Origin of the sequence: Pseudoalteromonas lipolytica, from assembly GCF_900116435.1 — a bacterium.
Lineage (GTDB): Bacteria > Pseudomonadota > Gammaproteobacteria > Enterobacterales > Alteromonadaceae > Pseudoalteromonas > Pseudoalteromonas lipolytica.
Genome location: NZ_FPAZ01000001.1, coordinates 226,768 through 284,438, shown reverse-complemented (window position 1 = coordinate 284,438; position 57,671 = coordinate 226,768). Strand labels below are relative to the sequence as shown.

The 57,671-nt window shown below is 41.6% G+C and carries 46 protein-coding genes and 1 pseudogene (2 of these 47 only partly in view); 27 read left to right on the top strand and 20 right to left on the bottom strand.

Annotated features, from left to right (window positions below; translation table 11 throughout):
• Positions 1-232: the 3' portion of an Hpt domain-containing protein gene (locus tag BM378_RS01235; protein ID WP_065979823.1), read on the top strand. 113 nt of this gene lie to the left of the window's left edge; the window shows 232 of its 345 coding nt (coding positions 114-345); its start codon lies off the left edge, out of view; it ends in the stop codon at positions 230-232.
• Positions 233-325: 93 nt separating this feature from the next.
• The gene (locus BM378_RS01230; protein WP_036968919.1) at positions 326-1,543 is read left to right on the top strand and encodes a pyridoxal phosphate-dependent aminotransferase; all 1,218 of its coding nucleotides are present in this window, start codon (positions 326-328) and stop codon (positions 1,541-1,543) included.
• 281 nt (positions 1,544-1,824) lie between these two features.
• On the opposite strand, the gene BM378_RS01225 is transcribed toward BM378_RS01230, so the two are convergent.
• Genes BM378_RS01225 through BM378_RS01210 form a run of 4 tightly spaced genes read right to left on the bottom strand, consistent with a single transcriptional unit; the run spans position 1,825 to position 4,725 of the window.
• Positions 1,825-2,292: an outer membrane lipoprotein gene (locus BM378_RS01225; RefSeq protein ID WP_036968917.1), complete on the bottom strand. Its 468-nt coding sequence runs from the start codon at positions 2,290-2,292 to the stop codon at positions 1,825-1,827.
• A gap of 12 nt (positions 2,293-2,304) precedes the next feature.
• Entirely contained in the window at positions 2,305-2,916 is a 612-nt protein-coding gene (gene lpoB / locus BM378_RS01220) for a penicillin-binding protein activator LpoB (protein WP_036968915.1), read from the bottom strand.
• Positions 2,917-2,926: 10 nt separating this feature from the next.
• Positions 2,927-3,352, bottom strand: coding sequence for a YcfL family putative periplasmic lipoprotein (locus BM378_RS01215; RefSeq protein ID WP_036968913.1), 426 nt, complete (start codon positions 3,350-3,352; stop codon positions 2,927-2,929).
• Positions 3,353-3,360: 8 nt separating this feature from the next.
• On the bottom strand, positions 3,361-4,725 hold the full coding sequence (locus BM378_RS01210) for a COG3014 family protein (protein ID WP_036968911.1): 1,365 nt from the start codon (positions 4,723-4,725) through the stop codon (positions 3,361-3,363).
• Between the two features lie 134 nt (positions 4,726-4,859).
• Here BM378_RS01210 and BM378_RS01205 point away from each other — a divergent pair, with 134 nt between their 5' ends.
• Positions 4,860-5,720: a DMT family transporter gene (locus tag BM378_RS01205; protein WP_283246056.1), complete on the top strand. Its 861-nt coding sequence runs from the start codon at positions 4,860-4,862 to the stop codon at positions 5,718-5,720.
• 1 nt (position 5,721) lies between these two features.
• On the opposite strand, the gene BM378_RS01200 is transcribed toward BM378_RS01205, so the two are convergent.
• The 7 genes and pseudogenes from BM378_RS01200 to BM378_RS01170 all read right to left on the bottom strand — a co-directional run bounded on the left by BM378_RS01200 (position 5,722) and on the right by BM378_RS01170 (position 12,359).
• Complete coding sequence (locus tag BM378_RS01200) at positions 5,722-6,405, bottom strand: M15 family metallopeptidase (RefSeq protein ID WP_036968909.1); 684 nt, start codon at positions 6,403-6,405, stop codon at positions 5,722-5,724.
• Positions 6,402-7,532 carry a succinyl-diaminopimelate desuccinylase gene (dapE, locus tag BM378_RS01195; protein WP_036968908.1) on the bottom strand — a complete coding sequence of 377 codons (1,131 nt, stop codon included), beginning with the start codon at positions 7,530-7,532 and terminating at the stop codon, positions 6,402-6,404. Before dapE ends, BM378_RS01200 begins: the two co-directional genes overlap by 4 nt.
• Positions 7,532-7,876, bottom strand: coding sequence for an ArsC family reductase (locus BM378_RS01190; RefSeq protein WP_036968906.1), 345 nt, complete (start codon positions 7,874-7,876; stop codon positions 7,532-7,534). Before BM378_RS01190 ends, dapE begins: the two co-directional genes overlap by 1 nt.
• An 11-nt stretch (positions 7,877-7,887) precedes the next feature.
• Positions 7,888-8,379 carry a PTS glucose transporter subunit IIA gene (locus BM378_RS01185; protein ID WP_036969254.1) on the bottom strand — a complete coding sequence of 164 codons (492 nt, stop codon included), beginning with the start codon at positions 8,377-8,379 and terminating at the stop codon, positions 7,888-7,890.
• A gap of 4 nt (positions 8,380-8,383) precedes the next feature.
• Positions 8,384-8,775: pseudogene (locus tag BM378_RS01180) on the bottom strand (ACT domain-containing protein).
• 210 nt (positions 8,776-8,985) lie between these two features.
• The gene (pta, locus tag BM378_RS01175) at positions 8,986-11,142 is read right to left on the bottom strand and encodes a phosphate acetyltransferase (RefSeq protein ID WP_036968900.1); all 2,157 of its coding nucleotides are present in this window, start codon (positions 11,140-11,142) and stop codon (positions 8,986-8,988) included.
• A gap of 2 nt (positions 11,143-11,144) precedes the next feature.
• Complete coding sequence (locus BM378_RS01170; RefSeq protein ID WP_074988315.1) at positions 11,145-12,359, bottom strand: acetate kinase; 1,215 nt, start codon at positions 12,357-12,359, stop codon at positions 11,145-11,147.
• A 272-nt stretch (positions 12,360-12,631) separates the two neighbouring features.
• Between BM378_RS01170 and yfbV the strand changes: the two genes are divergently transcribed.
• A complete protein-coding gene (gene yfbV, locus BM378_RS01165; protein WP_036968894.1) occupies positions 12,632-13,078 on the top strand; it encodes a terminus macrodomain insulation protein YfbV in 447 nt (148 codons plus the stop codon).
• Here the strand turns inward: yfbV and BM378_RS01160 are convergent.
• The 3 genes from BM378_RS01160 to xthA are packed head-to-tail and all read right to left on the bottom strand — an operon-like array spanning position 13,075 to position 15,325.
• Positions 13,075-13,872 carry a putative RNA methyltransferase gene (locus tag BM378_RS01160; RefSeq protein WP_074988313.1) on the bottom strand — a complete coding sequence of 266 codons (798 nt, stop codon included), beginning with the start codon at positions 13,870-13,872 and terminating at the stop codon, positions 13,075-13,077. The two genes, yfbV and BM378_RS01160, sit on opposite strands and share 4 nt — an antisense overlap.
• Positions 13,869-14,519, bottom strand: a complete 651-nt coding sequence (locus tag BM378_RS01155) for an energy-coupling factor ABC transporter permease (RefSeq protein WP_074988311.1) — start codon at positions 14,517-14,519, stop codon at positions 13,869-13,871. The genes BM378_RS01160 and BM378_RS01155 overlap by 4 nt, the downstream gene beginning before the upstream one ends.
• Positions 14,516-15,325, bottom strand: coding sequence for an exodeoxyribonuclease III (xthA, locus tag BM378_RS01150; protein WP_074988308.1), 810 nt, complete (start codon positions 15,323-15,325; stop codon positions 14,516-14,518). The genes BM378_RS01155 and xthA overlap by 4 nt, the downstream gene beginning before the upstream one ends.
• A gap of 247 nt (positions 15,326-15,572) precedes the next feature.
• On the opposite strand from xthA, the gene BM378_RS01145 reads away from it, so the two are divergent.
• The 3 genes from BM378_RS01145 to rluB all read left to right on the top strand — a co-directional run bounded on the left by BM378_RS01145 (position 15,573) and on the right by rluB (position 17,708).
• Positions 15,573-16,007, top strand: a complete 435-nt coding sequence (locus BM378_RS01145) for a hypothetical protein (RefSeq protein ID WP_036968882.1) — start codon at positions 15,573-15,575, stop codon at positions 16,005-16,007.
• Positions 16,008-16,248: 241 nt separating this feature from the next.
• On the top strand, positions 16,249-16,839 hold the full coding sequence (scpB, locus tag BM378_RS01140; RefSeq protein ID WP_074988306.1) for an SMC-Scp complex subunit ScpB: 591 nt from the start codon (positions 16,249-16,251) through the stop codon (positions 16,837-16,839).
• Complete coding sequence (gene rluB, locus BM378_RS01135) at positions 16,836-17,708, top strand: 23S rRNA pseudouridine(2605) synthase RluB (RefSeq protein WP_036968876.1); 873 nt, start codon at positions 16,836-16,838, stop codon at positions 17,706-17,708. Before scpB ends, rluB begins: the two co-directional genes overlap by 4 nt.
• Positions 17,709-17,743: 35 nt before the next feature.
• Here the strand turns inward: rluB and BM378_RS01130 are convergent, their stop codons facing one another.
• Complete coding sequence (locus BM378_RS01130; RefSeq protein WP_074988304.1) at positions 17,744-18,487, bottom strand: YciK family oxidoreductase; 744 nt, start codon at positions 18,485-18,487, stop codon at positions 17,744-17,746.
• A gap of 227 nt (positions 18,488-18,714) precedes the next feature.
• Between BM378_RS01130 and BM378_RS01125 the strand changes: the two genes are divergently transcribed.
• Together BM378_RS01125 and sohB are read left to right on the top strand one after the other, a co-directional pair.
• Complete coding sequence (locus BM378_RS01125; protein WP_074988302.1) at positions 18,715-21,147, top strand: VolA/Pla-1 family phospholipase; 2,433 nt, start codon at positions 18,715-18,717, stop codon at positions 21,145-21,147.
• Positions 21,148-21,246: 99 nt separating this feature from the next.
• Positions 21,247-22,263, top strand: coding sequence for a protease SohB (gene sohB / locus BM378_RS01120; RefSeq protein WP_065979832.1), 1,017 nt, complete (start codon positions 21,247-21,249; stop codon positions 22,261-22,263).
• A 62-nt stretch (positions 22,264-22,325) separates the two neighbouring features.
• On the opposite strand, the gene BM378_RS01115 is transcribed toward sohB, so the two are convergent.
• The gene (locus tag BM378_RS01115) at positions 22,326-23,657 is read right to left on the bottom strand and encodes a dicarboxylate/amino acid:cation symporter (protein WP_036968865.1); all 1,332 of its coding nucleotides are present in this window, start codon (positions 23,655-23,657) and stop codon (positions 22,326-22,328) included.
• A 193-nt stretch (positions 23,658-23,850) separates the two neighbouring features.
• Here BM378_RS01115 and BM378_RS01110 point away from each other — a divergent pair, with 193 nt between their 5' ends.
• Entirely contained in the window at positions 23,851-27,615 is a 3,765-nt protein-coding gene (locus BM378_RS01110) for an Ig-like domain-containing protein (RefSeq protein WP_074988300.1), read from the top strand.
• Between the two features lie 308 nt (positions 27,616-27,923).
• Complete coding sequence (topA, locus tag BM378_RS01105) at positions 27,924-30,590, top strand: type I DNA topoisomerase (protein ID WP_036968862.1); 2,667 nt, start codon at positions 27,924-27,926, stop codon at positions 30,588-30,590.
• A 94-nt stretch (positions 30,591-30,684) separates the two neighbouring features.
• Here the strand turns inward: topA and BM378_RS01100 are convergent, their stop codons facing one another.
• Positions 30,685-30,927: a hypothetical protein gene (locus tag BM378_RS01100; protein ID WP_074988298.1), complete on the bottom strand. Its 243-nt coding sequence runs from the start codon at positions 30,925-30,927 to the stop codon at positions 30,685-30,687.
• A gap of 243 nt (positions 30,928-31,170) precedes the next feature.
• Between BM378_RS01100 and BM378_RS01095 the strand changes: the two genes are divergently transcribed.
• On the top strand, positions 31,171-31,719 hold the full coding sequence (locus BM378_RS01095; protein ID WP_036968856.1) for a TIGR00645 family protein: 549 nt from the start codon (positions 31,171-31,173) through the stop codon (positions 31,717-31,719).
• A gap of 49 nt (positions 31,720-31,768) precedes the next feature.
• On the opposite strand, the gene BM378_RS01090 is transcribed toward BM378_RS01095, so the two are convergent.
• Positions 31,769-33,394 carry an alpha-glucosidase family protein gene (locus BM378_RS01090; RefSeq protein WP_036968853.1) on the bottom strand — a complete coding sequence of 542 codons (1,626 nt, stop codon included), beginning with the start codon at positions 33,392-33,394 and terminating at the stop codon, positions 31,769-31,771.
• Between the two features lie 678 nt (positions 33,395-34,072).
• Between BM378_RS01090 and BM378_RS01080 the strand changes: the two genes are divergently transcribed.
• The 6 genes from BM378_RS01080 to BM378_RS01055 all read left to right on the top strand — a co-directional run bounded on the left by BM378_RS01080 (position 34,073) and on the right by BM378_RS01055 (position 46,205).
• A complete protein-coding gene (locus BM378_RS01080; RefSeq protein ID WP_074988294.1) occupies positions 34,073-36,898 on the top strand; it encodes a TonB-dependent receptor in 2,826 nt (941 codons plus the stop codon).
• Between the two features lie 105 nt (positions 36,899-37,003).
• Complete coding sequence (locus tag BM378_RS01075; protein ID WP_074988292.1) at positions 37,004-38,500, top strand: tryptophan halogenase family protein; 1,497 nt, start codon at positions 37,004-37,006, stop codon at positions 38,498-38,500.
• A gap of 2 nt (positions 38,501-38,502) precedes the next feature.
• Entirely contained in the window at positions 38,503-40,353 is a 1,851-nt protein-coding gene (locus BM378_RS01070; protein ID WP_074988291.1) for an alpha-amylase family glycosyl hydrolase, read from the top strand.
• A 94-nt stretch (positions 40,354-40,447) separates the two neighbouring features.
• Positions 40,448-42,313, top strand: a complete 1,866-nt coding sequence (locus tag BM378_RS01065; protein WP_074988288.1) for an alpha-amylase family glycosyl hydrolase — start codon at positions 40,448-40,450, stop codon at positions 42,311-42,313.
• Positions 42,306-43,790, top strand: coding sequence for an MFS transporter (locus BM378_RS01060; RefSeq protein ID WP_074988286.1), 1,485 nt, complete (start codon positions 42,306-42,308; stop codon positions 43,788-43,790). Before BM378_RS01065 ends, BM378_RS01060 begins: the two co-directional genes overlap by 8 nt.
• Before the next feature lie 12 nt (positions 43,791-43,802).
• Complete coding sequence (locus tag BM378_RS01055) at positions 43,803-46,205, top strand: glucan 1,4-alpha-glucosidase (RefSeq protein ID WP_074988284.1); 2,403 nt, start codon at positions 43,803-43,805, stop codon at positions 46,203-46,205.
• An 87-nt stretch (positions 46,206-46,292) separates the two neighbouring features.
• Here the strand turns inward: BM378_RS01055 and BM378_RS01050 are convergent, their stop codons facing one another.
• Together BM378_RS01050 and BM378_RS01045 are read right to left on the bottom strand one after the other, a co-directional pair.
• Positions 46,293-48,479: an OsmC domain/YcaO domain-containing protein gene (locus BM378_RS01050; RefSeq protein WP_065979839.1), complete on the bottom strand. Its 2,187-nt coding sequence runs from the start codon at positions 48,477-48,479 to the stop codon at positions 46,293-46,295.
• Between the two features lie 205 nt (positions 48,480-48,684).
• Entirely contained in the window at positions 48,685-49,704 is a 1,020-nt protein-coding gene (locus BM378_RS01045; RefSeq protein WP_036968830.1) for a LacI family DNA-binding transcriptional regulator, read from the bottom strand.
• A gap of 406 nt (positions 49,705-50,110) precedes the next feature.
• On the opposite strand from BM378_RS01045, the gene glk reads away from it, so the two are divergent.
• From glk to BM378_RS01000, 9 genes are all read left to right on the top strand, one after another.
• The gene (gene glk, locus BM378_RS01040; protein WP_065979840.1) at positions 50,111-51,109 is read left to right on the top strand and encodes a glucokinase; all 999 of its coding nucleotides are present in this window, start codon (positions 50,111-50,113) and stop codon (positions 51,107-51,109) included.
• A 28-nt stretch (positions 51,110-51,137) separates the two neighbouring features.
• On the top strand, positions 51,138-52,151 hold the full coding sequence (locus tag BM378_RS01035; RefSeq protein WP_036968823.1) for a LacI family DNA-binding transcriptional regulator: 1,014 nt from the start codon (positions 51,138-51,140) through the stop codon (positions 52,149-52,151).
• Positions 52,152-52,581: 430 nt separating this feature from the next.
• Positions 52,582-54,432, top strand: a complete 1,851-nt coding sequence (edd, locus tag BM378_RS01030; RefSeq protein ID WP_065979841.1) for a phosphogluconate dehydratase — start codon at positions 52,582-52,584, stop codon at positions 54,430-54,432.
• Positions 54,433-54,466: 34 nt separating this feature from the next.
• Positions 54,467-55,087, top strand: coding sequence for a bifunctional 4-hydroxy-2-oxoglutarate aldolase/2-dehydro-3-deoxy-phosphogluconate aldolase (locus tag BM378_RS01025; RefSeq protein ID WP_036968816.1), 621 nt, complete (start codon positions 54,467-54,469; stop codon positions 55,085-55,087).
• 18 nt (positions 55,088-55,105) lie between these two features.
• Complete coding sequence (gene gap / locus BM378_RS01020) at positions 55,106-56,110, top strand: type I glyceraldehyde-3-phosphate dehydrogenase (protein ID WP_036968813.1); 1,005 nt, start codon at positions 55,106-55,108, stop codon at positions 56,108-56,110.
• Between the two features lie 124 nt (positions 56,111-56,234).
• Positions 56,235-56,579, top strand: a complete 345-nt coding sequence (locus tag BM378_RS01015) for a hypothetical protein (RefSeq protein WP_036968811.1) — start codon at positions 56,235-56,237, stop codon at positions 56,577-56,579.
• Positions 56,580-56,598: 19 nt separating this feature from the next.
• Positions 56,599-57,042, top strand: a complete 444-nt coding sequence (locus BM378_RS01010; RefSeq protein ID WP_118844217.1) for a hypothetical protein — start codon at positions 56,599-56,601, stop codon at positions 57,040-57,042.
• 38 nt (positions 57,043-57,080) lie between these two features.
• Complete coding sequence (locus tag BM378_RS01005) at positions 57,081-57,449, top strand: hypothetical protein (protein ID WP_074988281.1); 369 nt, start codon at positions 57,081-57,083, stop codon at positions 57,447-57,449.
• An 82-nt stretch (positions 57,450-57,531) separates the two neighbouring features.
• Positions 57,532-57,671 carry the start of a sterol desaturase family protein gene (locus tag BM378_RS01000; protein ID WP_074988280.1) on the top strand. 985 nt of this gene lie beyond the right edge of the window, so 140 of the gene's 1,125 nt are visible here — the first part of the coding sequence; its start codon is at positions 57,532-57,534; its stop codon lies off the right edge, out of view.

Sequence of the window (57,671 nt, the reverse complement as noted above, 5' to 3'; positions counted from 1 at the left end):
TGAAGTTTTAGCGAATTTGGATTCAGAAAATGAAGTTGCTGCGCGTCATGCACATAGCTTAAAGTCAAATGCTGCGCAATTCGGTGCATCGAGCTTATCTGATGTTGCTCGCGAAATTGAACAGGCGTTAAACGAGGGGCATGTGGATACAGCAATAGAAAAGTCACAAAACCTTGACGCGCAAGTTGCAGGTTCAGTTGAAAAACTACAGGCCTGGTTTGCTGGTCGCTAATAACTTGAATTTATTTCAGTTATAACCTCAAAAATCCACTAGCGTGGTTAGCCTCTGCTAGGTTAGTCTTAGGGTCTAATAGTAGAGGTAACCATGTCACAAATAAAAAAGAGTCACAAACTTAACGGTGTCTGTTATGACATTCGTGGGCCTGTGCTTGCACAAGCTCGAAAAATGGAAGATGAAGGTCAAAAAGTTCTCAAGCTTAATATTGGCAACCCTGCGGCCTTTGGTTTTGATATGCCTGAAGATATGCACCGCGATATCATCCGTAACTTGTATTCAGCCCAAGGCTACTGTGACTCTAAAGGCCTTTACTCTGCCCGTGTGGCTGTTTATCAACACTATCAGCAACGTGGATTATTCAACCTAGATGTCGACCATATTTATATCGGTAATGGGGTGAGCGAGCTTATTCAAATGACGACTCAAGCATTGCTTGATAACGATGATGAAGTACTGATCCCAGCACCCGATTACCCACTATGGACCGCGTCTGTTAAATTAGCGGGTGGTAACCCTGTTCATTATTTATGTGATGAAGAACAAGATTGGTTTCCAGATATTGCTGATATAAAAAGTAAAATTACCTCAAAGACAAAAGCGCTGGTACTGATTAACCCGAACAATCCAACGGGGGCTGTCTACAGTGATGACTTATTAATGGAGCTTATTAATATTGCGCGAGAGCATAAGTTGCTGTTATTAAGTGATGAGATATACGAGAAAATTTTATATGACGGCGCCACACATACCTCAATAGGGGCGTTGTGTGATGATGTGCCTATTATTACCTTTAACGGCCTTGCAAAAACATACCGAGCAGCGGGCTTGCGTATGGGCTGGATGGTATTAAGTGGCCGTACAAGTGTAATGGAAGACTTAGTGCGTGGTTTAGATATGTTGGCATCTATGCGCCTGTGTGCCAATGTACCTGCACAATATGCGATTCAGCAAGCATTGGGTGGTGTACAGTCAATCGATAATCTAATTAACCCCGGTGGGCGCTTGTGTGTGCAACGCGATATTGCATGGCAAGGACTAAATGCGATAGACGGCATTAGTTGTAAAAAACCAAAAGGCGCACTGTATGCCTTTGCAAAAGTTGACACCGACAAGTTTAAGATTAAAAACGATGAACGCATGATCTTAGATTTGCTGAAAGCCGAAAAAATACTGCTCGTGCACGGCAGGGCATTCAACTGGCCTGAGCCTGACCACTTTAGATTGGTGTTTTTACCGAACAAAGATGATTTAACTGAAGCAATGGGTAAGATGCAACGATTCTTTGCAGATTACAAACAGAGCTAAAATCAGCGCTCATAACAGCGAGCTAAGGCTCTAATGCCGTTCACTTTAGGTGAGCGGCATTTCTTTTTATGGAGTAACGATTGCTCGCTGTTACTTTTACCAGTTCGCAATAATACTTAATCATTTTGAGGGATTAAACCTGTCGCTACCCGCGTTAAAAATCTCTAACTTACGACTGCTTGGATGCAGGAAACACCTAAATAACGACATTTTTGCCTTATTATCAACGCGGTTTTATTGCCTCAAAATAGATTACTTAATTAAGCAAATTAGCATTACTATTAAAAAGCCTTATCTACGCGAACGGTGTTATCACTTAAATAAACAAGACGAACTTTGTCACCTTGATTAAATATCATCCGACTATCCTTGTCTTGAACGACCATGTATTGCTCGCCACTTTCTACTTGAATCATTAACTCAACAAGTTGATATTCAATATAACGGCTTGATTGCTGACGGTTGTGTGCAATCGACCCGCCAATCATTGAACCAAGAATAGTTGCCACAGTTCGACCACTTCCGCCGCCAAATTGATTCCCTACAACACCGCCTAATAGTGCGCCGCCAAAGGTTTTCCAGCCATTTGTTTGGTCTTTAACCAGTTCTTGCTCGGTAATATTACGAACTGACTGCACTGAACCAAACAAAACTTGCTGCACGGGAACCGCTTTATTACGCTGATAATCTGCGTAACTCGGCGCACTGAGCAGTAAACATAGGCTAAATAAACTAATAAGGTACTTCATATAACCTCCTGGCTACCAGCCAAAAGTAGATTTTTCGCGTGTTTTACGGATTTCAGTTTCATCAGCCCACTCAATCAGGCCACTTTTTAAATCCATTAAACGCATTGTGAATTTATAATAGACATCGGCTTTATCTGCATTAGATTTTACAATGCTCGACAGGTTACCGTATAACATATATTGCGCTCCCACTTGCTGACCAAATGCGATTGCAGTATTGGGATTGACGAGTGGGTCGACATTTTGGAAATTAAGCTGTTCGCGCACCGCTTCGACACGCGTCATATCAACAAAACGGAATTTACCGCTGCGTAATAATTGTGTCGAAATTGAGTCAGTGATTGATTCTGTATCAATATGCTCGCTGGTTTTATTTTTTATCCGCTCAACAAACACGATAGGACGCGAATTTGCTGTTAATGTCCCCACAACAGGCGATGCCAATAACGAATCTGTCATTTGGCTTGCGACCTTTTGCAAATCAGTTGAACCAAAGTTGATATCGGTTGTTTCAACAGCCTGAGCATCACCATAACTGACAACTGCTTTGTTGGCACAGCCAGATAACAGTAACGACGTTGCAATTGCGATAGCGGTGGCTGATTTCACTGAATATAATTTCATTGTGGCTTCCTTAATCTTCGAATTCTTGTGCTTCTGTTGAGACTTCACGAACAGCAAGCGAAAAGGTGACTGCATCAGATGTTGGGGCTAAGCCCGGTAGTTGTGTTTTTGCAAAACCAAACAAGGTAATTGCTTGCCATGGTGAGTGATTGCCTTTTATGACAAACCCATCGGCGTCATACCAAGTAAATTGATATTGTAAATATTGAGACTTTTTATACTGACTTGCTAATGTCACAACCACATCGGTTAAGCCATTGGTTTGGCGAGTTTTTACATCAGAAATCGCAAGCTTGTTACCAAGTTCAGGGTTATTAACAATAAGTTGTTGATTATATTGTTGTGATGCTTGCTCGACACCGATACCAGAGGTGGTTGGGCGAGAGGAGCAAGCCGCAACGAGTAATAGGGTTAGTAATGGCACTAAATATTTCATTATTGCTCCTAGAGTTGGACTACATGTGAGTCAAAGTAGTTATTAATAAAGGTTAGGTAGACAAAGGTTAACCCCTGCTTACTAACCGCAAAGTCAATTTTTCCGTGCCCTGACACCCACAGAGAGTGATTACCAGGGGTCATTGCTGTTTGTGCGATACTTAACTGATTTGGTAAAGTTAACCAACTGCGAGTATCTGCTTGCTCAGAGGCAAGGTTATATATATTCGCTAAAATATTGCCGACATCACCACCACTTCTGGCAAGTTCTGCACGCATTTTTTCTTTTGCCACTAGCCTCAAAACTTGTCGTGAAACTCTGCCCGCGCTTTGATCTTTCAATGTTTTCGCTGCAAGTGACTCAAGCCGAACTATCGGCGTGAGTGTTAAACTTTCACCCGAGACCGTGATATTTTTTTGTGAGCTCACATAAGGCACGTCGCTGTATACGGGCATGGCGATACTGTAAAAACGCGCATCGCCACGCGAAGTATAAATGGGTAACCGTAAATTATATTCTTGCTTAGCAGGGATCAGGCCTTGCTCGGCAATAATAATAACCTGACCTTGATTGGCGTTGACCTCATTGAGCTTACCAAAACGCTGACTAAAAGTTTCAAAGTCTTGATCAAAACCTTGTTTTTTAGCGAGTCGTAATACATTTTGTTGTAAATATGTATTATCGGTGTTTATCTCTAGGGCTTTTTTATAATCGATATAGGCATCATCAAATTGTTTATTCGCCTCATAAAGCATACCCGATAAATAAAACGTAAAAGCATTTTGAAAACCGTTCTTCACATCACCAATTAGCGTGGTCATGTCGGGGTAGCCAGCGGCGGCTTCTTCAGTGCGTTTATCGAGCTCAGCTTGATTATCTTTCAGTGCATCTTCTTGTACTTTGTTTGCACGCCTTATTTCTACTAAAGCCGATTCTAATTGGTTTTCAAATACATAACTAAGCGCTTTATAGCTATGCAACATAGTCATTTCGTACGCGGGTGGTTCATAACTAATGACTGAGTCATTGGTTAATAATGCGTTACTTTGCTCAATACCTGCGCTTATTTGTAGTTTTGCAGCTTGGCGCTTTTTTTCCATGTTCATATAAACAGCTTCAAATGTGCTGTTAGCCTCAGAGTGCTGATCTGATAAAAACGCTAACCGCGCAGTTTCCAGCTGATTTAACAAATAGTTACTGTGCATTGAACTGTTACTAGGTAATAGTTGGTTGGCTGTGTCGATATCATTTTGGCTGACAGCTTGGCGCACTGGCCTTAGCTGTGTTGCATAATCTTGGAATAGATCAGTAATACCTATGGTACTGCAACCAGATAACAGTAAAACAGCTCCAATAAATAAATGTCGATGCACTGAATACTCCTATAAGACAATGTAATCAGAGTAGCATACGCGACTTAACCGTCTATGATAAATTATGTAAAAAATCGTAAGTGATTTACGTTTAGAACGGTCTTGTATTTTATTATCAAAAGGATATCTGTATTTTGCTAACCACTGTGTTCTATACCTTGATGGCTTTGTGCGCTTTTGCCGCCAATTCTTTATTGTGCAGAATGGCTTTACAAAGTGGTGATATTGACCCTTTGAGCTTCACTGCCATTCGTTTAGTCAGTGGTGCATTAACCTTATTTTTGTTAATGCAATGGCAGGTTAAATCAGTTAAATCGATGACCGTTGTGGACAGAGGTAATAACTTAAGTGCATTGAGTTTGTTTGTATATGCGCTGTGCTTTTCAATTGCTTACGTTAATTTAAACACGGGAACGGGGGCGCTGATATTATTCTCAGCAGTGCAATTGACGATGATAGGGCACAGTATTATCAACAAAGAGCCATTGCGTAAATTACAGTGGGGCGCACTCATCGTTGCTTTTGCCGGCTTTGTGTATCTAATGTTACCCTCTGCAACGGTTCCATCCTTATTACCCGCGGTGTTAATGGCTGTCAGTGGTGTTGCTTGGGGAATATACAGTATTCGAGGAAAAACATGCGAAGCGCCTCTTCAAGCAACCGCGTATAACTTTCTTAGGAGCTTAATGCTCGTACCCATACTCATTTTGTTAGTGACGATGCAATGGCACGCTGTATCACCTACCGGCATTTGGCTTGCTATAGCCTCGGGTTCACTGGCATCAGGGGTTGGGTATAGTATTTGGTACTTAGTGTTACCTAAACTCAAAAGCAGTCAAGCAGGCGTTGTTCAACTTATTGTGCCTGTACTAGCAACGTTTGCTGGTGTGGTATTTTTAAATGAGCTATTAACCATGAGGTTAGTGATAGCCAGCGCCTTAATTCTTGGCGCTGTTATGGTGTTTCTATTAGCAAAAAGGCCAGTGAGAACGTAACTTATTGTGGGCTATTTACATTTAATACGTAGCGTTCATATAAACTGTTTAACTCGGATAAAATGGCTTTTTTGCCACATAAGTCGCTCTCAGTTATGCGCTGTTGTAATGTGTCGATAGAAAGGTACTGCATCATGTTTGCTGACTGCGCTATATGGCTGATATGCCATGGTTCAGGTGCAACGCCACCCATGTACTCTCGGTATGGACGAAAAAAGCCATATTTCTCGAGATTATCATCAAGCCACGCTGTTAATCTAGCAAATGGCCCAGAAGTTGAATACTCTTCGGGGCTTAATTGCAGTTGATAACTATCACTGATGGCTGCAGTGTCGTAAATATCTAAATCGGTACCAAAATGATGTCGACTCGCGCCGGGTAAGGCTGAATAAAGCATAATTGCGTGGCATTTTTCAGCATCGCTCAATGCCGATAGGTCAACGGTTTCTTGTTCAAGGGTATAAACAGGGCGAAGGCCTTTAAATTTAGCATTCCAAATTACACTTTGGCGCGTAAAATCACGAAAACTTGAGGCAATTCTAAGCTCAATTCCAGCCCTTTTAGCGCCTTGTTGTAATGCTAAAAAGTCGGTAACAATATCTGCATGTAAACGGTGGTTCTGCAGCTCAACTAAATGTGAGCTACTTGACCCTGTAACGCATTGCAGTAAATCGGGCTGACTCATGTTAACAATTGCTCGAGAATGGTTTCGTATATTTTTGCAAGTTGAATGAGGTCGTCACAGCTCACGCATTCATTTACTTTATGAATTGTGTCGTTGCGAGGACCAAGTTCAATGACTTTGGCACCTGTCTGTGCGATAAAACGTCCATCAGACGTACCGCCTGTGGTTTCAAGTGCAGTATCGCGACCCGTAACGTGTTTAATGGCGTTTACCGTTGCGTCGACGAGCGGACCGTGGTCGGTTAAAAAAGGTAAGCCATTAACAATCCAGCTTAATTCGTAGTTTAAGCCATGCTTTTCAACAATTTTAACAACGCGTTGTTGTAGTTCTTCATAGGTTACTTCGGTGCTAAATCTAAAATTAAATTGAATGTCTAACTCACCAGGGATGACATTGCCTGCACCGGTGCCACCATTAATGTTTGATACTTGGAAACTGGTCGCTGGAAAAAACGCATTGCCTTCATCCCATTGAGTTTGGCTCAGTTCTGCAAGAACTGGGGCAGCTAAATGGATGGGGTTTTCAGCAAGGTGAGGGTAGGCAACGTGTCCTTGCACTCCTTTGACAGTTAAAAACCCTGTGAGAGAGCCTCGGCGGCCATTTTTTACAACATCTGCGAGCACATCACGCGAAGACGGTTCGCCGACCAAGCACATATCAATCTTTTCACCACGAGCTTCGAGTGTATCAATCACTCGGGTTGTACCATTGATAAATGGGCCTTCCTCGTCAGAGGTGATTAAAAATGATATGGAGCCTTTATGGTCAGGGTGTTTAGCAACAAAGCGCTCAGTTGCGATAACCATTGCTGCTAAAGAGCCTTTCATATCTGCAGCACCACGCCCATGAAGCATACCGTCTTTAATAAGGGCTGAAAAAGGTGGGAATTGCCAATTTTTTTCTGGGCCTGTCGGGACAACATCGGTATGTCCGGCAAAACAAAAGTGGGGAGATTCAGTCCCTTTTCTTGCCCACGTATTAAGCGTGTCGGTAAAAAATAGCGACTCAATATTAAACCCTAGCTTTTCTAAGCGTTCGTTCATAAGCGCTTGGCAGCCTGCATCGTCAGGGGTGACCGATTCTCGTTGGATGAGTGCTTGGGCTAATTCAATAACGGGATCAGTCATTAGGCAAAAATCTCGTCGTATTGAGCAGCTTTAAATCCTAAATGATACTGACCGTTATGAATCAGTACTGGACGTTTTATCATTGCTGGCTGCGCGACAAGGAGTGCTAAAGCGCTTTCTTTATCTAAATTTTGTTTTTGCTCATCAGTGAGTTGACGGTAGGTTGTGCCACGCTTATTGACGAGTTCTTGCCAGTCTATATGTTGTGCAAATTCGGTGATAAGGTCGATACTAATGCCGTCTTTTCGATAGTCATGAAAAGTAAAGTCATAATTTTTATCAGATAAATACTTCTTGGCTTTTTTAATTGTATCGCAATTGCTGATACCATACATGATCGTCATAAATTCTACTTTTAAGTTACTGTTAGTAATGTATCTACCCCAGCGGTGACCTGAGATAACGAAAAATAAAGCGGTCCAAGGTTTGCTGCATTCAACACACACAGTGTGCCTATCATTGGGCGCGTTAATTCACGTAAATCGAAATACGCTAAGCGTTCGCCTTGGGAAATTTTATTGCCGTTTAATTTAGCAATGTTGGTGTGATTAATGTGATCATCTTCAGATGAAAAATATAAATTTATTAAAATTTTCAGGCCATTGTTTGCTTGTAATAGGTATTCTTTACCCGCATTTTTAACTTGTAATAAGGTGCCATCGAACGGTGCAATAATGTTATGGCTTGTGAGCTCAACAGAAATCCCCGGACCCAATGTCGAAAACCGAAAAAAGGGCTCAGGGTGTTCTGTTATTGGTTTTACCCGACCGCTAAAAGGGCTTTTAATGGCCATTATTTGGCTTTTTCTTAGCGTACGCTCTGGCAAGTATTTTACGTCGTTACTCATAGGGTTACTTTTGCTCACCGAGTACATGGTAGCCGTCTTTTTTTAGCGCAGTTATGGCTTTTGGCATACTTTGTTTTTTTACCAATACATAATCAGTGTCATACGTTGATAACGCAAAAATTGAAATAGAGGCTTTTGCTAATACCCCAGAAATATTTGCCATTATCCCCGTTAGTGAAAAGCCCAATGGACCAATCACTTCAAGTGCTAGCCAATCAGTCTCTTGATCAAGGCTTTGAAGTTCAAAACTACTCGGACAAACAATCGATAATTCGTCAGCAGTTTTAGCAATAAAAAAATGGCTTGTTGAAGTAAGGCAGGATCAATTGTGTCATTGACATCAAGGCTATGAATCGTAAGTTCTGTACTATGAAGCTGTAGCGTTTGTTTTGACATCTGTAATCCTATCTAGGTCGCCTTTAAATTTATAGTATATATAAATACGAGTAAGTTAAAGCGCAATAAATTTAGTTGCCGTGTTTTTAGTCAAAGAGGGGCTGGAAGGTTGTCCACAGAATCTGTGGATAAATATGGGAATAGCTCAGTATAAAGAAGGTAACAGGCTAATTTATAAGTGAATTATAAACTAGCCTAATTTTTGAGGGGTTATTTTAGTAAGCTTTCTGCCTGTTTTGCTTGAATCGCCGTAAGGGCAATTGTGTAGACAATATCGTCAACTAATGCACCGCGACTTAAGTCATTCACAGGTTTACGCATACCTTGCAACATAGGCCCAATACTGATGAGTTCTGCACTTCGTTGTACGGCTTTGTAGGTTGTATTACCGGTATTAAGATCTGGGAACACAAAGACAGTTGCTTTACCCGCAACAGGGCTGTCAGGCGCTTTCTTAATTGCGACATTTTCCATAATTGCGGCATCGTATTGAAGAGGACCGTCAATGATGAGATCAGGGCGTTTTTGCTGCGCTAACTTGGTGGCTTCACGCACTTTTTCAACATCAGCTCCTGAACCTGATGTGCCAGTACTGTAACTGATCATCGCAACACGGGGTTCAATGCCAAATGCAGCGGCAGAGTCAGCTGATTGAATCGCAATATCGGCGAGTTGTTCAGCCGTTGGGTCAGGGTTAATAGCACAGTCACCATAGACTAGCACTTGATCAGGTAACAACATGAAAAACACGGATGATACTAATGACGAGCCTGGTGCTGTTTTAATAAGTTGTAATGGCGGGCGAATCGTATTAGCAGTGGTATTAACGGCCCCTGATACTAATCCATCAACTTTGCCTTGTTCGAGCATCATCGTACCAAGTACAACGTTATCAAGCAGTTGTTCTTGTGCAACGACTTCTGTTAGGCCCTTGCTTTTACGAATTTCTACCATAGGTGCAACATACTCGTTGATCACATCTTTAGGTTCAACAATGGTTACATGGTCGTTAAGCTCAACACCTTGCTGTTGTGCAATACGTAAAATCTCTTCTTTATCACCAAGGAGAATGGTTTTGGCAATCCCGCGTTGGCCACAAATTGCGGCAGCTTTAATTGTACGTGGCTCATTACCTTCGGGTAACACAACCGTTTTGTTCGCTTGGCGTGCTTTGTCTGTTAATAAGAAACGGAACGCTGGCGGTGACATTTTTCGGGTGCGACCGACGCTTTTCGCAAGACTGTCTAGCCAGTCAGAGTCGATGTGGCTAGCGTTATGGTGCTTCACTTTATCGATACGTTGGTCATCATCACACGGCACTTCCATATTAAAGTTGTGCAGCAGCAATGAAGTGCGCCAAGTGTCTTCTTTTGTGGCAATAATAGGCAAACCAGTGTCCATTGCTTGCTCACATAACTGCATAATACGGTCTTCAGGTTTAAAACCACCGGTGAGTAATATAGCGCCAATTTTTGTACCATTCATTGCTGATAAGCACGCAGCAACGAGTACGTCGGAGCGGTCACCGGGCGTAACCAAAAGGACGCCTGGGGTAAAATGGTTTAAAATATTCGAGACCGTGCGAGCACAAAAAGTAACGTGACGTAAACGTCGGTGTGCCATATCACCTTCATTAATGACTTCTGCTTTTAAGTATTCACATAAATCTTTAACGCGAGGTGCAACAAGATCAAAATCCCACGGAATTGAACCAAGTAATTTAAATGGGTGTTTTCTAAAGATCGGCAATGAAGCTAAACGGTTTAATTCGTTTTCAAGTTGCTCAGGTTCATGCGCTTCAACAAGGTCAGCACGTGCGCGGCCTTCTTCATCAAGTGGGGCATTCACTTTATTAAAAATACAGCCTAATACGCGAGGGTGATTGACGCCGCCGTAGTTACCAGAAGCAATTTCTAAGCGGTCTTCAATTTGGTCATTACTGTCGTTGCTTGGGGTTAGCACAAAGACAATATCAGCCCCAAGAGTTTGCGCTATCTCACGGTTTACTCGCCCAGCATAAGGCTGGCGTCGCGTTGGCACCATGCCTTCGATGATGGCAATTTCGTCTTCTTTTATGGTGTTTTCAAAGCGTTCAACAATTTCTTCAAGTAGATCATCTCCCTTACCATCCCCAATCATTTGCTCAGCATAGGCTAAATCAAAAGGCTTAGGTGGAGTGATGGGGGAGCCATGAGTCACAATTTGTGTTGACTTCTCGGGGCCTGTATCACCCGAACGAGGCTGTGCAATAGGTTTAAAAAAGTTTACTTTTAACGCTTTTTGTTCAAGTGCGCGTACTAAACCAACCGAAACGGATGTTAAACCAACCCCTGTTGAAATAGGGATCAACATTATTCTGCGAGCCATAATTAACACTCCTTCGCAATGCGTGCTGCGTCGTTTGCTATTACCCATTCTTCATTGGTTGGAATAACAAAGGCTTTTGTAAAGGCATCACCTTGTGTGATTAAGCCTGCGTGACCAAAGCGTGCGGCTAAATTTGCTTGATCATCACAAATAAGGCCTAAAAAGCCTAATTGTGTGATCACTTTTTTGCGAATGATGTCTGAGTTTTCACCAATACCCCCGGTAAAAATCAGCGCGTCTAGGCGCTGCAAAGGCACCATAAATGCGGCTATTTGTTTTGCTAATCGGTAGCAGAAAATATCAAGCGCAAGATTAGCCTGCTGATGACCAGCAACAGCCGCTTCTTCAATTGTGCGACAATCGTTAGATAACTCACTGATACCTAATAGACCACTTTGTTTGTTTAGTAGATCATCAATTTCTTGTACAGAATAGTTAAGTTGCTGGGTTAAGAACGTAAATAAACCCGGGTCAATGCTACCGCTTCGCGTGCCCATCACAAGGCCTTCAAGAGGGGTTAGGCCCATACTGGTATCAACACTGTTGCCATCTTTAATGGCGCACACAGAACAGCCATTACCCAAATGAGCACTGATCACATTGGTTTGTTCGCGTTCTTTGCCAAGTAATTTTGCCGCTTCACCCGCTACATAGAAATGGCTGGTACCATGAAAGCCGTATCGTCTCACGCCATGCTCCTTGTATAACGAGTAAGGTAGGGCATACAAGTAAGCAATATTTGGCATTGTTTGATGGAAAGCGGTATCAAATACTGCAATTTGTGGCAGCGTTGAAAATGCCTGCTGCGCAGTGCGAATACCAAGTAAATTTGCAGGGTTATGCAAGGGGGCTAAGGCTGCCGTTTTTTCAATCGCAGATAATACATCGTTGTCGATAAGCACTGACTCGGTGAAATGTTCTCCACCGTGAACAACACGATGCCCGACAGCTATTAGGTTGTCTGCTAAACCTAAACTATTCACCAGATTAACTAACTCAGCGATTGCCGCGTCATGTGCTTGACCATTTGCTAGTTCAATAACTTGCTTGTTGCCCTTGTATTTGTACTTAATTGAAGGTGTTTCTGAGCCTAATCGTTCAGCAAGACCAGAAATTATTTCGTCGGAGGTGGTGGCGTCTAAAATGGCGAACTTTAGACTTGAACTACCACAGTTTAATACTAAAACATGGCGTGGTGAGCAAGGTTGCAAAGGCATAGCTGAGTCCTAAAAATACAATATCAGAGTGAGTACGGCTTGATAATTAGTGTTCTGTGCCAGTATAGTAAAAACATATTTTGTTGCTACACTTAACAGAGTTAGGTCGTAATTATACTAAAGTCTTGTTGACTTGTGCCGATAATATTTTATCTCATTTAGTTGTTAAACGTTAGCCTGATTAACAAAAAACTAGGACAGGTTTTGCAGGGATTGTGTCCGGGAGTGTGTTACACTCACATGTGAAACAGTATGAAAACCTAGGAGTGATGATGCAAAAAAGTGTCATGTCACAAGTGCAAACAGGTCGCCAATACGCCAAAAAGTGGCCTATGCGACAAGAGCTTGCTCCCTTGTTTGCTGAATTTAAAGTGATAAAAGCCACTGAGCTTGCCATTACAGTAATGCCTATACTGGCGATGCTGACTGTGTTTATGCAAGTAAACTACTTAGGCAGTGAATTTTTCCCACAAGCAATTACAATTGCATTATTTTTTCTGTCATTACCATTGCAAGGTTTGTTGTGGTTAGGTAAGCGCGCAGAAACTCGGTTAGAGCCTGCAATGTTTAACTGGTACACAGAGCTTCATAGTAAAATGAAAGCGCATGGTTACCAGTCGCAATTAACGACTGAAAAACCACGCTATTCTGATTTGGCTCAACTGCTAAAAGATATGTTCGAAAAAATGGACAAAGCCTTCACAAAAGAACACTTTTAGTCACGAATAAACTGGCTCACATAAAATGATAATGTCACTGTTTGTGGGCCTTTTTGTTCTATTTCTTGCCAATGTTCAGGGCGAAATTTCCACGCAAATGGCGTCATCATTATCAAATGCTTAATGTCTTCAACACTTAATACGGTTTGTTGCTCAAGTAGCTCTGTCGATTTTGTGCTAAAACCATTGGGCGCTTCTATCTGGGTATGTGGTTTAACATCTGCGTAAATAAACGACTTTAACTCTTTAAGGTGCCATGGGCCGGGGCTTGCCACAATCAATGTGCTTTGGGGTTTTGCTAGGCGCGCGAGTTCGTCTGCAAAAAGCGGGGCAAAGACACTTACCAGTACATCAGCTTCACTATCTGCAAAGGGCGATTGGCTAATTGATGCGACACTAAAATGGGCATTTTCATAGCGTTTTGCGGCATATTTCACTGCCGGTTTCGAAATATCGACCCCATACACTGTTGCATTCGATGAGTTCGCTATCGCGTGGGTGTAAAACCCTTCGCCACAGCCAAGATCTATTACTGACACAGGTTTTAATTTAGAGACTAAGCGTGCAATAGCGTGCTGTAAAAAGCCATAATGGCCAGCAGATAAAAAGGCGCGGCGCGCTTGTACCATGTCGAGGTTATCACCCGGTTGCTTCGACTTTTTATTTTGTACGGGTAATAAATTTACGTAGCCTTCTTTGGCAATATCAAAGCTGTGATTATTCACGCAGCGATATGTTTTATCAGTTAAAGTCAGTGCGTGTTTGCAAAGCGGGCAGTGGTAGTGAAGACTCATGAGTCTAAGTAGTCCTTATCATAAAAGGTTTTAACCCAATGTGGGCGATAGGTGATCAATAAGGTAATAGCCATGCCATTGAGCATCGCTTCAGGAAACCAAATTATGGCACATAAAATTAGGTAGTTTTGCGAAATTTCAATCAAGCTATATTCACCCATAACGTAATAGAGCATGCCACTGGTGAGTATTTTAATACAGGCGATGAGTGCAGCAGTTAAAAAGGCACAGAAAAAGATATAGATAAAAAAGTGTTTTGGTAAGTAGGTATAGCAAAGCACAAAACACAGGTAGCTGAGCGAAATGGGTATAAAGGCAGTGAAAAGTAAGTGAATCGGCAGAAGGCTTATGGGCAACTGAGCCACTAAAATCAACAAGGCACTTGCGAGCACACTTGCAAAAATTGCCAACCGCCAGCCTAAAATAAGGGTAACTGCACTGACCCCTAGTATATGCAATTCGAGGCCAGGTAAAATACCGGCTTTTATACGCCACAGCACAGCAAGCACAAGTGCACAGGCAAGCACACCTACTTGTCTGATTGGCGTTGCCAATAGCTGTGCAAAGTTATTTTTATCAAAGCTAAGCCAAAGTATGAAAGCCACACAGCTCCACAAAGGGAGCTGCCATTGCAATTGCTCTATCATGCGTCAAAAGAAGACCAGATAGGGGCGTGATCTGATGGCTTTTCGATTCCACGTAATTCGTAATCGATACCAGATTCGACACAACGCTCAGCAAGAGTTGGAGTTGCTAAAATAACGTCGATACGCAGTCCTCGGTTGTCATCAAACCCTTTCGAGCGGTAATCAAACCACGAATACTGCTCTGTTTTTTCAGGATATAGCTCGCGGAACGTGTCTTTAAAACCCCAATTTAATAATGTGGCTAGCCATTCACGCTCTTCAGGTTGAAATGAGCATTTACCCGTTTTTAACCAACGTATACGATTTGGCTCACCGATACCAATATCGAGGTCAGTCGGTGAAATATTAATATCTCCCATCACGATTACATCTTGATCTGGCGTGTGGTTATCATTTAAATGCGTCATTAAATCTTTATAGAACTGACGTTTATAAGGAAATTTTGTTTCATGAGCAATGTTGTCTCCTTGCGGAAAGTAACCATTCATTACCGTTAAGTCACGGCCATTTTCTTGCGCCACAGTTACGCTGATCATACGGCGCTGTGATTCGTCTGTATCAGTCGCAAAACCTTTAACAATAGACTTTGGCTCTTGCTTACACAGCATAGCTACACCGTAATGCGCTTTTTGACCATGAAAATAAACGTGATAACCCATTTTTTGCACGTCTTCGAGAGGGAAGGCTTCATCGTGAACTTTAATTTCTTGTAAGCCAATGATATCAGGCTGATGTTTATCGATAACGGCTTGCAATTGATGTAGACGAGCACGCAGCCCGTTAATGTTGAATGAAATTACCTTCATCGTGCACCTATAAGTTATTTTTGTTTAGAACGAGTAGGTTAATTCTACCATCAAACTAACGGCTATTCATGAGCAAATTTTGAAAAACACTATGAATAAATGTTGCACAATTGATTAACTTCTTAAAGGTATTGTTAACTCGTTATTAATTATTAAATTAAATAAATAATTCAGTTGATCTGCTTATTTTTGTTTATATAATGCGCGAACACACCCGTTCAAATTATGTACTACTTAAAGGTAAACCATGAAAAAACAATTAGTGATGCTTTCAATTGCGTCTATCTCATTTGGCACATTAGCAAGCAACCCGAGCTACTTTTCTGCAGACAACAGTATCGAATCTAAGTTATGTAGTTTAAGTGCAAATGAAGGGTTTACCGCTGCTCGTAAAGAAGCAGCAAAACATGGCATCGCAATGTCACGTTTTTCACCAAGTATTTTATGCAATGGAACTGACATTCGTGAGCTCGCTAAAAAAGCACCTTCACAGCATGTTCCAAAAAAAGCGCAGGTTGAAGTTTTTGCAAAAAACCAGCAAAAAGAAACTCAGCTGTGTATTACAGCACTTAAGCAAGGCTTAACTCCTGTACGTGAGAAAATAGGTAACTTAAATTCATTAAAATGTAATGGCGAAGCGGTGACAGACTTTGTAAAACGCTACCAAAACGCAGCAATTTAATGAAAAATAACTGTTTATAAAATGGGTGAGTGTTGCTGAATGACGCAATAACTTACTCTGAATGATAAAAGCGCTCTTTGTAGCGCTTTTTTAATGGCTAAAACTGTCAAAAAGGTCTCTGTTTTATCCACGCTGCAAAAGCATGGCGTAAATTACGCTGGTTTTTAGTAATAAATTTTCCAACCTTCAGTGACTTCTGTCATAATAGAGCGTTAGTGAAATAAAATGACCTTTAGGTGCAATGGCTACAAAACGTATCAGTGATGAACAGCTTGTCGAAATCATAGAAGCCGCGATTTTTGTTGCTGGAAAACCGCTGTCTAAACGTCATTTAAAAGAAACGGTTTTAGCTGAGTTAAGCGTATCAATGCCCAGAATTAATAATGCAATTGAACAGATTCAAACGCATTATCAAACTCGCGGCATAAATCTTGTTGCTGTTGGCAGTGGGTATCGCTTTCAGGCCTGTGCAAGCCTTGCGCCTTGGCTTGCGAATTTATGGCAAGAACGTGCGCCTAAATATTCAAGAGCACTGTTAGAAACATTATCTCTGATTGCCTATCGACAACCAATCACCCGTGGCGAAATTGAACAAGTACGAGGTGTAACGGTGGGCTCAGGAATTATTAAAACGTTATTAGAAAGAGAGTGGATAAGAGTTGTTGGGCACAAAGAAGTGCCAGGGCGCCCGACGCTTTATGCAACGACGGCCACTTTCTTAGACTATTTTTCATTAGCTGGTTTAGATGAGTTACCGCCTTTGCCTGACACTCAGGAAAGTAAAATCAACCAGCTATTGAGTGATCCTTCTGTGAGAGAACTATCTGAATGAGTACAGTAGAAACTGAAAAGTTACAAAAAGTGTTGGCGAGAGCGGGTGTGGGTTCGCGCCGCGAAATGGAAAAATACATTGATGCAAATCGCGTGAGTGTAAATGGTAAGGTTGCCCGTTTAGGTGATCGTGTTGAACCAACTGATGTAATTCGTGTCGACGGTCATGTAGTAAAAATTGAAGATAAGGCAGAGCGTATTTGTCGTGTATTAATGTATAACAAGCCAGAAGGTGAGTTATGTACACGTAAAGACCCAGAAGGCCGACGCACAGTATTCGATCGTCTCCCTCGTGTTGATGGTGATCGCTGGATTGCGGTCGGGCGCCTAGATATTAATACGGCTGGCTTAATGTTATTTACTAATGACGGTGAACTGGCTAACCGCTTGATGCACCCAAGTTATGAAGTAGAGCGTGAGTACTCGGCGCGTGTATTTGGTGAAGTTACTAACGAAACGTTACGAAATTTGACTAAAGGGGTTGAGCTTGAAGATGGCCCTGCGAAATTTTTAAATATAAAGCCGATGGGTGGAGAAGGCATTAACCGTTGGTTTAATGTGACATTAACTGAAGGCCGTAACCGCGAAGTGCGTCGTTTGTGGCAGTCACAAGATGTTGAAGTGTCTCGTTTGATCCGTATTCGCTATGGTAAGTTAGAACTTGATAAACGTTTACCGCAAGGTGGATGGGCAGAGCTTGACCTAGATACAGTGAATTATTTGCGTAAAACCGTACAGCTAGGCCGTGAGACACAAACTAAGCTATCTGCAATCCCAGATAAGCGTAAAGAGAAGCGCGCTAAGATTAATCAAATTCGTAAAGCGGTTAAAAAGCATAATCACCGTGTTAAACAAACTAAGCGCCGTTAATGAACAGTAAAGCGCGGGTTTAATACCCGCGTTTTTTATTTTTGCTGTGCATCAAGTGATTGACCATTCACTTCTTTAGAATCATCACTCATCAGATATAAATAGGTTGGCATTAAATCTTCTGCAGTAGCCAATTTATCTCTGTCTTCACCTGGGTAGGCAGACGCGCGCATGGCTGTCCGTGTTGCACCAGGGTTAATACAGTTAATACGGATATTAGTTTTACCTACTTCAGATGCCCATGTTTGCATCATCCCTTCAACTGCAAATTTTGAAATAGCGTATGCTCCCCAAAACTCACGCCCTTTACGGCCAACGCCTGACGATGTGAATATCACAGAAGCACTCGGCGATTTACGAAGTACTGGGAACATATATTTAGTGATCATAGCCTGCGCTGTCACATTAACTTTCATGATATTTTCGAAAGTTGAAACGCAAAAGTGCTCAAGCGGGCCGAGCGACCCTAAAATTCCAGCGTTATTGAGGAGTCCGTCTAATTTACCAAATTGTTGTGCTATAGTAGCAGCTAGATCACGGTAGTTTTGCTTAGTTGCGCCTTTTAAGTCCATTGGCACAATAGCAGGTTGTGGACCACCCGCATTGATAATTTCATCGTAAACAGCTTCAAGTTTACTGGTTGTTTTTCCAAGTAAAATAACAGTGGCACCCTGCTTTGCATAGGTTAATGCGGCAACGCGACCAATACCATCACCGGCACCTGTTATTAGAATTACTTTGTCTTTTAGCGCATTCTCAGCAGCTTTATATGTGTGCATAAAAGTACCATTGATTACATTTTTTTCTATTTTACCATAGCAAAAAGCCAAGTTATCGAATTTATTGCAAATTAAGGTGGCGAAAATTGAAACTTTACGTTAACTTTAACTGGTCTAATGTCTTATTAATAACCTAATTACATTAAATTAACTTAACTAAAGGCAGTCTAGCGACTACTTTTATACTTGAACACACAATAACAATAAGATTTGCGCGGAGCGAAATTATGAAAAAATTGCTACTTTCACTAGCCATTGCATCAGTCATTACCGGCTGTGGTGGAGGAGAAACATTAGAAGATGTAAAAAATGACAGCCCTCCTATCATCCCTAGCGCGACAGTTAAGTTTGACCCTGCCAACAGTGTTATCTCTGTGCCAAATGACTTATTAATGAGTGGCACACTAGACGGTACACTGAATATCCCTGGCGAATTAGATGACAACAATGTCAGTGTTCCTCGTGCCGCGTATGCTAATCCTCAACTTGCATTGGGTGCACTCGATGGTTGGTCAACACAGACTCCGTTTAAAATCGACCTCGCATTCCCTCCAGGTGTTTCGCTTGATGCCGCTTCGGCGGGGGGGCCTGGTGCTGTACGTATTTTTGAAGTTGTGATGGGTGCAAGTCAAACTGATGAGACCTGTTCACAAGTACCTGCAGGTATTGCATGTAAGCTGGTATCAGAACTCACTTTTGGTGTTGATTTTATTACGCAAGGTTCGAGTGATTCTGTCGCTGTTATTCCGCTAAAACCATTTAAAGCGGGTAGTACATATATAAATGTATTAACGACGTCGTTGTTGGACTCTGAAGGTCGTTCAATTGAGCCTTCGTCTACGTATGCGCTTGTTAGTGAAGAAGCACCGCTTATTACTGATTCTCAAAAGTCACTTCAAGCAGTTATTAACAGCTATGAAAATGCTGTCACTTCAGGTGGCCAAATCAGTAAAGATGACATTATTTACTCTGCGGCAATGACAATGCAATCAGCAGGTCAAGTATTAGGCACTGTTAAACAACTGCTAGCTGCCAGCCTAACCCAAGACGCTTTACCGCGTCCTACAGTGCAAATCCCAGAGCGACCTGTTATGACAGTTGAGCAAGTATTTGCATCACGGGGTATTACTGGTTTATCGCCAGCTTTTGCAGGGGTGCAATATCAAAAAGGCAGCGTGATGCTACCCATGTACCTAGGTACACCGACGGGGACTGATGTCAGTGATTTGTCGGCAACCTATTGGCAAGGGTTGTGTGACAGTGGTGTGGCAGTACTTGGTTATGCGTCTTCTGCGGGAGCATCATTTCCAACGGATCCAATTAGCGAGAATGATGGTCTTTGTATGGCGCTAAGTGGTGGTAAATTGCGTGATTTAGGGCTTGACCAAACGAAACATCTAACTAAGTACAATACCATCCCAAAAACACAGAGCATGGCTAATGTACCGGTGCAAATTACGAAGCCAATTTTGCCTGTAATTAATGCTGTCCGAGTGCAATTAGGAGAAGATGAGCTTGTAATGCCAGAGGGTGGTTGGCCAATTGTTATTTTACAACATGGTATTACGTCTAAAAAAGAAGACATGTTAGCCATTACGGCTCAGTTATCAGTTCAAGGTTTTGCGACTGTAGCAATTGATCACCCAAGACATGGTGAGCGCGGTGTTGATGTTAATGGCGATGGCACCGATGATTTTAATGCATCGACTGGGTCGGTGTTAAGCTACATGAACTTGCAGTCATTATTAGTTGCACGTGATAGCTTACGTCAATCGGTAGCTGATTTATTAGGTTTACGTATGGGCTTGAACTTCACAGGCCAAGCTGATCTTAATGCACAAGATGTCTCTTTCCTTGGCCATTCACTGGGCTCTGTAGTGGCGCCTGCATTTATCGCGGTTGCTAATTCACCGTTGGATGAACAAGTTGATCCACTGTTTAATGTAAAAAGCGTTGCACTGGCCAGTGGTGGCGGTGGTCTTGCTAGTTTCTTAATCGAATCAGCTAGGTTTGGCCCATTTGTACAAGGTTCTGTGTTACTTGCTGCTGGTATTGAAGAGTCGGCTGAGTTTAGTGCGTATTCACAAAATGAAGCACTTTCAAATTGTGGTTCTTTAGCCGCTGATCAAACGGCTTTTGTAGCATGTGCATATAAAGAGTATGTGGGTTCATTAACTATGGCTGGTGAAACCGAAAAACTTGCTAATATTCAAGGCGTAGTAACGCAATTTGCGTTTGCAGCACAAACCGCACTAGACAGTGGCGATCCCTCTAACTATGCATCTGCAGTTGCAGCGCTTGGTACACCAGTATACATGAGTGTTGTTGTGGGTGATGGTGCAGATAATAAAGCAGACCAAGTTATTCCACCGATGGTTGCAAGCAACCCAATTGCAGGGAGTCTGCCTCTTGCAAAGCTTATGGGGTTAACGACAGTGGCTGAAACACAAGCGCCTACCGCAGATCCTATGAGTTATGTTGTTAAGTTTACTAAAGGACATCACAGCTCTGTGCTAACACCTGTGCCTACTGAAGACTCAGGTGCAACAGCGCAAGAGAGCGCAGCAGCGACCACTGAAATGCAGCTGCAAATAGGGACTTTCTTAGCAGCTCGCGGTCAATTTCTACAGGTTACGAATACGGATGTTGTCACAGAATAAGTGAAATCCGCCAATTAAGTAAAAAGCCACATAATGTGGCTTTTTTTTGCCTTAAAGCATGATAAATTGTGGCGAATTAACAATTAATGGAGAGAGTGTTTGGAATTTTTATATGAATATGGCTTGTTTTTTGCCAAAACCCTTACTTTTGTGGTTGCTGTTGCTGCCATCGTTGCGATTATTGTGGGTGCTGCTGTTAAGCCAAAGGCTAAAAAAGGCGAGATAAGCATTGATGATTTAAGTGAGCAATTGGCTGATCTTAAGCAAAACTTTATTGAAAATACGCTCTCTAAAAAAGAGCTTAAGGCCTACTTTAAACAACAAAAAGCTGAGGCCAAAGAGCAGCAAGATAAAGACCCTAAGCCAAGATTATATGTGATTGATTTTAATGGAAGTATAGATGCCCATGAAGTTGAAAGTTTACGTGAAGAAATCACTGCAATTCTTACCATTGCTGACAAAGAAAAAGACAAAGTATTGGTACGCTTAGAAAGCGGTGGTGGAGTGGTTCATGGCTATGGGCTTGCTGCATCTCAACTGCAACGCTTACGCAATGCTGGTATTCATTTAACCGTTGCAATTGATAAGGTTGCAGCCAGTGGTGGCTATATGATGGCGTGCGTTGCCAACGAAATTGTTGCTGCGCCATTTGCAATTGTCGGTTCTATAGGGGTTATTGCACAAATACCCAACTTCAATAAAATTTTGAAGAAGAATGATGTGGATTTTGAGCAAATCACTGCTGGTGAATACAAACGCACCTTGACACTCTTTGGTGAAAATACAGAGAAGGGCCGTGAGAAGTTTAAAGAGGAAATAGAACAAACACATGGTTTATTTAAAACCTTCGTGAGTGAACAACGTCCTTCACTTGATATCGATTCGGTTGCCACAGGTGAACATTGGTTTGCAACTCAGGCCTTTGATAGAGGCTTAGTGGACAAAATTGAAACCAGTGATGATATCTTGCTAAACCAAGCGGATGAACGCCAAATCTATAAAGTAAAGTACAAAGTTAAAAAGAACTTAACGGATAAACTCGCGGTGGGTCTGAGTTCAAGTATCAGCCAAGCAGGGGTAAATTTAATGTCACGTTTTAAAGGAATGAATCCTTAAATTTATTCGCTTTCATGCAAATAAAAAACCCGCTTCAGGAGCGGGTTTTTTATTGACCAAATTTATTTAATTGATTTGTGATAATCTTCTAGGTCTTTGGCTGCGTCAGGGTCGTTAAAGACTTTCTCATCGAACTGTCCTTCCGATTTTGCTACCACACATGTCACCATACAGTCACCAGTTACATTGACAGCTGTTCGCGTCATATCAAGTAAACGGTCAACACCGATAATGATAGCGATACCTTCTACAGGCAAGCCTACTTGATTTAACACCATCGCTAGCATAATCAGACCAACACCGGGTACACCTGCAGTACCAACCGAGGCTAAAGTCGCAGTTAAAATAACCATTAAGTAATCTGATATAGTTAAATCAACAGAAAATACTTGCGCAATAAATACGGTCGCAACACCTTGCATGATAGCGGTGCCATCCATATTAATAGTCGCGCCTAATGGGACCGTAAATGAAGCTACTGAGTTCTGAGCTCCTAATTTTTTAGTGGCAGTTTCCAGTGTGATTGGCATCGTTGCACTTGAACTTGATGTACTAAATGCAAACAGACACGCATTTTTCATTTTCTTTAGGAACGTTATCGGGTTTAGTCCTGTTAACACTTTTAAAAGAATACTGTAGTTCACTAAACCGTGGATAAATAATGCCAGCATCACAATACTAAAATACAGTGCCAAGCTTTTAATCAGTTTAAAGTCGATGGTTGTAAATAGTTTTGCCATTAAAAAGAACACGCCATAAGGTGCAATGTTCATTAGCAGTGTTACAAGCTTTAAAATAACAGTGTTAAGGTCTTCAAATACACTAGCAACTCGCTTACCTGCTTTACCACTTAAAGCCATTGCTACACCAAAAAGAAGTGCAAAAACAATAACTTGTAGCATATTTCCATTTGCCATTGCATCAATTGGATTGGTTGGGAACATCCCAATAATAACTTGCGCAAGAGTCGGGGCTTCTTTCGCACTGTAGGTTGCATCTGACGGTAAATTTATACCCTCGCCAGGATTAAATAACAGTGCAAGTGTGATCGCAACAGTAATCGCGATCGCTGTTGTAACCAAGTAAAGTAGAATTGATTTACCCCCTAAACGGCCCAGTGTTTTTGGATCGCTTAAACTACACGTACCGCACACCAAGGAAACGAATACGAGGGGCACGACGAGCATTTTTAAACTGGCAATGAATATTTGACCACCAATGTGGAAAATACCATCAACGAAAAATGCTTTAATTGGCAAAGAGAATAACCCTAATGGAATAAGGAAATCGTCTTCACCCGCTAAAATTGCTTGGAAGATAAAACCAACGATCACACCCAAGACCATACCAATCATGATACGAGATGTGAGACTCAATGAACGGACTTTTGACATACACCTAATCTATATTTTTATAAATTTTGCCATAGCCTACCAGCATGAAGATTTTTATACAGAAAAATTCGATAAATATTAGAATTAATTCGATGCAATTCAGATAAAATAATTATGATATTCGTCCAGATTTTAGGTTAATATCAGGTAAACAATAATGTAAATATGAAAATAGCTAACTAGGGAGAGGTCAATGCCTTTATTGCGATGGCTAAGTGTTATAGTTTTCAGCTCACTTTTAGTCGCCTGTGGCGGTGGTGGATCACTTGAGAAAGAAGGGGGTTCATTAGACGGTGGGAATACTACTGATAACCCAACTTATACAATAACAGTGCAAGGGTATAGCGCTGATGGTACTGAATCGAATAATGTAACAGCCGATCAGCCCTTAATGATTCGCGCCTCTTTAACGAGTAGCAATTCAGATGTAACAGGTAAAAAAGTAACATTTTCATTAGCGGATAACTTGGGGACTTTAGATCAACCCTCAGCGCTGACTAACAGTGAAGGTAATGCTGAAGTTAAATTAAACGCAGGCACCCAAGCTGGCGCAGATGAAATTATTGCCAGTTTTACCTCAAGCTCAGGTACTGTTTTCTCTGGTAGTTTTAGCTTTTCAACAGCGGGCGACAATGCGCAAACTGGCGATCAAACTTTCACGGTTACATTAAATGGTTTTGTTAAAGGAACTCAAACAAGCAATAATGAAGTAACCGCTGGTGCACCATTAGACCTAGTTGCTACTTTAAAACGTGATGATGAGGTGATTTCGGGTCAAAGAGTTACATTCACACTTGCCGATGATATTGGATCGCTAACCCCTTCATCAGGTACAGCATTAACAAATAACGATGGTAACGCACTCATGACGCTTACAGCGGGTGATGTTGCCGGTGCGGGTATTGTGACAGCCTCTTATACTGTCAGTGGCGAAACCTATTTTGATACATTTGCATTTACATCAGACGGTTCTGAGTCAGATGATTCAAGTGTGAGTGGCACAGTGACATTGGGCGTCTCTATTGTTGATGCCTCAGGCCTCCCATTTAGTGTAGAAAACCCAGTAAGTAAAGATAATAAAGGAACAGTAACAGCCACTCTATTAGACGATGAGACGCCTTTAGCAGGTCAACTGATTTCTTTCTCTACCAACTATACAGGTAAAATTACGCCTGTATTAGGGACGGCACTTACAGACGCCAACGGCGAAGCATTTGTTACTTTAAGTAGCGGTAATTCAAAAGGCGCGGGTCAAGTTGTAGCTACATACACTGATGAAAGTGGTAACACAATTACTAAAATCGCCGGTTTTATTTCGAGTGGTGATGATGCCCCAATCGAAAATGCAGAAGCCGCACTTGATATTAAGCTTTTAAAAGGTTGTGCGGCAGACTGGGATGCTAATCGCTATACGACTTCATTAGAAACAACGTATTTATCATCGGGCTGTGTTGTTGTTAATCAGTTTTCATCTGATCAACTCATTGACGTTCTGGTTAAAGTTACCGATACCAGCTCAGGTGATGGAATTGAAGGAATTATCGCAGAGTTATCTACTGACCTAGGTCGTTTATTACCTGAGTCTGGCAAAGCATTAACGGATCCTTTTGGTTTCGCGGTTTTAAAACTACAACCAGGTGCAAACAGTGGTGCAGGTGAAGTGTCGGTGACAGCCAAGTCAGTGACTCTTTCAAAAGCATTTGAAATTGCCACCGCAGAGCTTAATGTTGAAATCACCAATGGCCTATACAACAAACTTGATGCGTCAGGTAACCCAATCGACGGTGAATATGTTCCATTGGCTGCTGGTGCAACTACGGTGATCACCGTTTCGATTTTTGATAGCAACGGAAACCCTATTGTAACACCGCTCGATGTTGAGTTTACGTCTGGTTGCGTAGAGTCGGGATTGGCTGTAATGGACTCAAAAGCAACCAGTATTAGCGGGGTTGCAACGGCTACATACAGAACCAATGGATGTAATACTTCGCAAGGTGATACTGTGACAGCCACAGTGCTCACCGGTGGCACGCCCAAAGTAGTTAATGTAAACGTTCCTGTTTCTGCTGCAGAAGTCAGTTCAATAGAATTCATTGAAGCCACTGAAAATGTTTTAGCGTTAAAAGGAACTGGTGGCGTATCTCGTAAGGAAATCAGTCAATTAACATTTAAGCTAACGGATGAAATCGGTAATGCTGCAAAACAAAAACGAATGGATTTTCGTTTAAGCTCAACCAACGGTGGCATTTCACTATCTGAGGTAACAGATGCAGGTGGGTATTCACATGCAAGTGTCTCTACCGATTCTGAAGGGCTTGCTCGCATTCAAGTAAATGCTGGCTTTGTGCCACAAGCGGTACGTGTACAGGCGTGTTATATACCTGAAGAGCTCATACCTGCTGATCAGAATAATAATGTCACGTGTTGGCAGGAGTTGTATTTAGAATGCCAAAAAGCAGAAGCGGAACGTAATGGTAATGTATCGTGTCCTGTAGGTGAATTATCATTAGTGTCACTTGATGAGCAAGTGGTGAGTGTATCAGATTTAGTCTCTATTAGTTCAGGTTTACCCGATGGTAATAGTTTCACAGCTGGCCCTACTATAATTAACATTGAAGCACTTAATTATATTGGTGATACCACGGATATCTCTGTTTATTTAGCTGATCACTTTAATAACCCTGTACCAGATGGTACGGCTGTGTATTTAACAACAGAAGGTGGGGCGGTTGGCACTCTTGATGGTGCTGAATTTAACCCTCAACTTGAGTGTAATACAGTTGATGGTCAATGTGTTGCGCAGTGGCGTTCACAGAATCCAAAGCCATTTACCGAGGATAAGTGGGGCAATAAAATAAACAGTATCAACCCGAAAACAGGTGTTATCAATTGTGACCTTTATTTTGGTTCCGCAGCCCCTTGTATGGCTGGAATTAGAAACGCTGCGTTTTTTGACGATGGTGTACCATTAGGCGCACGTTCGACGGTGTTGGTGACAGCAAAGGGTCAAGAATCATATATTGATATTAATGGGAATGGCCGCTTTGATACTAATGAATATTACAGTGGCTATGACTTACCAGAAGCTTTTATCGACCATAATGAAAATGGTTTCTATGACGGTTTAGCAGCTATTTACGACCCAGTGAGTGGCACTGTGACGAAGTCAGCTGAATTTTGCCAAGAAGGTGATGCAACTGATCCCTGTAGCCCAACAAATACCAATGCAGGACAATTTGAGGAAAATTGGGATATTGACTTAAATGGAATGCATACACTTGCTGATGGTAAATACAATGGTTTAGTGTGTACTGAAAGCGCGACTACCCCAACCGTGGGAGCAACGTTTGAAAGTTTATGTACCAAAGAAGTCATTGATATTCGGGATACTTTTGAAATTGTTATGTCAGGCAGTGAAGCATACACTCGTTTTGTCGTTACGAAAGCTGAGTTACGTAATCGATTTGCTTCGGCTCTCAATGAAAAAACTGCAGCAGACCCAACAGTTTTTACTGACAATGCAATGCAATTAGGGGTTGATATAGCGCAGTGTAATACGATTTATCGTCAAGCTGGTGACTCATCAACTGCCGTTATTTTGGACTTAGAACCTACAGATAACACTGATTACTGTGATTTAGGTTCAATAAATATAACCACAGCGATGGTTGGCAACCAATTGGCTGCTTTAAGTTTCGAGCTTTATTTTTCAGATGTTTACAATAACCCATTACCAGCGAGTACGGCGGTTTCAGTGAGCACTGATAATGGTGATTACAGTGGAACATCTGGCTTTGAGCTGCCTAATACTAGTCAAACGTCAGCCATGTCTTTTGGTTTAACAATTAGTAGAGAGGCTGAAGCAAATAAAAAAGCAGAGGGGAACCTAGTTGTTCAATTTACCACAGGTAAAGGCTTAGTTACCTCAGCTCCAATCGCAATCAGTGATGATGGTTAACAAGTATTTAATTGTTTAAATTTAAAAAAATGCCAACCAGAAGGTTGGCATTTTTGTTGCTGTTCTATATATTCCCCATAAAAATACAGCAAATTATCATTTTGGCTAATTTAGCAGCAAAAATTGTTCAATTATTCAGTCAATGGTTAAAAGTTTCGATTAAAAGCTTGTAACAATTGGTGTTTGTAGATATACCTATAAATATTCGTGCTCCGATGTTAATAAATCATACTAATTTGTTTGATGTGATAGATATACATTTATAAGGGCAAAAAACTTTTAAAATTCTTGGTCAGAAATAGGCAGCTATGGGCAAATCACTTGTAATTGTAGAGTCTCCAGCAAAGGCTAAAACAATTAATAAATACTTAGGTAACGATTTTATCGTCAAGTCCAGTGTTGGGCATGTACGTGATCTACCGACTTCAGGTTCAGGCAAAACGAAAACAGCAGCAACGAAAACCCCTGCTGAGGTTCGAAAAATGTCACCAGAAGAAAAAGCTGCGTATAAAAAACAACGAGATTACAAAAATCTTGTTGCACGTATGGGAATTGACCCTGAGAAAGGCTGGGAACCCCATTATGAAGTTTTGCCTGGCAAAGAGAAAGTCGTTCAAGAATTAAAGAAGCTTGCAGAAAATGCCGATAAAATCTATCTCGCAACCGATTTGGATAGAGAAGGGGAAGCGATTGCATGGCACCTCGAACAGATTATCGGTGGTGAGCCAGAGAAATATAAGCGTGTTGTTTTTAACGAGATTACCAAAAATGCGATTCAGCAAGCTTTTGAAACACCCGGTGAATTAAACACCGATATGGTGTATGCGCAACAAGCACGCCGTTTCCTTGACCGAGTAGTGGGTTTTATGGTCTCGCCGTTGTTGTGGGCCAAAGTTGCACGCGGTCTTTCTGCAGGCCGTGTTCAGTCTGTTGCTGTTCGTTTGCTGGTAGAACGTGAACGTGAAATAAAAGCATTTATTCCTGAAGAGTTTTGGGATGTGCATGCCGATGTTAAAAATAGTGAGTCTGCCTTACGCCTTGAAGTTACAAAACACGCTGATAAGGCATTTAAGCCTGTTAACGAGCAGCAAGCAATGTCTGCGGTTCGTGACCTTGAGAAAGCTCAGTATGAAGTTGTAAGCGTTGAAGAAAAGCCAAGTAAAAGCAAACCGAGTGCTCCTTTCATTACATCGACTATGCAACAGGCCGCGAGCACTCGCTTAGGCTATGGTGTTAAAAAGACCATGATGCTTGCTCAGCGTTTGTATGAAGCAGGTCATATTACCTATATGCGTACTGATTCAACCAACTTGTCAAAAGATGCGGTTGAAATGTGCCGTGACTATGTTGCTGAGCAGTTCGGTGATAAGTACCTACCAAAAGCACCTATTAGCTACAGCTCTAAAGGCAATGCACAAGAAGCGCACGAAGCGATTCGTCCTTCAAGTGTTTCTGTATTGTCGGGTCATTTAGACGGTGTTGAAGCCGATGCGAAAAAATTATATGAGTTAATTTGGCGTCAATTCGTCGCGTGTCAAATGGTGCCAGCTGAATATGATTTAACAACCTTAACGGTTGGCGCGGGTGATTACCAATTAAAAGCAAAAGGCCGTGTCCTTCGTTTTGATGGTTGGACAAGAGTACAGCCTGCTGTGCGTAAGAAAAATGAAGAAGATCAGTCACTCCCCGCTGTAAAGCAAGGTGAAATTCTGAGCTTAGTTGAGCTTGACCCGAAACAACATTTCACAAAACCACCTGCTCGTTTTAGTGAAGCAAGCTTGGTTAAAGAGCTTGAGAAACGAGGTATTGGGCGTCCATCAACGTATGCCTCAATTATTTCAACCATTCAGGACCGTGGTTATGTGCGAGTTGAAAACCGTCGTTTCTTTGCTGAGAAAATGGGAGAGATCGTTACTGACCGCTTAGTTGAAAACTTTGAAGATTTAATGAACTTCGATTTCACAGCAAAAATGGAAGGTCGTCTAGATGATATCGCTGAAGGCGAGCGCATCTGGACGCAAGTACTCGATAAGTTTTATGCAGACTTTTCAAAACAGCTTGAAATCGCTTCAGGAGATGAAGAACAAGGTGGTATGCGTCAGAACCAAATGGTTGAAACAGATATAGATTGTCCAACCTGTGGCCGTAAAATGGGGATTCGTACTGCATCGACTGGTGTTTTCTTAGGGTGTACAGGATACAACTTACCGCCTAAAGAGCGCTGTACTACGACAATGAATCTTGTATCTGGTGATGAAGCCATTGCTGCCGATGTTGAAGACGTCGAGACAGAAACGTTGATGCAAATGAAGCGTTGCCCAATCTGTGAAACAGCTATGGATTCATACCTAATTGATGAAACCCGTAAGCTGCATGTCTGCGGTAATAACCCAGCCTGTAAAGGCTATGTGGTTGAGCAAGGCACGTTTAAAATTAAAGGGTATGACGGCCCAATAATCGAATGCGATAAATGCGGTGCTGATATGCAACTAAAATCAGGCCGATTCGGTAAATATTTTGGTTGTAGTAACGATGATTGTAAAAATACCCGTAAACTACTTAAAAATGGTGAAGCTGCGCCACCAAAAGAAGATCCTGTTCATTTACCAGAATTAGAGTGTGAAAAGTCAGAGGCGTATTTTGTGCTGCGTGACGGTGCGTCGGGTATTTTCTTAGCGGCGAATACATTCCCGAAATCACGGGAAACGCGAGCTCCTAAAGTTGAAGAATTAAAACGTTTTAGAGACCGTATTTCTGAGAAGTTTTATTACCTAGCAGATGCTCCTACGCATGATCCAGATGGTAACCCATCAATTGTTCGTTATAGCCGTAAAAATAAAGAACAGTATGTGATGACAGAGGTAGACGGCAAAGCAACAGGCTGGACAGCTCATTATCAAGGTGGAAAATGGGTCGAAGAAAGTAAGAAGAAGGCCCCCGCTAAAAAGAAAGCTGCAACAAAGGCTAAAAAGTAGCCTGTCTGTTAAAGCAATAGAATAGCTGAACATAAAAAACCGGAGCGCACATCATTGTGTCAACTCCGGTTTTTTATTAGCTATCAACGATAAATTAGATTTGTACGTCTTTTACTTTCTTAAAGCCTTCAGCTTCAAGTTCATCGTTAACACATTTTAATACGTATGGTTTTAATTCTTCATTGCTGATATCGTCGTCCTTTGCCCAGTTTAAACACATTTCAGTGAATTCTTTGATCATTTCTGGTGACGCTTCAGCTGCTTCGTTAGCGATTGCGTATGACGCTGACACGCTTAATACAGGTGCCAAAATTAGTGCTAGCAATGCTTTGTTCATTTAATTATTCCTAATCAACATAATTAATAGTTACTGCCATCGAAAAGCGCAGTAATGGAACGCAAACTGTTATCCACTTTGCTTGAGTGAATTTATAAACTAAATATCTAAAAAAGATAACGAAATATTTTTATCGTTAAGATAAGCAAAAAATAATCATTTTTTTGTCTGTAGAAACTAGTCATTGGCATTGTAAACCACGTATTATCCACATAATTTTAAAAATAAAATGAGCGTGTAGTTATGTCAGAGTCAGTGTCGCAAACAAAACCTAAAAAAGTTCCATCAACACTAGAGCGAGTCGTAGAAACTTTTATTTTCCGCTCTCGTTGGTTGCTAGCCCCGTTTTTTATCGGTTTGTTAGTTGCGGTTGTGATTCTACTATTAAAGTTTTTTAAATACTTATACAGCATGGCCTTAAATACATTCACAGCGAGCAATCAGGAACTCTTGGTTGGTATTTTGACACTGGTTGATACCGCTTTATTAGCGGGATTATTATTAATCATTATTTTTAGTGGCTATGAAAATTTTGTTTCTAAACTCAATATAGATAACCATGAAGACAGACCCGTTTGGATGGGTAAAGTGGGCTTCTCTGGCCTAAAAATGAAATTAATAAGCGCTATTGTGGCTATATCGGCAGTAGAGCTTTTAAAGGTGTTTATAAGTTCGGCAAATCATTCAACGGATGAATTACTGTGGAAGGTTTTAATACATGTTACTTTTGTTGTTTCGGGCGTGCTATTCGCGCTGACAGATTATATTAATAGTAAAACAACAAATCATTAAGAAAAAAGGCCCTGCATAATGCAGGGCCTTCTCACAATACAACTGATGATTAACTCAGAGTTGCATAAAAACAACCAAACCCGGGCAGAGTAACTGTATTATCTGTTAATTCAGCAGTGTGATGTGATAGTTCATTGTGCTGCTGCGTTATTACATCAGTAGTTGTAAATTCAGCGCGTTGTGCACTTAGATTGAACACACATAGCATCTTAGTGCTGTTGAGGCTGCGATAAAATGCAAGTACTGGCTCATCAGTATTAATGAACTCGATGCTTCCTTCTAGCAGTACATCTTTCGCTTTACGCCAAGCCATAAACTCACGGTATGCATTTAGAATGGAGTTGTTGTCATCATCTTGTGCGCTTACAGCAACTGCTTTGTGCTGCTCACCCACAGGTAACCACGGCTTTGTTGTAGAAAACCCCGCTTGCTCTATATCACTTGCATCCCATGGCATAGGGGTGCGGCAACCATCTCGACCTTTAAAATTAGGCCAAAAAGTTATCCCGTATGGGTCTTGTAGGTCTTCAAATGCAACCTCTGCTTCGCCTAATCCAAGCTCTTCGCCTTGATACATGCATACACTACCGCGAAGTGATGCAAGAAGTGCTGTTAACATTTTGCATTGGTCAGGGTTGATGTTATCCCCTTTGCTCCAGCGACTCGCAACACGCTCAACATCGTGGTTGCTAAACGCCCAACATGGCCAGCCTTCTGTCATTCGTTCTTCAAGTGTACTTACTGTGTTACGAATATACTCAGCGCTGTAATCGTTTGTTAGTAATTCAAAGCTATATCCCATATGAAGCTTATCGCCACCCGATGTATATTCAGCCATTGTTGCTAGTGAGTCTTCAGATGAAATTTCACCAAGGGCTACTGTGCCAGGGTATTTATTTAATAACGCACGGATATCCTGCATAAAGCTTAAGTTTTCAGGTTGTGTATTATTGTAATAGTGGTACTGGAATGCATATGGATTGTCTTCGCTAAAGCCTCGACCTTGACGTTTCTCAGGTGGCTTAGCGGGGTTGTCGCGTAATAATGCATCATGGTAGCAGAAGTTAATGGCATCTAAACGAAAGCCATCTACGCCTTTTTTCAGCCAAAACTCAACGTTATCAAGGACGGCTTTACGCACTTCAGGGTTATGGAAGTTTAGATCTGGCTGTTCAGCAAAAAAGTTATGTAAATAATATTGCCCTCTACGTGGCTCCCATTGCCATGCAGGACCACCAAAAATAGACAGCCAGTTATTTGGTTGAGTACCGTCAGGTTTTGCGTCAGCCCACACGTACCAATCAGCTTTATCATTATTTTTATCTTCACGGCTATCGAGAAACCACTGGTGTTGATCTGAAGTGTGGCTCAATACCTGATCGATGATGATTTTAATATTGCGCTCATGCGCTTGGGCAATTAATTCATCAAAATCGTCTAGGTTACCGAAAATAGGATCGATATCGCGGTAATCACTAATGTCGTATCCGAAGTCCTTCATGGGTGATTTAAAAAAAGGTGAAACCCAAATAGCATCCACACCCAAGCTTTTAATGTAATCAATGCGATCAATGATACCTTTGATATCACCAATGCCGTCGCCATTGGTGTCTTGGAAACTGCGCGGATAAACCTGATAAATAACCGCACCTTTATACCACTGCTTTTGAGCCATGTTTTTCTCCATCGTGACACTCAGTGTATGTAAACCCTAGGGCAACGCTTATTAATATGTTGCCAGAATGTCAAAAGCATACGTGAAGGGTGGGATGCTGTAAAAACTCTGCATACGTATGCACGGTAATTTCATCTGCCAGCGTTGTAAAACTAAGGGATTGAGTCCACTTTTACAGCGATTATTTTTAAGAGTAAATTATTTACCAATTTTTGCCGTTGAGAGTGATACCAAACAACGCGCCTACGTGGTGCATAATTTAATTGGCTTTCACCATAAAGGTGCAAAATGTTTTTGGTAAGACCAATTAACACTTTGCGTTCGTTTACCTTTTTTAAATGACATTCAATTTTTATATAAACTAGGTAGAGGCGTGCTCCATACGTATTTGTGCCCAATACAATACGACGTTGGATAAAAAATGTTTCATTCACATTTGACGTCTCTGTTTTATAAATAAACGATTAATAAACAATGCATTACAACATCTGCGTGTAAATTTGTTGTTAATTTTTGTTTGCATCGTCTAGTCTGAATACGTATGCATAAATTTGTTAAGAAAATAATCTGAGCGTTAATATTCGTGTTGACAACAAAATCAGTCAGCGATTAACAGCTATTGCTATCATGAATAACTGCAAGGCGTTGACATTACAATTTGGGTAATGGGAAAACATCATGTCTATGTTCAAACCAAGTATATTAACTCTGGCTTTAACAGCCGCAGGTTTAAATAGCTTTGTAGCGTATGCTGCAGAAGAAGACCAAAAAACAAAAAACGATAACGTTGAAGTTATCGAAGTAAAAGGTTTTCGTGGCAGTGTTGTAGAATCTATTAACACGAAACGCTTCACTCCTGAAGTTGTTGAGTCAATCTCAGCAGAAGATATCGGTAAATTACCTGATTCATCAATTGCAGAATCAATCGCACGCCTTCCTGGCCTTACAGCACAACGTCTAGATGGTCGTGCTAGTCGCGTAAGTGTGCGTGGTTTCAGTGAAAACGAAAGTGCAACAACATTTAACGGTCGTGAGCAAGTATCAATTGGCGATAACCGCGGTGTTGAGTTTGACCTTTACCCATCAGAAATAATGAGCGGCGTAACGGTATACAAAACACCAAGCGCAGGTATCGAAGCGGAAGGTATTGCTGGTGTAATCGACATGCAAACTGTTAAGCCTTTAAGTAAAGGCGAGCAAGTTATCATGTTTAATGGCCAATATGAGCAAACAGGTTTTGATAAATTAAACCCAGACGGTGACGATAAAGGTTTCCGTGGTACGGTTTCATACATTGATCAGTTTGCTGATGACACCATCGGTGTTGCATTTGCTTACAACACCATGAGCTCACCTAACCAAGAGAAACGCTGGAACTCATGGGGCTACCCAGATAAAAAGGTTGAAGGTTACACAGATACCTATTCAATGTTAGGTGGTGCAAAGCCGTTTGTTCGGTCATCGACGCTTGAACGTGATTCAGCAATGCTCGTTATTGAAGCAGCACCGAATGACCGCTTAAATATGACATTCGATGCATTGTATGTTGATTTTTCTGATGAGAAAATCCTACGTGGTATTGAGGTGCCATTTGGTTGGGGTCAAGGCTCAATGTCAGCTGAAGAAATTCCAGCAACAAATTTGGTTATTGATGAAAATTCTGGTTTTATAACTAGTGCAGTAACAGAAGGTCAACGTGTTGTTGTTCGTAATGACTATGAAGAGCGTAATGCAGAACTAACTCAGTTTGGTTTCAATACTAAATACGATATTAATGACGAATGGTCAGTTGAGTTTGATGCGAGTCGTTCAGAAGTTGAGCGTCAAATTTGGAGTATAGAGAGTTATTCAGGTACAGGCCGCGGTAATGATCGTGGTGTGGCAGATAATATAGGCTATGTATTTGATGGCGGTAACACTGGTGCACAGTTCTCTCATGAACTTGATTACAGTGACTACGATCTAATTCAGTTAGGAGGCCCACTATCTTGGGGTGAAAGTAAACCACTTAACTTAAAATACGGCCTAGTCGATGCCGATGGTAATGATATTTCCGGTTATAAACATCAGGCACAAGATGGTTTTATCAATGCACCTGAAATTAATGATGAACTAAGCACATTGAAACTTGCTGCAAGCAAAGTCCTCGATAACGCGTATATTAGCCGCGTGTCATTTGGTATGTCATTTCGTGATCGCGAGAAGAGCAAAGAGTCAGAAGGGTACTTCATGACATTAGCAGGTTTCTCGCTCGACAATCCAGGGATGATGATTGTTCCTGAGGAATATCGTTTAGGCAGCGCAAGCTTAGACTTTATTGGTATGGGTGACATGATTGCTTATGATACAAATGCGCTTGTTGAGGATGGCTACTATGATTTATTCCGTGAAAGTTTAAATGACTCAAAGCATTTAACTCGCTCTTGGACAGTTCAGGAGGAAGTAACCGCGTTCTTCGCTCAAGCTGATATCAATGCAGAAATAGGCTCAATCCCTGTGACAGGTAACATTGGTGTTCGCTATGTTAAAACTGAGCAGTCTTCGCAAGGTTTTGCTGCGAATACAATTGATGGTGAAGTTGTTGTCTCTCCTACAGATATTAGCCATGACTACAGCCACTTTTTGCCAAGCTTAAACTTATCGTTTGCAATTGATGAAGAGCAAACTGTACGTTTCGGCGCTGCGAAAACGATTTCTCGTGCTCGTTTGGATGAAATGAATGCATCTGTAAGTGCATCATATAATCAGCAACCTGATGATAATGGAAACTACTGGAGTGTCTCTGGGGGTAACCCAGAACTTGAGCCTAAAGAAGCAACTGGCTTTGACTTAAGCTACGAAAACTACTTCCATGAAGAAGGGTACTTTGCTGCTGCAGTTTTCTATAAAGATATCACGCAATGGATTTTTGACGGTAAGTACGAAATCGATATGAGTGGTGTGGCGGACCCATCTACGGGTGAAATTCCTTCGAATTCAACTGGTACCGGTTCTGGTAAAGTAAATGGTGGCTCTGGTGACCTTTGGGGTTATGAGCTTTCATTAACACTGCCATTTACAATGTTCAGTGAATCACTGGATGGTTTTGGTTTAATCGCAAGCCATACTGGTGTTGAGCAGGATATTACAGACCCAAATGGTAATGAGTATGAATTACCAGGGTTATCTGATCAAATTGATAGCTTAACAGTGTACTTTGAGCGCAACGGTTTCCAAGCACGTACTAGCATGCGTAAGCGTAGCGACTTTAAAGGTGATATTTATGGAGCAGGATTTGCAACCACACAAGTTGATATCAAAGGCGAAACAATTTGGGATGCTCAAATCGGCTATGATTTTGCAGAAGCCGGTATCCAAGGTCTCGAAAACTTGAGTGTTACATTCCAAGTGCAAAACATCACAGAAGAGCCGTTCACGTCTCTACAAGGTGATAACGCACTGCAAGTACGTGATTACCAAGACTACGGTCGTACATTCCTGTTAGGTTTCAGCTACAAGCTGTAATTAGCTTAAACAGCGATAGAAAATTGCCCTTGTGATTTGTTTTACAAGGGCTTTTTTATATCAGTGGGCTACACTCAATGAATTGAAATTGGTGTTAGGTGTACTATGGAAGCAAAAAAAATAACAAAAGTTGTGATTGCCGGTGGTGGAACTGCTGGGTGGATCACCGCCGCACTACTCAACAAAGTGCTTGGAAAATCACTTGATATTACTCTCGTTGAATCTGCCGAAATTGGCACTGTTGGCGTTGGTGAGGCAAGTATTCCCCCTATTTTGCATTTAAATGGGGCTCTTGGTATTTCAGAAAAAGAATTTATCAAGGCGACTGGTGCAACCATTAAACTGGGGATAGAGTTTGAAAACTGGCGTAGCCAAGGGCACAGTTATATGCACGCTTTTGGCGAAATAGGTAAGGACTTCCCGTTTTGCGCATTTTATCACTTTTGGTTGAAAGCAAACCAAACACAAAACGCCCCTGACTTTTGGGATTTCTCTCTCAACTACCAAGCTGCAAAAGCGCATAAATTTGCCCATCTCAAAAACATTCCTAATACCCAATTAGCGGGCTTACATTACGCGTATCATTTTGATGCGACACGCTATGGTGAATTTTTAAAAGAATTAGCCCAATCGCGGGGGGTTAATCGCATTGAAGGAAAAATAGAAACGATAAGTCAATGCGATCAAACAGGGTCTATCAATGCGTTAAAGCTAGAAGATGGTAGCCTGATTGAAGGGGACTTATTTATTGATTGCACCGGCCTGCGAGCATTACTTATAGAGCAAACGCTGAATACGGGGTTTGAAGATTGGTCGCACTGGTTACCGTGTGATAGCGCTGTAGCTGTCCAAAGTGAGTCTGCAAGCAACGCCATTCCCTATACCCGCTCTATCGCTAGAGAGTCAGGTTGGCAATGGCAAATTCCACTCCAACATCGTGTTGGTAATGGCTTGGTGTATTCAAGTCGATATCTATCAGATGAAAATGCAAAACAGCAGCTGCTAAACAACTTGCCAGCTAAGCCCTTAACTGAGCCACGAATTATTAAATTTAAAACGGGTCGACGCTTAAAGCAGTGGCATAAAAATGTGGTATCGGTTGGCTTATCGAGTGGTTTTTTAGAGCCCTTAGAGTCAACCAGTATTCATTTAATTCAAAGTGCAGCTATCCGGTTGATCAAGTTTTTTCCACATCAAGGTATTAAGCAAAACTTAGTGGATGAATTTAACAAACAAAGTAAAACAGAATTTGAGCGAATTCGTGACTTTATTATTCTCCACTACAAACTTACAGAGCGAGACGACAGTCCATTTTGGCGTCTTTGTAAGGGCATGGATATTCCAAGCAGCCTTGCTAAGAAAATAGCGCTATTTAAAACCAGCGGTAAGCTAGTGCGTGAAGACGATGAGTTATTTGCCGAAGTCGCGTGGCAACAAGTGTTGATAGGGCAAGGCCTGATTGCTGAAGATTATCATCCTTTAACAAATGCCTTAACAGATAATCAGCTTAATGAGCTATTTAGCAATTTAAAAACCTTGATTAATAGCACGGTTGAGCAGCTGCCCAGCCACAGTGAATTTTTAGAAAAAATACAAAATTAATTATGAAAAAGACACATACAATTTTTGCAGTAAGCACCGTATTAACGTTTTTAAATTCGACAGCGAGTTATGCAATCACTGCCTCACCAGAAAGCTGGTGGGTGGGCATGCAGAACGAATCGTTACAAGTTATGCTTCACGAGGGCAACATTGCGAAACAAACTTGGCAGATGTTGCCTTACAAAGGCGTTGAGTTTAAAGGGGTTACAACAACGAATAATGCTAACTACGCATTTCTGAATTTAAACATCAGCGATAATGCAAAAGCAGGTGAACTTAGCTTTAAAGCGTCGGATGGAACTGTCTTTACATATCGGTTAAATACCCGCAATAAAAACAGTGCAAAGCGCCCAGGATTTACAAATACAGACACGCTGTATTTAATAAATCCTGACCGATTTGTTAACGGTGATCCAACGAACGATAGTATTGCTTCAATGCAAGAGGCAGCAAACCCTGAGTTTAAGGGCGGTCGCCATGGCGGTGATATTCAAGGTGTGATTAATAGTCTTGAATACCTAGAAAATTTAGGCGTCACTCAACTTTGGCTAACACCTGTACTTGAAAATAATATGCCAAGTTACTCTTATCATGGGTATGCAATCACAGATTTTTACAAGGTCGACCCGCGTATGGGCAGTAATGAGCTCTATAAAACGCTATCAGTGAAAGCAAAAGAGCATGGTATCGGTTTAGTGATGGACATGGTTCTTAATCACTTTGGTTCATCGCACCAGTGGATGTCTGATATGCCAACAGCTGATTGGGTTAACTTTGATGGTCAGTTTGAAAAAGGTAAAAATGCCACAACGCATGCCCGTCAAACAATTCAAGACCCACATGCGAGCCAATACGATAAGCGCCAATTTAATGATGGTTGGTTTGTTGAGTCGATGCCTGATTTAAATCAGCGTCAACCGTTATTGTCGACTTACCTTATTCAAAATGCCATTTGGTGGATTGAATACGCTAACTTGAGCGGCATTCGCGTCGACACGTATTCATACTCAGATAAAGCGTTCTTAGCAGATTGGACTAAAGCTATTATGACCGAATACCCCAATTTTAATATTGTGGGTGAAGAGTGGACTAGTAATCCTGCAATTGCATCGTACTGGCAACGCGGAAAAATAAATCAAGATGGTTATACCTCAGACTTACCCAGTGTCATGGATTTTTCATTGCAAGAGGCGCTTATTAAAGCACTGAATGAACAAGAAAGCTGGAACACGGGCTGGGTCAGGGTATACCAATCACTTGCGAATGATTTTTTATATGCAGATACCGATAATATTTTAGTGTTTGCCGACAATCACGATATGAGCCGTGTCTATACAGAGCTGGGTCAAAATCTAGCTAAAACAAAATTGGCAATGACATTACTGTTGACTACACGCGGAATTCCACAAATTTATTACGGCACAGAGGTGCTATTAGATAATACCCCAAGTAACGACCATGGCGATATTCGAATTGATTTCCCGGGTGGTTTTAGAGCACATACAGTCAATGCCTTTACCGGTGAAGGACTCTCTAAAGACCAAAAAGACATGTTAAGCACAATGCAAACATTGCTGAAGCTGCGCAAAGAAAAGCCCGCGCTTAGTGAAGGGAGTTTAATGCATTTTTCACCTAAGCAAGGTGTTTACAGCTATGTGCGCGAGCACAATGGTGAAAAAGTTGTGGTGTTATTGAATAAAAACCTACATGACCTTGAGTGGGATGTCAGTTATATGCAAGAAGTACTTAAAAACACTCAAACGGGGGTCGACTTAATGAGCAACGAATCTGTTACTTTAACTGTGCCTATTCGCTTAAAAGCCATGCAAGCACGCTTAATTGAACTTGAATAATTGTGAGTTTTAGGGTGAATACGTATGCATTTACTGTCCGTGAGTAGCCCTTAACATTAGTATTAACTGATATTTACAGAATAATGAAGTAGTGATGACAACATATAAATTAACTGCATTAGTCGTGGCTTCAATTTTAGGTTTAGCAGCCTGTGGTAATGAAGCAACAACACAACAGCACACACAAAAACAGCAAACACATTCAACAGTCTCGAAGCCCGTCGTGTATCAGGTGTTTACCCGCTTATTTGGTAATACAAACACCACAAATAAACCATGGGGGACGCTTGAAGAAAACGGAGTGGGTAAATTTGCTGATTTTGATGACGCAGCATTAAAGGGAATAAAAGAGCTTGGTACTACCCACATTTGGTACACTGGCGTACCACGTCATGCGTTAGTGACTGACTATACACACTACGGCTTATCGCAAGATGATCCTGACGTTGTAAAAGGCCGAGCAGGTTCGCCTTATGCTGTTAAAGACTATTATGATGTAAACCCTGACTTAGCGATAAACCCTGAACGTCGGCTAGAAGAGTTTGTAGAGCTTATCGAACGTACGCATCAACATGGCATGAAAGTCATCATCGATATTGTGCCTAATCATGTGGCGCGTAATTATGACTCAGTAGCAAAACCAAAAGGAATTAAAGACTTTGGTGCTGAAGACGATACAACACAAGCTTACGTACGTGATAACAACTTTTACTATGTCACAGGCCAATCATTCCAAGTACCTACAAGTGAAGGTTACCAAGTTTTAGGTGGGCAGCCACACCCACTTGCTGATAATCACTTTGATGAAACGCCCGCTAAATGGACGGGTAATGGAGCTCGCGAAGCAAAACCAGATATTAATGATTGGTACGAAACAGTAAAAATTAACTACGGTGTTAAGCCTGACGGCAGTTATGATTTTCCAACGTTGCCAGCTGATTATGCGAGTAAAGACTACCGCGCTCACTATGCATTCTGGCAAGACAAAGACTTACCAAACAGCTGGTATAAATTCCGTGATATCGCGCTTTACTGGTTAGATAAAGGCGTGGATGGTTTTCGCTATGATATGGCCGAAATGGTGCCAGTGGAGTTTTGGAGTTTTTTAAATTCATCTATCAAAATGCAAAAAGCGGATGCGTTTATTTTAGCTGAAGTGTACAACCCAAGCCTTTATCGTCCTTATATTCAGCAAGGCAAGATGGACTACCTTTACGACAAAGTTGGTTTTTACGATACCGTTAAAGCTGTTATGCAAGGTAAGCAACCTGCCACTAGTATTTTTGATATCCAAAGCGAAGTGGCCGATATTGAAGAGCACATGCTGCACTTTTTAGAAAACCATGATGAGCAACGTATTGCCAGTCCTGATTTTGCGGGTAGCAGCGAAAAAGGGAAGCCAGCTATGGTGGTATCAACACTGATGACTCGCTCGCCGACATTACTGTATTTTGGCCAAGCAGTGGGTGAAGATGGCTCTGAAGACGCTGGATTTGGCGACCCAACCCGTACCAGTATTTTTGATTACGTGGGTGTGCCAGCGCATCAAGCATGGATGAATGATGGAAAGTTTGATGGTGGGGCATTAACGAAAGAACAAGCAGAACTGCGGGCCTATTACACAAAACTAATGTCACTTAATACGTTACCTGCCATTGTGGGCGGTGACATGCAAGCAGTTGAGCTAACTGGTTCAGAGCAAGTAATAGCCTTTACCCGCAAGCTAGGTCAGCAATTGGTGTTGGTAGTGAGTAACTTCTCACAAGCGTCTCAAACTGTGTCATTTACACTTAATGCAACGCAACTCACCACGCTTAATCACACGTCACTTACCCTTACCGATAACTTAGAAAGTCATGCCGACATTGTTATTTCTGACCTAACAAAACAGGCGCCCATTCAATTAAAACTGAACGGCTTAAGCAGCGCAGTATATACCCTAAAGGCTGATTATGAATAATAACAAACCAACGCTAAGCTTCTGGCAAATATGGAACATGTGTTTTGGGTTCCTCGGTATCCAATTTGGTTTTGCATTACAAAATGGTAATGTGAGCCGCATTTTTCAAACCCTTGGCGCGAATGTTGATGACATCCCTATTTTGTGGGTTGCCGCACCGCTAACAGGCTTAATTGTTCAGCCTATTATTGGCTACTGGAGCGACAAAACATGGAATAAACTAGGCCGTCGTCGTCCATTCTTTTTCTACGGTGCAATTTTAACAACGTTATCGTTATTTATTATGCCAAATTCGCCCAGCCTGTGGATTGCTGCGGGAATGCTATGGATTATGGATGCCTCTATTAATGTCACTATGGAGCCTTTCCGTGCGCTGGTAAGCGACAACCTACCTAAGAAGCAACGTGCAACTGGTTATGCCATGCAAAGCTTTTTTATAGGTATTGGTGCGGTTGTTGCCTCTGCTTTACCGTGGATGATGACAAACTGGTTTGATATTGCTAACACTGCACCTGCGGGTCAAATTCCTGATTCGGTAAAGTTTTCATTTTACTTTGGTGCAGTTGTACTTCTTGTTGCCGTTTTTTGGACCATATTTACCACCAAAGAATATTCACCAGAACAGCTTGAAAGCTTTAATGAACATGAACACAGCGACGCACAGAACGCCACTCACAGTAATGTAAACTTTAATAAAGGTGCGGTTATTTTTACTGTGCTTGGTATCGTGGTGCTGGGCATTGTTACGGGGTTATCACTTGAAAAAGAGCTTTATTTATTAGCGGGTGGTTTAATTAGTTTTGGTGTTATTCAATTCATTGCGGGAGCGTTAAAAGCTAAAAATGCAACCTCGGGTGGCTTTTATCAAGTAGTAAATGATGTATTCACAATGCCTGAGGCAATGAAGCAACTGGCTTTAGTGCAATTTTTTAGCTGGTTTTCACTGTTTGCTATGTGGATTTATACAACCTCAGCGGTAACCAGTTTTCATTACGGCAGTAGTGACACAGGCTCACTGGCTTATAACAACGGAGCCGATTGGGTTGGGGTTTTGTTTGCAGCGTACAACGGGTTTGCAGCCATTGCAGCATTATGTATCCCGGTCATCGTTAAGAAGTGTGGTTTAAAACTGGCGCATGCAATCAATCTAGTGCTGGGTGCCTTGGGACTTGCCAGCTTTATCTTTATTAAAGACCCCAGTCTACTTATTTGGCCCATGATAGGAGTAGGCTTTGCATGGGCATCTATTTTATCACTGCCGTATGCCATGTTAAGCACCTCTGTACCCACTAAAAAAATGGGGGTATACATGGGGATTTTCAACTTTTTTATCGTTATCCCACAGTTACTTGCGGCGAGTGTTTTAGGCTTGATTTTACGCCACTTCTTCGATAACCAACCCATTTATGCGTTAGTGCTAGGTGCTGTGTCGCTCGTACTGGCAGCGTTCGCTGTACTTCGCGTTAAGCAACAATAATAAGGACACACAATGAAAAAAATTAATCTTATTACGGCAAGTTTTATTGCTTTAGGTTTAACGGCTTGTAGCTCTGAGCAATCTGTATCAACAACAGCGTTAACGCAGATTTCAGCCCCGGGCGCGCCCGGTGTTGAGCCATTTTGGGCTTATTCAGGTAAAACAGGTATTGGCACATCCTATGAGCAATATAAAGCGGATCATTATGATGATTCAGCTGCGACTGGTAAAGTGTCAAAAGTGTGGTTTTCAATTGCCAAAGGCATGATCACTGAAACCATGTTTGGTCTTATTCACCAAGCACAAATTAAAGATATGCAATTTGTTGTGGTAGGCAAAGATTTTACTGTGACAGAAAATGATGATCTTGATGTCAGCATTGATTATCTATACAAAGATGAAGCAGGTCGGCCACTTTCACTTGCCTATAAAGTGGTAAGCAAAGATAAGCAAGGTCGTTTCTCTTTAGAAAAGCATATTTTCACTGATCCAAACGGTCAAACTCTGTTTGTACGCAGCGTATTTAATACCGATTTAGAAGGCGTTAAAGCCTATGTGAATGTGAACCCTTATATTGATAATAACGGCCTAGACGATTTTGCTAAAGTAACTGATAAAGGCTTAGTTGCATGGCAAGACGATAATTTCTTATCACTGCAAGCTAGTCAGCCATTCAAGCAGGCAACGGTTGGTTTTACGGGGATAAGCGATGGTTTAAAAGAACTTAAAAAGTCGCAATCACTTGGCACAACGTACCAAAATACCGGTGAGCAATCGGGTAACGTTAGTTTACTTGCTGAACTGGGTGATATTTCAACTAATACAACATTCGATTTAGCACTAAGTTTTGGTCAATCAGAAGCTGCGAGCCTAAAAGAAGGTCAAGCAAGCTTAAGTCAAGGTTACCAAAAGTTACTAGATGCCTATAACGGTAAAGGTGATGCGATTGGTTGGCAAGACTACTTAGCAAGCCTTGAGCCCCTTAGCACATTAACTAGCAGTACCGCTGATAATGGCAAACTACTTTATACCAGTGCCATGGTATTAAAGGCGCAAGAAGATAAAACACATGCGGGGGCACTAATTGCGTCGTTATCAAACCCATGGGGTGAAACGGTCTCAGCTAAAACAGGTTCTACAGGCTATAAAGCAGTCTGGGTACGTGACTTTTATCAGGTGGCTATGGCATTTATGGCCATGGGCGATACTAAAACAGCTAAGACAGCCTTTGAATATTTAGAAAAAGTACAAGTTACCGCTCGTACTCCTGGTAACGGGGGAGACACTGGTTGGTTTTTACAAAAAACACACGTTGATGGTGAACTTGAATGGGTTGGTGTGCAACTTGACCAAACGGCTATGCCAATTATGCTTGCATGGAAACTTCATCAAGCCGACGTACTTAGCGACCAAGAGTTAACACAGTGGTATGGCAAAATGCTCAAACCAGCGGCTGACTTTTTGGTAGACGGTGGCCTTGCAAAGATTCTGTGGAATGATACACAAATCACCCCACCCGCAACGCAGCAAGAGCGCTGGGAAGAACAAAACGGTTACTCTCCTTCTACGACTGCTGCTGTTGTAGCGGGCCTAGTTACTGCTGCTGATATTGCCAGAAAAGCAGGTGATACTAAAAACGCAGTGCGTTACTTAGAAACCGCTAAGCAATACAATAGTGAAATCGAAAGCACCATGTTTACCACGCAAGGTAACCTAAAATCAGACAATGCCGATGGAGAATATTTCATTCGCATTGGCCAAGATAAAGATCCAAACTCATCGACCACGCTTAATGCGAATAATGGTCGTGATGGCTTCGACAAAAAGCAAATTCTGGACGGAGGGTTTTTAGAGCTGGTTCGCTACGGTGTTCGTGATGCGCTTGCACCAAGCATTGTAAAAACGCTTCCAGAATATGATGACGAAAGCTTAATTGATAACCTACAAGTGCGCTATACCTTTAACTTTGCTGATGGCTCTGGGTCATTCCCAGGCTACCGCCGTTATGGTAATGATGGTTACGGCGAAGACGAAGTAACGGGCAATAACTACGCAGAAGGGGGGAATAATACCCCAGGTCAGCGTGGGCGAGTATGGCCGTTTTTCACGGGTGAACGCGGTCACTATGAAATTGCCGCAGCAAATGCCAGCAATAGCTTAAATGCGATGAAACAAAACACGATCAAAAACACGTATGTAAAAGGCATGGAAGCATTTGCTAATGAAGGCATGATGTTACCTGAGCAAGTGTGGGATGGTGTTGGTAACAATAAAGCTGGCTATGTGTTAGGCGAGGGGACGAACTCAGCGACACCACTTGCGTGGACGCATGCAGAGTACATTAAATTACTTCGCTCTTTAAGCGATAAGCATGTGTGGGATCATTACCCTGTTGTCGAAGATGCTTTGAAGTAAATTGAGCATTTAAATATTAAAATTAAACCGCTGAGCTTTAACCCTCAGCGGTTTTTTTATTTATCAGTTCAGCAAAATGATTGTGCCTTATAAACCTGCTTTTTTTGCTCGCGCTGCGTGCAACTTTTTGTAGCTGTCGATTAAACGCTGATGTCTGTCTAAGCCTTCAAGTTTCATACTTGTTTCGGTTAAACCATAAAACATAACATCCCCATTAATCGAGCCAACCACGGCGTCCATGGTTTCTTGACCAAACATACGCGTAAAGTTGTGAATGTAATCTTCAATTTCTAGGTCATCGCTAAGCGCAACTTCCAGTGTTGCATGCATCGCTTGATAAAATAGACCTCGTTCAACAAGGGTATTGTCGTTGTATTGTAAAAAGGCTTCAACTAGCTCCATAGCGGCTTCTAAATCACCCAATGCTAGGTAAATTAATAACTTAAGCTCAAGAATTGTTAATTGACCCCATACCGTGTTTTCGTCAAATTCGATACCGATTAGCGTAATGATATCGATATAGTTATCTAACTCACTTTCTTCTAATCGCTCAACTAAATCAGCCAGTTGATCTTCAGTTAGACGGTGCAGATTTAAAATATCTTCACGGAAATTTAGGGCTTTATTAGTGTTATCCCAAATCAAATCTTCGACTGGGTAAACTTCAGAATAATCAGGGACTAATATACGACACGCAGTACCAAGATCTGAGAACTCTGCAATGTAGGCTTCTTTACCTAAGCGTTCTAAAATACCGAATAAGCTCGCGGTTTCTTCTTCGTTTGTGCCTGAGAAATCCCACTCCACAAACTCAAAATCATGCTTCGCACTAAAGAAGCGCCATGAAATAACCCCTGTTGAGTCAATAAAGTGCTCAACAAAATTTTCTGGCTCCGACACGGCCATGCTATTAAAGGTCGGTTTAGGAACATCGTTTAAGCCCTCAAAGCTTCTACCTTGTAAAAGTTCTGTAAGGCTGCGCTCTAATGCGACTTCAAAACTTGGGTGCGCGCCAAACGAGGCAAATACACCGCCTGTTTTTGGGTTCATTAGCGTGACACACATAACCGGAAATTGACCACCCAGTGATGCGTCTTTAACAACAACAGGAAAGCCTTGTTCTTCAAGGCCTTTAATGCCAGCAACAATGCTTGGGTATTTATTTAAGACTGCGTCAGGTACATCTGGAAGAGCAATTTCTTGCTCAATTATTTGGCGTTTAACGGCCCGTTCAAAAATCTCTGACAAACACTGTACTTTTGCTTCTGCAAAGTTATTACCCGCGCTCATACCATTGCTTAAGAATAAATTTTCAATCAAGTTTGATGGAAAATAAACGGTTTCACCATCTGAATGGCGCACATAAGGAATAGAGCAAATTCCGCGCGCTGTGTTACCTGAATTAGTATCAATTAGGTGAGAGCCACATAATTCGCCATCGGGGTTATAAATGTCGCGTGTGTAGTCGTCTAATATACCTTCAGGCAGGGAGTCATCGTCGGTTAGGCTGAACCATTTTTCATTTGGGTAATGAACAAATGCACTGTTTGCTATTTCTTCACCTAAAAATTGATCATTATAGAAGAAGTTACAATTTAAACGTTCTATAAACTCACCAAGCGCAGAGCACAGTGCGCTTTCTTTGGTTGCGCCTTTACCATTGGTAAAACACATAGGCGATGCGGCGTCACGAATATGCAACGACCATACATTTGGCACAATATTGCGCCAAGATGAAATTTCTATTTTCATCCCTAAGTCTTCGAGTATCGCGGTCATATTCGCGATGGTTTCTTCAAGCGGTAAGTCTTTGCCTAAAATAAAGGTGTTATGATCTTCATCAGGTTTTGCCATTAACATTGCTTGCGCATCGGCTTCAATGTTTTCTACGGTATCAATTTTAAATTCAGGGCCTGTCTGAATAACACGTTTTACTGTACAACGCTCTACTGAGCGCAAAATACCCGTGCGATCTTTTTCGGATAGGTGCTCTGGTAATTCGACTTGAATTTGAAATATTTGATTGTAACGATCCTCAGGATCAACAATATTATTTTGTGCAACACGAATACCATCCGTCGAGATATCACGAGAGTTACAATACACTTTAATAAAATAAGCGGCGCACAGTGCAGAAGACGCTAAGAAATAGTCAAAAGGACTTGGTGCTGAACCATCGCCTTTATAGCGTATAGGTTGATCTGCGATGACAGAGAAGTCATCAAACTTGGCTTCAAGTCTGAGGTTGTCGAGAAAATTAACTTTAATTTCCATTAAAAAATTCCACCTTAGTGCGCTTAGCTACTACAAACTTTAAAAGCTTGCTAATAGCGTTTTCATCATAATAGGTGTAATTATCTGCTTTTTCGCGGTAATAGTCTTGGGTAAATCGAAAAAAAAGCCATTTTAATGGTAGTTGAATTGTCAGTGAATGAAAATGGCTAGAGATTGACTCGCTTAAGAGCCCTTATCTAGCGATTTAAATACTTGAACCTCGAATGATTAAACGCGGCGGGAGTAGGGTGTTCTCAACCGGTTCACCTCGAATTAGTTTTAAAAGGTTATCAACTAACATTTGCCCTGCGAGTGTGGTGTCTTGCTGTACTGTTGTTAGCGGTGGATTAACAAAACTCGCAACAGCAATATTATCAAACCCTACAACATGAACATCGTCGGGCACGTTGATTTTTGCTTCTTTTAAAGCCCGAATAGCACCAATAGCAATTAAGTCACTCGCAGCAAACAGCGAGTTAAAGCGAATATTATTAGCAATCAGTGAACGAGTGGCATGGTAACCTGACTCTTCTGTAGAAATTGCATTGGCCATTTTTCGTTCGCTAAGAGTAATCCCTTTTGCCAAAAAGGCATCTTTAAAGCCGTGGTAGCGAGCAAAAAATTCAGGGCTATGGTCTGATGCATCACCTATAAAAGCACAATCGGTGCGACCGGTTGCCAGTAAATGCTGCGCCGCCATTTTTCCGCCACCATAATTATCACAGCTAACCGTTAAGTCAGGGCGGTTATCTACACTGGCTCCCCAACAAACAAACTTGGTGTTTTGCTCAATTAAGGTTCTAAACTTGGGTTGATAGTCTAAGTAGTCGCCATAGCCAAGTAATATAAGGCCATCAGCGCGGTGACTATCTTCATAGTCGGCTTGCCAATCAGAGCTACTTGACTGAAAGGAAACCAATAAATCGTAGCCTTCTTTTGCGCAAGCACGCGTAATACTGCCAAGCATGGCCAAAAAGAAAGGATTTATTTGTGACTCATCCGATGTAGGATCTTCAAAGAGTAACAGCGCGAGGGTGCTGCTTTGTTGCGTGCGCAAGTTACTGGCATTTTTATCTACTTTATAATTAAGCTGTTTTGCGACCTCGTGAACTCGTCGACGTGTTTCTTCGTTGACCAGCGGACTATTTCTGAGTGCGCGAGACACGGTTGACTGAGACACACCTGCATAGTGTGCAATGTCAAATGATGTAGCCTTACCTTTCATATGGTTACCAAGTTACAGTGTCAGTGAGTGCCATTTTCGGCTATTTATTATTTTTTTCAAGCAATTTGTGATGAGTCACACAGCAAAGCGAAATACGTTAATAAGCAAGCATTTATTTTACTTTTTATCCATACCTACACTGTCATTTTAGTGAATAAATACGTATGCATGGGTAAATAATGAAAATTTTTATTGATTCAAAGCTGACACCGGTGTCATAATGTCGCTGTTTTATCATTTTGTTGTCAAAACGTATTTGGCTGCCCATTTATTTGGGCAGCATTTTTTTAATACTAAAGATAGCTGCTTTGAGAGGATAGCTCAAAGTATTATCAAATACAGTGGCTAGGCCATTGAAAAATATAAGAATAAGCGGCAAAAAGCTTAGACAAATAGAGAAAACAACATGAACACACAGCCTAACACAGAATTTGATCCCATTCTCGTTGCCGATATTGGTGGCACTAATGCGCGTTTTGCCTTAATCACAGACTTTAACGAACAAACAAATCAATTCGTTATCGAGCAAAATCTTAAATTTCCAAGCGCAGATTTTGGTTCACTTGAAAGCGCCATATCACATTATTTTAATCATATTTCGTATGCAAAACCGTCGCGAGCATGTTTAGCCGTTGCGGGTCCAATTAAAGCTGGACAAGTACACCTTACTAACTTAGGTTGGCACTTTAGTGTTGCCGACCTTAAAAATGAATTTGCTTTTACGCAATTAGAAGTCATTAATGACTTTGCTGCTTTTGCGTATGCTGCACCTTATTTAGATGATTCAAAAAATGTTGCAGTGAAAGCTGGACAAGCTGATGACAATGCAAATATTGCTGTCATGGGACCCGGTACGGGTTTTGGTGCTGCTTGTTTAGTGAGAACGTCGCAGGGCAGTGCTGTATTAAGCTGTGAAGCAGGGCACATTACGCTTGCGGCAGTGACCGAACTTGACCGTGAGTTAATTAAAGAGCTTAAAAAGCAATTAAACCATGTATCTGTAGAAACTGTTTTCTCAGGTCCAGGCATTGCCCATTTATATCGCGCAATGGCCGCTGTTAAAGGTGTTGAAGCTAAAAACCTTGATGCGGCGCAAATAAGCGAGCTGGCAAGCACAGGCCAGTGCGAAGTATGCGAAGCCACACTTAACCAGTTCTGTGATTGGATTGGCAGTGTTGCGGGTGATCTTTCACTTACATTTGGCGCCTTAGGGGGTGTATTTATTGGTGGTGGGATTTTACCTCGTATGCAACAACGGTTATTATCTAGTCGATTTGTTGAGCGTTTTGCTGATAAAGGTATTATGTCGCAATATACGTCGCAAATCCCTGTTACGCTTGTAACACAAGACAACATTCCACTGGTTGGTGCTGCTGCGTGTTTACATGTAAATAGTAACGCGTAACCAAGGAGTGTCGTTGGATGAGTATCGGATGAAAAAAGTAACCATTAATAGTGTCGCCAGCTACGCCGGTGTTTCTAAAAAAACAGTGTCTCGTGTGCTCAATAATGAGCCAAACGTGAGTGATGCTACACGCGAAAAAGTACTAAAAGTATTTAAAGAGCTTGATTACACACCAAACCCTATCGCACGAGGGTTAGCGCAGAACCGTAGTTTTATTATTGGTTGCTTATACGATAATCCAAGTAAGAGTTATATCACGCGGGTACAAACAGGTGCGTTAGCTGCGTGTCATGAACACAATTATAATTTGTTGATTCACCCGTGTGAATTACGTGGTGAAGAGCTGATCAGTAATATAGAACAGTTACTTCAAACATCACGACTTGACGGGATTGTTCTAACGCCTCCATTTTCAGATTTTGCTGAACTTGTTACATTTTTAAAATCGAAAAAAATTCCGTATGCCCGTGTTGCATCAGCCGTGCTAGAGGATGATTCTATTTCTGTACGCAGTAATGATGAGCAAGGCGCTTTTGAAATAACAGAACATTTAATTAAGCTCGGCCACAAAGAAATTGCGTTTATTAAAGGTCACCCGGATCACAGTGCGACAGAGCAGCGCTTTAAAGGTTATCGTCGCGCACTTGCTACTAATGGCATTGAGTTTAACGAGCGTTTAGTCGAAGAGGGTAACTTTAGTTACCATTCAGGTGTTGATAGTGCGCGCACTATTTTAGATTTAAGCCCACGCCCGACAGCTGTTTTTGCATCAAATGATTACATGGCTGCTGCGGTCCTTAAATTAGCAACACAAATGCAGCTAAAAGTACCCGATGATATCTCGATAGCAGGGTTTGATAATGCCCCCATTGCTCGTCATATTTGGCCTGGTTTAACCACCATTGCTCAACCAGTCGAAGAAATGACACACCAAGCAGTAACACAATTAATTAGCCATATTAGTGAGCCACAGGAGTCACCATATCAAGTGACTTTGGAAGCAAAATTGATTACTCGTGAGTCAACGGCAGCAATTAAATAAATTTCATCTTGTTTTTCACAGTAGCCCGAAATTGAGTGACGCTTTTTCGGGCTTTTTTATTTGATCTATAAACCGTTCATATAAAACATCTAATATATTGTTTATTAATAAGTTAACTCTTATTAGTGTCATCATTCAACAAATCGCTTTCTCATGATTTTGCATGAATTCTATTCATACTAAGCTAAAATAGTACTGTTCATTATTTGGTCATTTTAAAAAATTAAACTAAATTTAACAGATAGGGTTGACACCGGTGTCACAGTCATGAGTTAATACAGTGACACCGGTGTCAGGTTGGTTGTGAGAGACAGCCTGTCAGCGTACCTTTGAACGGGTAAATCAAAGATGCTCAGTGCAATTATTTTCGTGGAGTCTTTAATTGTCACTGAGCCTTTATCCTCTAACTATAGAGATGAGTCGAATTTATATGTTGCATCCTCGTATTCAAGAAGTCACCGAACGCGTTATAGAACGCAGTAAAGAGACCCGCCAAGCTTATTTAGAGCGAATCGCGCACGCAAAAAAACAAACAAGAGTCCGTGCCGGTTTAGGTTGTGGTAATATCGCCCATGTTATGGCTGCCTGTAGCAGTGATGACAAAGCTCGTTTAAAAGCAGATGAGCAACCTAATTTAGCGATTATCAATTCTTATAACGACATGCTTTCAGCGCATGTGCCTTACAAAGATTATCCTGAAATCATCAAGAACCTTGCTACCAAGTATGATGCAACCGCTCAAGTTGCTGGTGGCGTACCAGCCATGTGTGACGGTGTTACGCAAGGTCGTGATGGTATGGAATTGTCATTGTTTTCACGCGATGTGATTGCAATGTCTACTGCGGTTTCTTTATCACATGATGTGTTCGACGGTGTTTTCTGTTTAGGTGTGTGTGACAAGATTGTCCCAGGGCTATTAATTGGTGCGTTATCTTTTGGTCACTTACCTACGTATTTCTTGCCAGCAGGGCCAATGCAGTCTGGCATCCCTAACAAAGAAAAAGCCCGTGTTCGTCAAAAGTTTGCTCAAGGTTTGGTTAGTCGTGAAGAGCTTTTAGAAGCTGAAAGCGCGTCATACCATAGTGCAGGTACTTGCACATTCTACGGCACGGCAAACTCTAACCAAATGTTAATGGAAATTATGGGTCTTCACCTTCCAGGTAGCTCATTCATTAACCCTTACACAGAGCTTCGTGATGGTTTAACAGGCCATGCTGTTGAAACAATGTTGAAACAGTTAATTGAAACGAAAGATGCAAACTGTCTAGCCGACGTCGTCAGTGAAAAAACGATCATTAATGGTCTTGTAGGCTTGCTTTCTACAGGTGGCTCTACAAACCACGCGATTCACTTAGTGGCTATTGCTAAAGCGGCAGGTGTGATCCTGACGTGGAAAGACATGTCTGACTTGTCAGAGGTTGTGCCTCTGCTTACACGTATCTACCCGAACGGTTCAGCCGATGTGAACCATTTCCAAGCCGCTGGCGGCATGGGCTTCTTAATGAAGCAGCTATTAAGCAAAGGCTACTTACATAACGATGTAAAAACCATAGTAGGTGATGGCTTAGAGGCCTATACAACTGAGCCAATGCTAGATAAAGATACTTCAGTGATCATGACGGATAGCTCAGGGCCAAGCAAAGTGAAATGGGTTGCATGTCCAGAAAAATCACACGACGAAGAAGTATTACGCCCAATTGATAATCCATTTAGCAAACAAGGTGGCTTACAACTATTAACGGGTAATCTGGGTAAAGCGGTTATTAAAGTATCAGCGGTTGCAGAGTCGCACCAAGTTGTATCTGCACCAGCTAAAGTATTCAGCTCGCAAGGTGAGCTACAAGAAGCGTACAGCCGTGGTGAACTTAACACCGACTTTATTGCTGTTTTAAAAGAGCAAGGGCCAAAAGCAAAAGGGATGCCTGAGCTTCATAAGCTCACACCTGTGATGGCAACGCTACAAGACCAAGGTTACAAAGTGGCTATCGTAACAGACGGCCGTATGTCGGGTGCGTCAGGTAAAGTGCCTGCAGCCATTCACTTAGCACCAGAAGCGGTTGAAGGTGGTGTGATTGCTAAAATTCACGAAGGTGATTTGATAACGCTTGATGCACCAGCGGGTGTATTAAAGGTGCATGTAAGTGATGAAGAATTAGCAAAACGTGAATTACAACTTAGCCAACCGAGCCAAACATACGGTACAGGCCGAGAGTTATTCGCAGGTTTCAGAAATATAGTAAGTAGTGCAGACCTTGGCGCAAGCGCCTTCGGTTTAGAATAATAATACGCCGTTACTGGGCTATGAGGAACATACAATGAGCATTGAGAAAATTTTATCATCGGCACCTGTGGTACCGGTTGTTGTAATCGAAAAACTTGAAGATGCAGCACCGCTAGCACGCGCGCTTTATAACGGCGGCTTAAAAGCATTAGAAATCACCTTGCGCACACCGATTGCGGCAGAGGCAGTAAAGCTAATGAAAGAAGCCGTACCAGAAGCATACGTAGGCACAGGTACTGTGGTTGATAAAGCGACATTTAATGCATCTGTTGAAGCCGGTGCTGACTTTATGGTGAGCCCAGGTGTAAACGACGAATTATTAGCACTGGCTAAAGAGTCTGACATTCCATTTTTACCCGGTGCCGCAACCCCCAGTGAAGTAATGAAGTTAGTAAGCCATGGCTTTAAGTTCTTAAAGTTTTTCCCTGCAGAAGCAGCGGGCGGCACCGCGATGCTCAAATCAATTGGCGGTCCTTTACCGCAAGTGACTTTTTGCCCTACAGGTGGCATTAGCCTTGAAACCGCACCTAACTACCTTGCATTAAGCAATGTTATTTGTGTGGGTGGTACGTGGATGTTAGATAAACAACTTATTGAAAACAAAGACTGGCAAGCCATTGAAGCGCTTGCTCGCCAAGCAAGTGAAGTAAAATAATTAACGGGAGATATTAGAATGATTAATGTTGCAATTAATGGCTATGGACGTATCGGTCGTAACGTATTACGTGCCCTTTATGAGTCAGCTCAAAACAACGAAATCAAAATCGTTGCCATCAACGATTTAGCACCAGCAAATGTTAACGCGCATTTAACGCAATTTGACTCAGTACACGGTCAATTTTCTCAAAAAGTAACACTTGCTGAAAACACCATGTTAATTGGTAACGACGAAATTACCCTAACACAAGAGCGTGATCCTGCCAACTTACCGTGGAAAGCACTAAACGTAGATATCGTTTTAGAATGTACTGGCTTATTCACATCGCGCGAAGCTGCTGCAAAGCACATTGAAGCGGGCGCTAAAAAAGTGATCGTATCTGCACCCGGTACTGATATGGATGCGACGGTTGTTCATGGTGTGAACAGCGACGTATTAAACGCTGACAGCAACATCATCTCAAACGCATCGTGTACAACAAACTGTCTAGCGCCAATTGCAAAAGCAATCAACGACACAGTGGGTATTGAGCAAGGTAGCATGACAACCATTCATGCTTATACAAATGATCAAAATCTATCTGACGTTTATCACCCAGACTTATACCGTGCGCGCAGTGCGACACAGTCAATGATCCCAACGAAAACAGGGGCTGCTAAAGCCGTTGGTTTAGTACTTCCTGAACTTGCGGGTAAACTTGACGGTATGGCAGTGCGTGTACCGACAATTAACGTGTCTTTAGTGGACTTAACATTTGTTGCTAAGCGTGAAACAACAGCCGCTGAAATCAACGAAGTAGTTAAAGCCGCATCAGAAGGTGCAATGCAAGGTATTCTTGAGTACAACGAATTACCGCTTGTTTCTATCGACTTTAACCACAATCCAGCGTCTTCAATATTCGATTCTACGCAAACTAAAGTAGATGGTAAGCTTGTTAAAGTGATGGCTTGGTACGACAATGAGTGGGGTTTCTCAAACCGCATGCTAGACCAAGTTAAAGCGCTAGGTAAGTTCTTATAAAAGAACCGTAAAAGTTTAAGCTTTATCCAACAAAGCCACGTTTATCGTGGCTTTTTTGATTTTTGCTAGAAAAAACATTTTATTCGCAGTATCGTGTTGTTTACCGATATTTCAGGGAAAAATAATGAATAAAGTATTGCCAATACTATGTTTACTCATAGCATCCTGTGGCTCAACCACAACTAATAACTATCCTGACTTTACTCTCCCCAAAGACGTTTTGTTACAAGCAAAAGACGACTTTAGACGTTCTGATGATAAAATTTTATTCTTGTTGATGGTCAATCAAACGGGTGATGTAGTTAAGGTAAGGGTATTGGATAATAAATTACAAAATAAGCAATTTTTGAATATGTTCAAGAAGAATATGTACAACCTTAAATACCCAAAAGCAGATAAAAGTGATCCTGAATTCAGGGAGTTTGTTTTACCATTCGGTGTAAAAACTGAAGTCGAATTCTATGGTTAAATACATCGAGGGACGAACAATGAAAAATATCCTGCTACCGCTTCTACTTAGTGCACTTGCAATGCTTCCTAGTTATACATTCGCTTCTCAAGAGGCGCAGCAACTCGCTGTTTGCCTAACTGATTCACTCAACGGTAAGGAACGTAAGAACCTTGCCAAGTGGATTTATCTGGGTATGTCGACTCACAGTATTATCAAACCTTTCTCAAACGTGACAGAACAAGATATCGATGATACCAATCGCTATGTTGGCGCATTAGTTACGCGCTTATTAACCGAAGACTGCCCAAAGCAAGCAAAAGCCGCTATTGATGTCGGTGGGCAAGGGGCAATGGAAAATGCATTTCGTCTTGTTGGTGAAGTTGCAATGCAAGAATTAATGACAGAGCCCAGTGTTGGCAATGCTTTGGGCGCATTTGATAAATACCTTGATCAAGAAAAGTTTGATAAAGCATTTCAATAGACTTCTATTGGGAAGTCGATACCTAAATAGGGAAGTTCATGTATCAAAAATTTAAATCGTTATTAGGCAACAGTGTTTATAAATCAATCGCGCTTGTTCTCGTTATACTTCTGGCTGGCCCAGAGTTAATGATAGGTTACGAGTTAATGGCAATCGTTGAGATTTTAGGCCCAACCACATTTGTGCTTATACATTTAGTTGGTATTAAGCTTTATTTTTATAAATTTAAACAGCTTTTTTTACGCTTTGAGTCGCATAGTGCCTTGTTTTTGCCAACATTTAAGCAGCTTAAAACAATGCCAACGTTGCTGTATCACATACTACCAGAGCGCACTTTCGTCGCGAGTTTTTTACTTAGTGTTGCAGTGGGCTGCGCTCAAATAACATATTCCGCTTTCGTGTTTTAATGTCGCGTTGGCTAATTCAATTACCCATTTTTACGCATAATTGTCTATGTTATGCTGCGACAAATTATTAAATGGATTTTAGATGATGTCTCGTATTTGTAAGCGACTCTTCCGTGCTGAGCAGTTTCACATCGGCGAGGGTAATATTAGTGGCTATATTGCCTGTTTTTTAGCGATGTTATCGTGTTTAGGTGTATTGGCTTTTCACTTCCCTGAATACCT

What these genes read in the sequence shown, in the direction of transcription:
- BM378_RS01015 (WP_036968811.1), top strand. Translation starts at nt 56,235, where the DNA reads ATGAATAAAGTATTGCCAATACTATGTTTACTCATAGCATCCTGTGGC.
- BM378_RS01055 (WP_074988284.1), top strand. Translation starts at nt 43,803, where the DNA reads ATGAAAAAAATTAATCTTATTACGGCAAGTTTTATTGCTTTAGGTTTA.
- BM378_RS01005 (WP_074988281.1), top strand. Translation starts at nt 57,081, where the DNA reads ATGTATCAAAAATTTAAATCGTTATTAGGCAACAGTGTTTATAAATCA.
- BM378_RS01170 (WP_074988315.1), bottom strand. Translation starts at nt 12,359, where the DNA reads ATGCCTTTGCAACCTTGCTCACCACGCCATGTTTTAGTATTAAACTGT.
- BM378_RS01215 (WP_036968913.1), bottom strand. Translation starts at nt 3,352, where the DNA reads ATGAAATATTTAGTGCCATTACTAACCCTATTACTCGTTGCGGCTTGC.
- BM378_RS01185 (WP_036969254.1), bottom strand. Translation starts at nt 8,379, where the DNA reads ATGAGTAACGACGTAAAATACTTGCCAGAGCGTACGCTAAGAAAAAGC.
- BM378_RS01070 (WP_074988291.1), top strand. Translation starts at nt 38,503, where the DNA reads ATGAAAAAGACACATACAATTTTTGCAGTAAGCACCGTATTAACGTTT.
- BM378_RS01145 (WP_036968882.1), top strand. Translation starts at nt 15,573, where the DNA reads ATGAAAAAACAATTAGTGATGCTTTCAATTGCGTCTATCTCATTTGGC.
- BM378_RS01080 (WP_074988294.1), top strand. Translation starts at nt 34,073, where the DNA reads ATGTCTATGTTCAAACCAAGTATATTAACTCTGGCTTTAACAGCCGCA.
- BM378_RS01095 (WP_036968856.1), top strand. Translation starts at nt 31,171, where the DNA reads ATGTCAGAGTCAGTGTCGCAAACAAAACCTAAAAAAGTTCCATCAACA.
- lpoB (WP_036968915.1), bottom strand. Translation starts at nt 2,916, where the DNA reads ATGAAATTATATTCAGTGAAATCAGCCACCGCTATCGCAATTGCAACG.
- glk (WP_065979840.1), top strand. Translation starts at nt 50,111, where the DNA reads ATGAACACACAGCCTAACACAGAATTTGATCCCATTCTCGTTGCCGAT.
- edd (WP_065979841.1), top strand. Translation starts at nt 52,582, where the DNA reads ATGTTGCATCCTCGTATTCAAGAAGTCACCGAACGCGTTATAGAACGC.
- yfbV (WP_036968894.1), top strand. Translation starts at nt 12,632, where the DNA reads ATGCAAAAAAGTGTCATGTCACAAGTGCAAACAGGTCGCCAATACGCC.
- xthA (WP_074988308.1), bottom strand. Translation starts at nt 15,325, where the DNA reads ATGAAGGTAATTTCATTCAACATTAACGGGCTGCGTGCTCGTCTACAT.
- BM378_RS01010 (WP_118844217.1), top strand. Translation starts at nt 56,599, where the DNA reads ATGAAAAATATCCTGCTACCGCTTCTACTTAGTGCACTTGCAATGCTT.
- scpB (WP_074988306.1), top strand. Translation starts at nt 16,249, where the DNA reads ATGGCTACAAAACGTATCAGTGATGAACAGCTTGTCGAAATCATAGAA.
- BM378_RS01125 (WP_074988302.1), top strand. Translation starts at nt 18,715, where the DNA reads ATGAAAAAATTGCTACTTTCACTAGCCATTGCATCAGTCATTACCGGC.
- gap (WP_036968813.1), top strand. Translation starts at nt 55,106, where the DNA reads ATGATTAATGTTGCAATTAATGGCTATGGACGTATCGGTCGTAACGTA.
- BM378_RS01025 (WP_036968816.1), top strand. Translation starts at nt 54,467, where the DNA reads ATGAGCATTGAGAAAATTTTATCATCGGCACCTGTGGTACCGGTTGTT.
- BM378_RS01045 (WP_036968830.1), bottom strand. Translation starts at nt 49,704, where the DNA reads ATGAAAGGTAAGGCTACATCATTTGACATTGCACACTATGCAGGTGTG.
- BM378_RS01230 (WP_036968919.1), top strand. Translation starts at nt 326, where the DNA reads ATGTCACAAATAAAAAAGAGTCACAAACTTAACGGTGTCTGTTATGAC.
- BM378_RS01090 (WP_036968853.1), bottom strand. Translation starts at nt 33,394, where the DNA reads ATGGCTCAAAAGCAGTGGTATAAAGGTGCGGTTATTTATCAGGTTTAT.
- BM378_RS01100 (WP_074988298.1), bottom strand. Translation starts at nt 30,927, where the DNA reads ATGAACAAAGCATTGCTAGCACTAATTTTGGCACCTGTATTAAGCGTG.
- BM378_RS01110 (WP_074988300.1), top strand. Translation starts at nt 23,851, where the DNA reads ATGCCTTTATTGCGATGGCTAAGTGTTATAGTTTTCAGCTCACTTTTA.
- BM378_RS01075 (WP_074988292.1), top strand. Translation starts at nt 37,004, where the DNA reads ATGGAAGCAAAAAAAATAACAAAAGTTGTGATTGCCGGTGGTGGAACT.
- BM378_RS01065 (WP_074988288.1), top strand. Translation starts at nt 40,448, where the DNA reads ATGACAACATATAAATTAACTGCATTAGTCGTGGCTTCAATTTTAGGT.
- BM378_RS01130 (WP_074988304.1), bottom strand. Translation starts at nt 18,487, where the DNA reads ATGCACACATATAAAGCTGCTGAGAATGCGCTAAAAGACAAAGTAATT.
- rluB (WP_036968876.1), top strand. Translation starts at nt 16,836, where the DNA reads ATGAGTACAGTAGAAACTGAAAAGTTACAAAAAGTGTTGGCGAGAGCG.
- BM378_RS01060 (WP_074988286.1), top strand. Translation starts at nt 42,306, where the DNA reads ATGAATAATAACAAACCAACGCTAAGCTTCTGGCAAATATGGAACATG.
- BM378_RS01115 (WP_036968865.1), bottom strand. Translation starts at nt 23,657, where the DNA reads ATGTCAAAAGTCCGTTCATTGAGTCTCACATCTCGTATCATGATTGGT.
- BM378_RS01035 (WP_036968823.1), top strand. Translation starts at nt 51,138, where the DNA reads ATGAAAAAAGTAACCATTAATAGTGTCGCCAGCTACGCCGGTGTTTCT.
- BM378_RS01050 (WP_065979839.1), bottom strand. Translation starts at nt 48,479, where the DNA reads ATGGAAATTAAAGTTAATTTTCTCGACAACCTCAGACTTGAAGCCAAG.
- BM378_RS01155 (WP_074988311.1), bottom strand. Translation starts at nt 14,519, where the DNA reads ATGATAGAGCAATTGCAATGGCAGCTCCCTTTGTGGAGCTGTGTGGCT.
- BM378_RS01190 (WP_036968906.1), bottom strand. Translation starts at nt 7,876, where the DNA reads ATGACGATCATGTATGGTATCAGCAATTGCGATACAATTAAAAAAGCC.
- pta (WP_036968900.1), bottom strand. Translation starts at nt 11,142, where the DNA reads ATGGCTCGCAGAATAATGTTGATCCCTATTTCAACAGGGGTTGGTTTA.
- topA (WP_036968862.1), top strand. Translation starts at nt 27,924, where the DNA reads ATGGGCAAATCACTTGTAATTGTAGAGTCTCCAGCAAAGGCTAAAACA.
- BM378_RS01200 (WP_036968909.1), bottom strand. Translation starts at nt 6,405, where the DNA reads ATGAGTCAGCCCGATTTACTGCAATGCGTTACAGGGTCAAGTAGCTCA.
- dapE (WP_036968908.1), bottom strand. Translation starts at nt 7,532, where the DNA reads ATGACTGATCCCGTTATTGAATTAGCCCAAGCACTCATCCAACGAGAA.
- BM378_RS01225 (WP_036968917.1), bottom strand. Translation starts at nt 2,292, where the DNA reads ATGAAGTACCTTATTAGTTTATTTAGCCTATGTTTACTGCTCAGTGCG.
- BM378_RS01160 (WP_074988313.1), bottom strand. Translation starts at nt 13,872, where the DNA reads ATGAGTCTTCACTACCACTGCCCGCTTTGCAAACACGCACTGACTTTA.